At 70.1% G+C, this 55,913-nt stretch carries 55 protein-coding genes (1 of these 55 cut by a window edge); 23 read left to right on the plus strand and 32 right to left on the minus strand.

Annotation, left to right across the window (positions count from 1 at the left end; all coding sequences use genetic code 11):
- Positions 1–352: 352 nt before the first annotated feature.
- A complete protein-coding gene (locus tag ABFX54_RS16185) occupies positions 353–841 on the plus strand; it encodes a barstar family protein (protein ID WP_346105580.1) in 489 nt (162 codons plus the stop codon).
- A 228-nt stretch (positions 842–1,069) separates the two neighbouring features.
- The gene (locus ABFX54_RS16190; protein WP_346105581.1) at positions 1,070–1,543 is read left to right on the plus strand and encodes a hypothetical protein; all 474 of its coding nucleotides are present in this window, start codon (positions 1,070–1,072) and stop codon (positions 1,541–1,543) included.
- 72 nt (positions 1,544–1,615) lie between these two features.
- Here the strand turns inward: ABFX54_RS16190 and ABFX54_RS16195 are convergent, their stop codons facing one another.
- Positions 1,616–1,768, minus strand: a complete 153-nt coding sequence (locus ABFX54_RS16195; protein ID WP_346105583.1) for a hypothetical protein — start codon at positions 1,766–1,768, stop codon at positions 1,616–1,618.
- Positions 1,769–2,398: 630 nt separating this feature from the next.
- Here ABFX54_RS16195 and ABFX54_RS16200 point away from each other — a divergent pair.
- Entirely contained in the window at positions 2,399–2,698 is a 300-nt protein-coding gene (locus tag ABFX54_RS16200; protein ID WP_346105584.1) for a YrhB domain-containing protein, read from the plus strand.
- 152 nt (positions 2,699–2,850) lie between these two features.
- On the opposite strand, the gene ABFX54_RS16205 is transcribed toward ABFX54_RS16200, so the two are convergent.
- Complete coding sequence (locus ABFX54_RS16205) at positions 2,851–3,399, minus strand: SMI1/KNR4 family protein (RefSeq protein WP_346105586.1); 549 nt, start codon at positions 3,397–3,399, stop codon at positions 2,851–2,853.
- 414 nt (positions 3,400–3,813) lie between these two features.
- Between ABFX54_RS16205 and ABFX54_RS16210 the strand changes: the two genes are divergently transcribed.
- On the plus strand, positions 3,814–4,089 hold the full coding sequence (locus tag ABFX54_RS16210; protein ID WP_346105588.1) for a hypothetical protein: 276 nt from the start codon (positions 3,814–3,816) through the stop codon (positions 4,087–4,089).
- A gap of 351 nt (positions 4,090–4,440) precedes the next feature.
- Here the strand turns inward: ABFX54_RS16210 and ABFX54_RS16215 are convergent, their stop codons facing one another.
- On the minus strand, positions 4,441–5,097 hold the full coding sequence (locus ABFX54_RS16215) for a DUF6368 family protein (RefSeq protein ID WP_346105589.1): 657 nt from the start codon (positions 5,095–5,097) through the stop codon (positions 4,441–4,443).
- 82 nt (positions 5,098–5,179) lie between these two features.
- Here ABFX54_RS16215 and ABFX54_RS16220 point away from each other — a divergent pair, with 82 nt between their 5' ends.
- Positions 5,180–5,413 carry a hypothetical protein gene (locus ABFX54_RS16220; RefSeq protein ID WP_346105591.1) on the plus strand — a complete coding sequence of 78 codons (234 nt, stop codon included), beginning with the start codon at positions 5,180–5,182 and terminating at the stop codon, positions 5,411–5,413.
- A gap of 217 nt (positions 5,414–5,630) precedes the next feature.
- On the opposite strand, the gene ABFX54_RS16225 is transcribed toward ABFX54_RS16220, so the two are convergent.
- On the minus strand, positions 5,631–6,296 hold the full coding sequence (locus tag ABFX54_RS16225; RefSeq protein ID WP_346105593.1) for a DUF6000 family protein: 666 nt from the start codon (positions 6,294–6,296) through the stop codon (positions 5,631–5,633).
- A 367-nt stretch (positions 6,297–6,663) separates the two neighbouring features.
- On the opposite strand from ABFX54_RS16225, the gene ABFX54_RS16230 reads away from it, so the two are divergent.
- Positions 6,664–8,013 (plus strand): hypothetical protein, encoded by a 1,350-nt coding sequence (locus ABFX54_RS16230; protein ID WP_346105594.1) that lies wholly within the window; start codon positions 6,664–6,666, stop codon positions 8,011–8,013.
- A 329-nt stretch (positions 8,014–8,342) separates the two neighbouring features.
- Here ABFX54_RS16230 and ABFX54_RS16235 read toward each other — a convergent pair whose 3' ends face one another.
- From ABFX54_RS16235 to ABFX54_RS16255, 5 genes are all read right to left on the minus strand, one after another.
- A complete protein-coding gene (locus tag ABFX54_RS16235; protein WP_346105596.1) occupies positions 8,343–8,981 on the minus strand; it encodes a response regulator in 639 nt (212 codons plus the stop codon).
- 4 nt (positions 8,982–8,985) lie between these two features.
- On the minus strand, positions 8,986–10,137 hold the full coding sequence (locus ABFX54_RS16240) for a sensor histidine kinase (protein ID WP_346105598.1): 1,152 nt from the start codon (positions 10,135–10,137) through the stop codon (positions 8,986–8,988).
- A gap of 135 nt (positions 10,138–10,272) precedes the next feature.
- Positions 10,273–10,473, minus strand: coding sequence for a PIN domain-containing protein (locus tag ABFX54_RS16245; RefSeq protein ID WP_346105599.1), 201 nt, complete (start codon positions 10,471–10,473; stop codon positions 10,273–10,275).
- 33 nt (positions 10,474–10,506) lie between these two features.
- On the minus strand, positions 10,507–10,731 hold the full coding sequence (locus ABFX54_RS16250; protein WP_346105601.1) for a type II toxin-antitoxin system VapB family antitoxin: 225 nt from the start codon (positions 10,729–10,731) through the stop codon (positions 10,507–10,509).
- Between the two features lie 72 nt (positions 10,732–10,803).
- Entirely contained in the window at positions 10,804–12,831 is a 2,028-nt protein-coding gene (locus tag ABFX54_RS16255) for a cellulose binding domain-containing protein (RefSeq protein ID WP_346105603.1), read from the minus strand.
- A gap of 134 nt (positions 12,832–12,965) precedes the next feature.
- Between ABFX54_RS16255 and ABFX54_RS16260 the strand changes: the two genes are divergently transcribed.
- Complete coding sequence (locus ABFX54_RS16260) at positions 12,966–13,943, plus strand: helix-turn-helix domain-containing protein (RefSeq protein ID WP_346105605.1); 978 nt, start codon at positions 12,966–12,968, stop codon at positions 13,941–13,943.
- A gap of 9 nt (positions 13,944–13,952) precedes the next feature.
- Here ABFX54_RS16260 and ABFX54_RS16265 read toward each other — a convergent pair whose 3' ends face one another.
- The 3 genes from ABFX54_RS16265 to ABFX54_RS16275 all read right to left on the minus strand — a co-directional run bounded on the left by ABFX54_RS16265 (position 13,953) and on the right by ABFX54_RS16275 (position 19,123).
- The gene (locus tag ABFX54_RS16265; RefSeq protein ID WP_346105606.1) at positions 13,953–17,546 is read right to left on the minus strand and encodes a S8 family peptidase; all 3,594 of its coding nucleotides are present in this window, start codon (positions 17,544–17,546) and stop codon (positions 13,953–13,955) included.
- 122 nt (positions 17,547–17,668) lie between these two features.
- Positions 17,669–18,460 carry a hypothetical protein gene (locus ABFX54_RS16270; RefSeq protein ID WP_346105608.1) on the minus strand — a complete coding sequence of 264 codons (792 nt, stop codon included), beginning with the start codon at positions 18,458–18,460 and terminating at the stop codon, positions 17,669–17,671.
- Between the two features lie 168 nt (positions 18,461–18,628).
- Positions 18,629–19,123: a hypothetical protein gene (locus ABFX54_RS16275; protein WP_346105609.1), complete on the minus strand. Its 495-nt coding sequence runs from the start codon at positions 19,121–19,123 to the stop codon at positions 18,629–18,631.
- Positions 19,124–19,373: 250 nt separating this feature from the next.
- On the opposite strand from ABFX54_RS16275, the gene ABFX54_RS16280 reads away from it, so the two are divergent.
- Positions 19,374–20,096 (plus strand): methyltransferase, encoded by a 723-nt coding sequence (locus ABFX54_RS16280; RefSeq protein WP_346105611.1) that lies wholly within the window; start codon positions 19,374–19,376, stop codon positions 20,094–20,096.
- On the plus strand, positions 20,080–20,994 hold the full coding sequence (locus ABFX54_RS16285) for a hypothetical protein (protein ID WP_346105612.1): 915 nt from the start codon (positions 20,080–20,082) through the stop codon (positions 20,992–20,994). Before ABFX54_RS16280 ends, ABFX54_RS16285 begins: the two co-directional genes overlap by 17 nt.
- On the opposite strand, the gene lpdA is transcribed toward ABFX54_RS16285, so the two are convergent.
- The gene (gene lpdA / locus ABFX54_RS16290) at positions 20,984–22,363 is read right to left on the minus strand and encodes a dihydrolipoyl dehydrogenase (RefSeq protein ID WP_346105614.1); all 1,380 of its coding nucleotides are present in this window, start codon (positions 22,361–22,363) and stop codon (positions 20,984–20,986) included. The two genes, ABFX54_RS16285 and lpdA, sit on opposite strands and share 11 nt — an antisense overlap.
- Positions 22,364–22,402: 39 nt before the next feature.
- On the minus strand, positions 22,403–22,777 hold the full coding sequence (locus tag ABFX54_RS16295; protein ID WP_346105616.1) for a tautomerase family protein: 375 nt from the start codon (positions 22,775–22,777) through the stop codon (positions 22,403–22,405).
- Between the two features lie 19 nt (positions 22,778–22,796).
- On the opposite strand from ABFX54_RS16295, the gene ABFX54_RS16300 reads away from it, so the two are divergent.
- The 3 genes from ABFX54_RS16300 to ABFX54_RS16310 are packed head-to-tail and all read left to right on the plus strand — an operon-like array spanning position 22,797 to position 25,078.
- On the plus strand, positions 22,797–23,447 hold the full coding sequence (locus ABFX54_RS16300; RefSeq protein WP_346105617.1) for a response regulator: 651 nt from the start codon (positions 22,797–22,799) through the stop codon (positions 23,445–23,447).
- A 6-nt stretch (positions 23,448–23,453) separates the two neighbouring features.
- On the plus strand, positions 23,454–24,506 hold the full coding sequence (locus ABFX54_RS16305) for a quinone-dependent dihydroorotate dehydrogenase (protein WP_346105619.1): 1,053 nt from the start codon (positions 23,454–23,456) through the stop codon (positions 24,504–24,506).
- Positions 24,507–24,523: 17 nt separating this feature from the next.
- Entirely contained in the window at positions 24,524–25,078 is a 555-nt protein-coding gene (locus tag ABFX54_RS16310) for a GNAT family N-acetyltransferase (protein WP_346105621.1), read from the plus strand.
- A 1-nt stretch (position 25,079) separates the two neighbouring features.
- Here the strand turns inward: ABFX54_RS16310 and ABFX54_RS16315 are convergent, their stop codons facing one another.
- The 4 genes from ABFX54_RS16315 to ABFX54_RS16330 all read right to left on the minus strand — a co-directional run bounded on the left by ABFX54_RS16315 (position 25,080) and on the right by ABFX54_RS16330 (position 29,008).
- Positions 25,080–26,672 (minus strand): beta-N-acetylhexosaminidase, encoded by a 1,593-nt coding sequence (locus tag ABFX54_RS16315; protein ID WP_346105623.1) that lies wholly within the window; start codon positions 26,670–26,672, stop codon positions 25,080–25,082.
- The gene (locus ABFX54_RS16320) at positions 26,669–27,496 is read right to left on the minus strand and encodes an N-acetylmuramoyl-L-alanine amidase (protein ID WP_346105625.1); all 828 of its coding nucleotides are present in this window, start codon (positions 27,494–27,496) and stop codon (positions 26,669–26,671) included. The genes ABFX54_RS16315 and ABFX54_RS16320 overlap by 4 nt, the downstream gene beginning before the upstream one ends.
- Before the next feature lie 92 nt (positions 27,497–27,588).
- On the minus strand, positions 27,589–27,837 hold the full coding sequence (locus tag ABFX54_RS16325) for a hypothetical protein (protein ID WP_345559797.1): 249 nt from the start codon (positions 27,835–27,837) through the stop codon (positions 27,589–27,591).
- Positions 27,838–27,958: 121 nt separating this feature from the next.
- On the minus strand, positions 27,959–29,008 hold the full coding sequence (locus ABFX54_RS16330; protein WP_428834530.1) for a LacI family DNA-binding transcriptional regulator: 1,050 nt from the start codon (positions 29,006–29,008) through the stop codon (positions 27,959–27,961).
- 168 nt (positions 29,009–29,176) lie between these two features.
- Between ABFX54_RS16330 and ABFX54_RS16335 the strand changes: the two genes are divergently transcribed.
- Positions 29,177–29,923 carry a TetR/AcrR family transcriptional regulator gene (locus ABFX54_RS16335; protein WP_346105627.1) on the plus strand — a complete coding sequence of 249 codons (747 nt, stop codon included), beginning with the start codon at positions 29,177–29,179 and terminating at the stop codon, positions 29,921–29,923.
- A 239-nt stretch (positions 29,924–30,162) separates the two neighbouring features.
- Here the strand turns inward: ABFX54_RS16335 and bldC are convergent, their stop codons facing one another.
- Both bldC and ABFX54_RS16345 read right to left on the minus strand, forming a co-directional pair.
- Positions 30,163–30,366 (minus strand): developmental transcriptional regulator BldC, encoded by a 204-nt coding sequence (gene bldC, locus ABFX54_RS16340; protein ID WP_013133571.1) that lies wholly within the window; start codon positions 30,364–30,366, stop codon positions 30,163–30,165.
- 322 nt (positions 30,367–30,688) lie between these two features.
- Positions 30,689–31,552, minus strand: coding sequence for a DUF8083 family protein (locus tag ABFX54_RS16345; protein WP_346105629.1), 864 nt, complete (start codon positions 31,550–31,552; stop codon positions 30,689–30,691).
- Positions 31,553–31,659: 107 nt separating this feature from the next.
- Between ABFX54_RS16345 and ABFX54_RS16350 the strand changes: the two genes are divergently transcribed.
- Both ABFX54_RS16350 and ABFX54_RS16355 read left to right on the plus strand, forming a co-directional pair.
- Positions 31,660–32,739, plus strand: a complete 1,080-nt coding sequence (locus ABFX54_RS16350) for a Glu/Leu/Phe/Val family dehydrogenase (protein ID WP_346105631.1) — start codon at positions 31,660–31,662, stop codon at positions 32,737–32,739.
- A 151-nt stretch (positions 32,740–32,890) separates the two neighbouring features.
- Positions 32,891–33,121: a DUF3073 domain-containing protein gene (locus ABFX54_RS16355; RefSeq protein ID WP_346105632.1), complete on the plus strand. Its 231-nt coding sequence runs from the start codon at positions 32,891–32,893 to the stop codon at positions 33,119–33,121.
- 345 nt (positions 33,122–33,466) lie between these two features.
- Here the strand turns inward: ABFX54_RS16355 and purM are convergent, their stop codons facing one another.
- Together purM and purF are read right to left on the minus strand one after the other, a co-directional pair.
- Positions 33,467–34,492: a phosphoribosylformylglycinamidine cyclo-ligase gene (purM, locus tag ABFX54_RS16360; RefSeq protein WP_346105634.1), complete on the minus strand. Its 1,026-nt coding sequence runs from the start codon at positions 34,490–34,492 to the stop codon at positions 33,467–33,469.
- Positions 34,489–35,925: an amidophosphoribosyltransferase gene (purF, locus tag ABFX54_RS16365; RefSeq protein ID WP_346105636.1), complete on the minus strand. Its 1,437-nt coding sequence runs from the start codon at positions 35,923–35,925 to the stop codon at positions 34,489–34,491. Before purF ends, purM begins: the two co-directional genes overlap by 4 nt.
- Before the next feature lie 198 nt (positions 35,926–36,123).
- Here purF and ABFX54_RS16370 point away from each other — a divergent pair, with 198 nt between their 5' ends.
- Positions 36,124–37,134 carry a hypothetical protein gene (locus ABFX54_RS16370; RefSeq protein WP_346105638.1) on the plus strand — a complete coding sequence of 337 codons (1,011 nt, stop codon included), beginning with the start codon at positions 36,124–36,126 and terminating at the stop codon, positions 37,132–37,134.
- Here the strand turns inward: ABFX54_RS16370 and ABFX54_RS16375 are convergent.
- A complete protein-coding gene (locus ABFX54_RS16375; RefSeq protein ID WP_346105640.1) occupies positions 37,131–37,553 on the minus strand; it encodes a sterol carrier family protein in 423 nt (140 codons plus the stop codon). The two genes, ABFX54_RS16370 and ABFX54_RS16375, sit on opposite strands and share 4 nt — an antisense overlap.
- Before the next feature lie 129 nt (positions 37,554–37,682).
- Here ABFX54_RS16375 and ABFX54_RS16380 point away from each other — a divergent pair, with 129 nt between their 5' ends.
- Both ABFX54_RS16380 and ABFX54_RS16385 read left to right on the plus strand, forming a co-directional pair.
- Complete coding sequence (locus ABFX54_RS16380; RefSeq protein WP_346105642.1) at positions 37,683–39,746, plus strand: PhoX family protein; 2,064 nt, start codon at positions 37,683–37,685, stop codon at positions 39,744–39,746.
- Positions 39,747–39,780: 34 nt separating this feature from the next.
- Positions 39,781–41,661 carry an ABC transporter ATP-binding protein gene (locus tag ABFX54_RS16385; RefSeq protein ID WP_346105643.1) on the plus strand — a complete coding sequence of 627 codons (1,881 nt, stop codon included), beginning with the start codon at positions 39,781–39,783 and terminating at the stop codon, positions 41,659–41,661.
- On the opposite strand, the gene ABFX54_RS16390 is transcribed toward ABFX54_RS16385, so the two are convergent.
- The gene (locus tag ABFX54_RS16390; RefSeq protein WP_346105645.1) at positions 41,622–43,034 is read right to left on the minus strand and encodes an MFS transporter; all 1,413 of its coding nucleotides are present in this window, start codon (positions 43,032–43,034) and stop codon (positions 41,622–41,624) included. The genes ABFX54_RS16385 and ABFX54_RS16390 overlap by 40 nt on opposite strands.
- Before the next feature lie 72 nt (positions 43,035–43,106).
- On the opposite strand from ABFX54_RS16390, the gene ABFX54_RS16395 reads away from it, so the two are divergent.
- Together ABFX54_RS16395 and ABFX54_RS16400 are read left to right on the plus strand one after the other, a co-directional pair.
- Positions 43,107–43,751, plus strand: a complete 645-nt coding sequence (locus ABFX54_RS16395) for a TetR/AcrR family transcriptional regulator (RefSeq protein ID WP_346105691.1) — start codon at positions 43,107–43,109, stop codon at positions 43,749–43,751.
- Between the two features lie 10 nt (positions 43,752–43,761).
- Positions 43,762–44,511, plus strand: a complete 750-nt coding sequence (locus tag ABFX54_RS16400; protein WP_346105647.1) for a methylenetetrahydrofolate reductase — start codon at positions 43,762–43,764, stop codon at positions 44,509–44,511.
- Positions 44,512–44,520: 9 nt separating this feature from the next.
- Here ABFX54_RS16400 and ABFX54_RS16405 read toward each other — a convergent pair whose 3' ends face one another.
- The 4 genes from ABFX54_RS16405 to ABFX54_RS16420 are packed head-to-tail and all read right to left on the minus strand — an operon-like array spanning position 44,521 to position 48,992.
- Positions 44,521–44,745, minus strand: coding sequence for a hypothetical protein (locus tag ABFX54_RS16405; protein WP_346105649.1), 225 nt, complete (start codon positions 44,743–44,745; stop codon positions 44,521–44,523).
- A 23-nt stretch (positions 44,746–44,768) separates the two neighbouring features.
- A complete protein-coding gene (locus ABFX54_RS16410) occupies positions 44,769–46,226 on the minus strand; it encodes an MFS transporter (protein ID WP_346105651.1) in 1,458 nt (485 codons plus the stop codon).
- Between the two features lie 45 nt (positions 46,227–46,271).
- The gene (locus ABFX54_RS16415; RefSeq protein ID WP_346105652.1) at positions 46,272–46,934 is read right to left on the minus strand and encodes a Crp/Fnr family transcriptional regulator; all 663 of its coding nucleotides are present in this window, start codon (positions 46,932–46,934) and stop codon (positions 46,272–46,274) included.
- 33 nt (positions 46,935–46,967) lie between these two features.
- Positions 46,968–48,992: an adenylate/guanylate cyclase domain-containing protein gene (locus ABFX54_RS16420; RefSeq protein WP_346105653.1), complete on the minus strand. Its 2,025-nt coding sequence runs from the start codon at positions 48,990–48,992 to the stop codon at positions 46,968–46,970.
- Positions 48,993–49,188: 196 nt separating this feature from the next.
- On the opposite strand from ABFX54_RS16420, the gene ABFX54_RS16425 reads away from it, so the two are divergent.
- Positions 49,189–50,091, plus strand: a complete 903-nt coding sequence (locus ABFX54_RS16425) for a collagen-like domain-containing protein (RefSeq protein ID WP_346105655.1) — start codon at positions 49,189–49,191, stop codon at positions 50,089–50,091.
- A 294-nt stretch (positions 50,092–50,385) separates the two neighbouring features.
- Here the strand turns inward: ABFX54_RS16425 and purL are convergent, their stop codons facing one another.
- The 4 genes from purL to purS form a co-directional block, all read right to left on the minus strand.
- On the minus strand, positions 50,386–52,635 hold the full coding sequence (gene purL, locus ABFX54_RS16430) for a phosphoribosylformylglycinamidine synthase subunit PurL (protein WP_346105693.1): 2,250 nt from the start codon (positions 52,633–52,635) through the stop codon (positions 50,386–50,388).
- Positions 52,636–52,655: 20 nt separating this feature from the next.
- A complete protein-coding gene (purQ, locus tag ABFX54_RS16435; RefSeq protein ID WP_346105657.1) occupies positions 52,656–53,339 on the minus strand; it encodes a phosphoribosylformylglycinamidine synthase subunit PurQ in 684 nt (227 codons plus the stop codon).
- 123 nt (positions 53,340–53,462) lie between these two features.
- Positions 53,463–53,849, minus strand: a complete 387-nt coding sequence (locus tag ABFX54_RS16440; protein ID WP_346105694.1) for an ATP-binding protein — start codon at positions 53,847–53,849, stop codon at positions 53,463–53,465.
- A gap of 233 nt (positions 53,850–54,082) precedes the next feature.
- Entirely contained in the window at positions 54,083–54,328 is a 246-nt protein-coding gene (gene purS / locus ABFX54_RS16445) for a phosphoribosylformylglycinamidine synthase subunit PurS (protein WP_346105659.1), read from the minus strand.
- Positions 54,329–54,552: 224 nt separating this feature from the next.
- Here purS and pdhA point away from each other — a divergent pair, with 224 nt between their 5' ends.
- Both pdhA and ABFX54_RS16455 read left to right on the plus strand, forming a co-directional pair.
- On the plus strand, positions 54,553–55,644 hold the full coding sequence (gene pdhA, locus ABFX54_RS16450) for a pyruvate dehydrogenase (acetyl-transferring) E1 component subunit alpha (RefSeq protein WP_346105660.1): 1,092 nt from the start codon (positions 54,553–54,555) through the stop codon (positions 55,642–55,644).
- Positions 55,645–55,686: 42 nt separating this feature from the next.
- Positions 55,687–55,913, plus strand: partial view of an alpha-ketoacid dehydrogenase subunit beta gene (locus tag ABFX54_RS16455; RefSeq protein ID WP_346105662.1) — the 5' end (the start) only. It continues 754 nt past the right edge of the window; only the first 227 of its 981 coding nucleotides appear in the window; the start codon lies at positions 55,687–55,689; its stop codon lies off the right edge, out of view.

Consider the following 55,913-nt stretch of genomic DNA (forward strand, 5'->3'; position numbering starts at 1 on the left):
GCAACAGTGACGGCAACGTCATAGATGCGCGGGTGAGGATGGAGTCCGTGGATTCCAGTCAGCCGAAGTTCCTCTTGATCGACGGGGATGGTCAGGTGCTCGGGGCATGTCTCGACGCCGAGGGCGTCTTCGTCGAGCCGGCGGAGAGCGACGAGCCTGTGACGGTCGAGATCCTGGGATGCCTTCCTGATCAGCGATTACATAACTACCTTGAGGGATCCAAGCGATACCGCCTGAGGAACCCTCTCTGGTTGGAAGGGCTTCGGATGCTCGACGCGGCAGGTGAGCCGCTCGCGGACTTCTGGGTGAGCGAGATCATCGAGTGGCGGCCTCACAACTCGATCCCGAACGGGTGGACATCATCGCTGGGTGGGGACACGACAGCCCGCAGTCCGGTGCACGGCATATCTGGGAACGCTGGCGTACGGCCCGGCCTGACCAAATCAACCAGTGGGCGGTGTACGGCTCGAAGGACAGGCGGGAATGGCTGACCATTGTCGGCCGCAGCAGCTTCCGGCAGACGGGTCCAGTTGATCGTCCGGCAGGACGTGTCTACTACCTCGACGGAGCTCATGTCACTGATGAGACCTCCTTCTACCTCGCCGTCGGGGAAGCCATCAACGGGCCCGGAGGCTATTTCGGTTGGAATCTCGATGCGCTGAATGACTGTCTGTACGGGGGGTTCGGGGCAACGACACCGTTCACCTTGGTCTGGAGCGACTCCCCAGTTGCGCGACGGTCCCTGTCGAGGATCTTGGAGCAGGTGGACGACGCTCCGACCTTTTTCGGCACTATTCAGACGATCTTCGCGGAGCACGATGTGAGTGTCGTGTTGAGGTGAGCGTCAGCCTCATGCGCCGGCAGTTCGACCTCGCCTCTGATTGCCACACTTCACCAGCAAGGATCCCCCGGACGGATCTGTGGCCGGATTTTGATCTTTGGTGAGAGCAACACTGACAGCAACGGCCCTGCCGCTTCATCGAGTGGCAAGTCCCTGCCGTGGCGAGTGATCGTTCTGGTCTGCTTGGTCGTCCGGCTTGTAGATCTTGTGCAGACGCGTATCTCTTGAATGGGGCTCGGGATCGAAGACAAGGCGAACATCATGCCGGCGGGTTCGGATACCGCGGGCCTCGGCGCCTACGACGATACTTGGGGCTTCTTCCCAATCACACCCAGCCGTGTCCAGGGCGTCGAGGACGTCTGGCAGGAGGAGCCGAGCGGGTGCGGCACGCTGCCAGCCGGACAGGGCGCTGGGAAGGGCAACCGTGTCACTCCACAGCGAAACTCCGATATCAATCACAAGCCCATGGCAGATCAGGATCTCAAGGTCGTCCCAGAAGTGGAGACGGGGCCGCCATCGGCGAGGCTTGGAGTCGTGCATGCGGTCGTGGAATGGCCCAATCAGGGTTTCTACCTCCTGCAAGGGCATACCGCAGTGCAAAGGTCCGAGTCGGCCGTTGGCGGCGCATCGGACGACGAGGTCAAGAGCTTGGGCCATGTCGAAAGTGAAGCAGCTCCTTCGACAATCTCTCCACATCAATAAAGGGTCCGGCGCGGGAGCATGATGGAGGCCACCAACCCGATGGGCGGTGGCCTCCGAGAGGTCGAGTTCGGATCAGCCCAACGCATCTCCGAGTTTACGCAGGGCCTTGCGCTTGTCGTCGAGTGACGCGTGAGCGTAGATCGTCATGGTCACTTCGATGTCGCTGTGGCCGACGATGTCGCGGACGACCTGGGGCGGTACGCCGAGGTTGAGCAGGAGCGTCACGCAAGTGTGGCGGAGGTCGTGGAACCTCATCTCACCGAGGCCACCGCCTTGCGGATCGCTCCCCAGCTTCTCCGTAGGTTGTCCGGCTCCATGGGGGTTCCGCAGCGTGAGGGGAAGACGAGGCCGTGTTCCGTCCATTCCTCCCAGCGGTCCGACCGTTCAGCGAACTGCTTCCTTCGATGCTCTCGCAGGGCCTCCACGCAGATGGGCGGTAGCGGGACGGTTCGTTCGGAGTCGGAGGTCTTGGGGCGGACGAACTGGAGACGGCCCGCGACTCGCTGGAGGCTCTGGACCACTTCCAGCTTGCTGGCCTCAAGGTCGACGTCTGCCCAGCGGAGCCCGTGCGGCCTGGGGGCCGGTCCCGGACGGCGGCGGGACACCGGGCCGGGCACCGCACGCCGGCCCGCCGTACCAACCGAACGGGCCCGACCGGGGTTGCCGAGCCGCCGCACAGATGCAGCCCTACGATCGCCACTGCATGGTTGCTCGTCGTAGATTGCTGGGGGCGATCGGTGAGCCGTGCTTCGTTCCTCAGCACGGCTCACCGAGTGACGTGGTTGCGGTGTGCTACCGGCGCGGCGGTCCTGCTTCGGATGGTGGTGACAGGCCGCCGTGCATCATGATGGACGGGTGCTTACTGAGCCGGAAGCGCGACGCCTTGCGGAAGCCGAGCTAGCCCGCCTCTACGAAGAAGGACGCGCGCACTCTGATCCGGACGACAGCTTCGTCGTGTCCGCCATGGAGGAGTGCTCAATCGGCTGGGTTTACCACTACCAATCTGCCCGGTACCTACGAACCGGAGAGTTCACTGCCGCATTGGGTGGTAACGCGCCCATTCTCATCGACCGCCGCAAAGGTGCGATCTTGCCGACAGGCACCGCCTACCCGATCGAGCACTACATCCGCGATCATGAGCTATCGGGCGAGTAGCGGCGGGCGCCCCAGGTCGCAGTCTGTATCGCCTTAAGAACGGTCACGAGCTGTAACCGCTGCCGGCACTGGCCGGAAGACATTTCAGGCGTGCTGTCGGTGTTCAAGGAAGAGGCTTCTCGGCGCAGTCGGCTTCCATCGCACGCACCATGTCAGCTGCCCTCTGACAGACGTTGCCGGCCCGTCTCCCATGGCCGCATCTCACCGCCTTCGTCGGCGTCCTCTTCGTACCAGCCCGTTCCCGACAGCCACGTCTCTAACCAGCCGGCCAGGCTTTCGGAGTCGACGTACCATGCGTGATGCCATTCATCGTCGATGCCGTTCGGCTCGAAAAGCAGTACGGCGCCCTCGGGACTACGGCAGTCCACTGCGGCGAGCATGCCGCATCCCCAGTCCAAGACCGGCAGGACATCCGCCGGCCAGTGCGTGACGTCGTTATCGGACTCAGCCGTCGAGCGTTCCTCGCGGTAGACGTTGACCGCGGTACGCCCTTCGCCCAAGAGCGGAAAGAGCTGGTAGTCGGGGCCGAAGCCGCCGTTGGCCGCCTCACGGTAGAGCCGGACGAGCACAGGAGGAAGGTGGAAACCCAAGATGCTCTCGGCCTGACCTACCTCCTCCGTCGTGACAGGAGGAGGTAGCTGCTCTGTGGTCGCGTTCGCCTTCAGCCGCACCCGCCGAAGAAGATCATCTGTGTCTGTCATGAGGATGATCCTGCCATCTGTCCTGACATTCCTTTTGACGGTCGACGAGCGCAGTGGGTTGCAGTTCGCGTTGCAATACAAGAACATCCGGAGATGTTCAGGGGGACCGTGCATAGGCGTTGACCTGCATTAGACGACCTGGAACGGCTGGAACTGAATCTTTTAATCCGCAGGTTCCTGCGTCCACTCGTCCCCAGCGCACGGGGAGGCGCGGTGCAGTGCCCAGACCGCCCCAGCGGGTATCGCCGTGCCCGTCGCGTGCCCGATGGGAGGGGAAACGAGAGGGAACGGCGGGGAGCCAGAGGGAAGACGATCGGTGCGCTGATATGCGTTTCCGCTGGTGGGGCAAGATCGGCGTACGATTTTGCAAGCAGCCCGTCAGGGCGGAGCATGCCCTGTCGGTAGGGTCCTGCCATGAAGGCGCATAAGGATCGATGGGCGAAGGTTGATCCGAGAAGCGGCATCGAAGATGCCGCGCTGCTCATCTTGGAGTGGTTGGCTGAGCAAGGCATCAGCGCCATGATCAGGGTTGACCCGGAAAGATTGGCTGAGGGGCGGCCAGCTTGGACGTTCTCCGCTTATGGCGGCCCGTTGGGTCTAGGAATGCGGGCTGATGGGGTCAGTGCCGAGCAGTGCCTTTCTGTCGCGATTGCCAGATTGCGTCACGCCGGAGTTAAGGTGCCGTTTTGACATCGAGTCGTGGTGCGTGCCCGTTGCGTGCCCCTACGGTCGGCAAACAGCGGGGAATCACGGGCACTCGGCCGGCGTACGTGCAGGTCACCTTTCTGCAGATCAAGCCACATGGCGTTGAAAGACTTCTCAAGCTGACAGTGCCTAGGCTGTACAGCCATCGCTACAGCCAAGAGGGCGAACGACGGCGGAACTCGGCGAACGTCCACAGACACCGTGCCCGCAGGTCAGAGCCTCTCACCTCGATCAAATCGACTTCTTTTAATCCGCGGGTTCCTGCGTCGATTCGCTCCCCATCGTGCAGCGTGACGGCATCTGGCCCGTTCATGTGGGCTGCAGGGCAGGCGTCGGTTACTTCACGAGCCGGAAGCCAGGCTCTGCGGCCCAAGCTCTGAGGAACTCCGAGGAGCCGTAAGCCGCGTGCCATGAATCAGTCGTGGCGATGAGCCCCGGAAGAGCAGCGGTGATCGGTATTTGATCGGCTCGGAGTTCGGCGTTCACAACGCCGCCGATGACATCCATGATGGTGGCGGTGAGCAGTGCTGTGACAACGTGATCGATCGGACTGTTGCAGAGCGCGATGACGTCGACCGCATGGGTGGGTGTGAAGCCGATGAGTGCTTCCAGGTCGGCTTCGTCGGCATGCTCCGTGTCGAAGATCTCCTCATCGCCGGTGCCGGACCCCATGTGAGAGACCAGGAACGGCCGACCTCCGTCGGCTTCGCCGGCACCCGTAATGCCCAGGCTTTCCGCGCGAACGTGAAGATCGTACTCGCCGACGCGTTTCTCTTCTAAGCGTGCCGACGACCGTAGCAGAAGCTCGTGAAGTCGCTGGAGCGCAGTAGGTGAGATCGCTTCCGCCAGCTCGATCACCAATACTGGCCCGCTCATGGTTCGAAGCCTAGTGGGCCCGGGTTCCGAACCGCTGTCGGCTGTCGAGATGGCCGGGCCGTTCCTGTCGACGGCCGCGCCGGCGGCAGCCCAGTCGGCGAGTGCATGGAACTGCACGAGCCTTAGCGGCTCCACCGATTCGACTCAGGACGACGGGGGCCGAGATGTATGGGCCGAGTGCCATAAGGGCAACGAGTGGGTGAGGGCGTATTTCCGGGCGTACAAAGAGACGCTGGAGCTCGAAGACCACCACGGCGGCGACCCCAACAGCGTGGTGGCCTACCTGACCGTGGCCGGCGTGGGAACGGCGAGGTTCGAAGGCGCGGGTCTCCGGGACCGGAGTTACGACGAAGGCAAGGCGGTCTCCGTAACAGCGTGCACCTCCAGCTCATCGACGCAGGTCTGCCACACACGGAGCGGGGGAAGGACCTGACCGGAGCGACAAGTGGCCGGCCATAGACGGGGTTCTCGGCTGGTGAAACGTTAGGGAATGGCGCTCGTCGCGCGTTCATCGGGTATTAGGAATGCGCGCCATACCTCCTGCCGGGATCTGAAGGAAAGCGCAGCCAGTACGCTTTCCGGAAGCCGTGGTAGTGCGCGTTGAAATCATGCCGGGGTTGGTTCGGCCAACTGGGCAGCTCGTACGTCGGCTAACCCCGGACGTGATCCATGAAACGCCGTCGTCGCGGTAGCCACTGCTTGGGCCGGCCGGACATGCAGGCGTCGGCGAAGGCGCAGATCTCGTCCATGTACAGCTTCTGCTCGGCGGGATCCCCGTCGCGCATGGGGGATCGGGCCCAAGGGCCGTCAGGAACAAGGAAGCGGGCCGCGTGGTCGGTGCCGCGCTGGGCGTCGAGGTGGAGAAGCGCGCCCATCGCATCGGTCTGGTGGTGATCGCGGTCCGGCCGCGCGAAGTAGCGGTCCAGGTAGGCGGACAGGATCGCCGCGTCCTCGTCCTCGCCGAATCGGGCCAGGGCGAAGCAGTAGCCGTCCGCCGCGTAGGAGCCCTGGCTTTCCAGGAGCATCCCGCCGAGCTGGTCACGGAAGCGGGTGCGCCGCTCCATGCCGATCAACCATGCAGCGGTCAATCCTGACCGCCACTCGAAGTCCAGCAGCAGCTTGAGATCGTGATCGGTGATCCGCCGCGCGTCCTTCGCCAGGGACCTGCCGAAGCGCACCACCTGCCGATCCGACAGCAGCCCCATGAACCCGCCGCCATGCAGCATCAAGTACCGGCGTACCGGTCCTCTGCCCTTGGCGACGTAGCGGCGGGCCAGGAGCATTAGCCTGAGGTCGGGTGAGAGCGGCAGGCGCATGAGTTCATCATGGCGGCGTCGTACGGGCCTGCCCATACTCCGCTTGCACGGCTCGGCAGCGGCGTGGGAGACGTGATGGTCGCGGCCGAGTTGTGACTCCTTCAGGAAGGGGCGAAACGCCGCGGTGGTACGTCTCGGTCCTTGTGGCGGTGGTCGCCGTGCTCTGCTCCGATGGGTGCCGGTGTCTTGGGTGATCATTTGCCTGATGCGCTGGGTTTGTCGGGTGTTCGCCTGACATAGCGGGCAGCGGACGGTTTGTAGGGTCGCGGACAGCCATAGTTGCTGGAAGGTTGCGATGTCCACGCCGTATCCGCCGTCCCATGGGCCCGTTCGTCCCCAGCCGTCGTCCGGTGGCGTAAAGGGGTGGTTGATCGGGCTGGTGGTCGGGCTTGGTGTGCTCATGGTCGCGGGCGTGGTGACCGGTGGGTGGTTGTTGCTGCGGGCGGGTGGTGGTGGGGGGCCTCGTCCGGAGGTGAACGACTCTGCTGATCGGGGCAGGGGTGTGCCCTCCGCGACGCCCGGGGTCGTGGCGGTGGAGTTGCGGGGGCTCACCGGGGATCAGCTCTGTGAGGTCGTTCCGGGCGCGTACCGGAAGACGCTGGTGGCTGATGGCAAGTACGGCGGGAAGGACGCGTCCACCGGCGTGGCCACCGAGGTCGAGAAGCGGGCGGCCTGTTCGTGGCACAACAGCAGGATGGAGGTCGGCGGCGGCGCCCTCGGGTACCGATCGTTGAAGATCTCGGCGCGGGCGGGCGGCAGTGGATCCAGGAATGCGCTCGAGCAGGCCAAGGAGGAGTTCGGACGGGGCAGGACGTCGCATGAGCGGCGCGTCAACGTCCGGGACGGTGTACGGGTCGACGGCCGCACCAGCGGCTCCTCGTTCGGGCCGGTCAAGAAGCTCGACCTCGGCGACGCGTCGTACAGTCAGAGCTCGATCGGCCACAGCGGTCTCTTCGCCACCGTGTACGTCCGGGAGGGCCCCTGGCTGATCGAGGTCGCCTACGGTGGCGACAACCGGACCGGCGCCAGGTACCCGACCGGCGACTCGGTCCGGGAGGCGGCGGGCAAGGTCGCCGGGCTCGTCGCCGCCGAGCTGGCCAAGGACGCCGGCGACGTGAAGCTGTCCGGCCCCTGCGCCGTCCTCACCGGCTCCGACATCGAAGCGGCCTTCTTCCCCGCCGTGCAGGGCCCGTCCGTCGGCGGCAACTCCGGTCGGATCCGGCAGACCAGTTGCACGTGGAAGATCAGCGAGCCCGTCGAGCACGAGCCCGGCCGGCAGTTCAGCGTTCGCGGGGGCACGCTGGGCGTCCGGGTGGTCGACTGGGGCAAGGGCGGGTCCGGTGCGGCGTTCCAGTTCGACCGGGCCGCGGCGAAGTTCGACCGGTATCACGCCAAGGGCGGCATCGGGGACGCCCGCCTCCGTACCGACTACGAGGCCCGGCAGAACCTCCCCGGACTCGGGGAGAAGGCGTTCGCCGTGGTGTCCGCCACGTACCGGCCGGGTCGGCCCGAGGAGGGTCCCGTCCGGGAGGTGCAGGTGCAGGTGCTGGTCGGGGAGCGCACGATCGAGTTCAGCTATCGGGGGACGAACACCGGCGGCGGCCTCGTGGACGAAGCCGGCTACCGGGCCCCGGCCCTCGACCCCTCCGGCGCGCGGGCGTCCGTCGTGCGGCTGGCCAAGATCTTGGTGTCCGGGATCGCGTCGTCCGGCTCATGAGGTGCGGGTGCCTCTTTCAAGGGGTGACGGCCGGACGTGCGGGGGTTAGGAGAAGGGGTCGAGGCCGATGAGGGCTGAGCCGGCGGCCCATACGCGGGCCGCCAGGCCGGCGTCCGCCAGGTCGCCGCGGACGGATTCGAGGGTGGGCCGGCCGCGGATGCCGAACGTACGGGGGCCCCAGAGTTGGCCGCCCCGTACCGAAGGGTCGAGTACGGCCCGGACGACGGGCCAGGCGGCGGATTGCTTGCCCTGGAGGAGGAGGCCGGCGGGCAGGGCGCGCAGTCGTTCGGCGGTGGTGCGGTGGCGGTGGTGCGGTGGCGGTGGGCGGCTCAGCGTTGGCGGTCGAGGAGGCCCAGGTCGTACGCCGCCGCGACGGCCGCCGCCCGGTCGCTGACCGCGAGCTTGCCGTACACGTGCAGGAGGTGTGTCTTCACGGTCGCCTCCGTGATGAACAGTTTGCCCGCCACCTCCCGGTTGGTCGCCCCCCGGGCGATGAGCCGCAGCACCTCCAGTTCGCGCGGGCTCAGCGTGCGCGGCTCCGGCTCGCGCGCCTCGCGGGCCTTGCGGGTCAGGATGCCGGCCACCGTGGGGGACAGGACGGTCTCGCCTCGGGCCGCCGCGTGCACCGCGCGGCGCAACTCGTCCCGTGGCGTGTCCTTGAGCAGGTAGCCGGTCGCGCCCTCCGCGATGGCGGGCAGAACGTCGGCGTCGTCGTCGAAGGTGGTCAGGACGAGTACGTGGACGCCGGGCTGCTGCTCGCGCAGGCGGCGGATGGCCTCGGCGCCGCTCATCCCGGGCATGCGCAGGTCGAGGAGCACCACGTCGGGGGTGGCGCGGAGGGCTACCGCGAGTGCTTCCGCGCCGTCGGCCGCCTCGCCGACGACCTCGAAGTCATCGGTGTCGAGGATGCCGCGTAGCCCGTCGCGGACGATGGGGTGGTCGTCGACGATGATCAGCCGGATGGGCATGGGGTCACGGCCTCGGGTCGGCGGGGATGGCGGGTACGGTGGCGGAGATGCCCGTGCCCTGGCCGGGGGCGGTTTCGAGGTCGAACGTGCCCGCCAGCCGGGTGACGCGCTGGCGCATGCCGACCAGGCCGAAGCCGTCCGACGAGCCAGGGGTGAAGCCGGCCCCGTCGTCGCGTACGTCCAGGGCCACCACGTCCTCCATGTACGACAACGTCAGGCCGACCCGCCCCGCCGAGGCGTGCTTGGCCACGTTGGCCAGCGCCTCCTGGGCCACCCGCAGCAGCGTGCCCTCCACCTCCGCGTGCAGGGGGCGCGGCTCGCCGGTCACGGACACGGAGGCGGGCACCCCGGACACCCGTGACCACCGCTCGGCGAGGCCGGACAGCGCCGCCCCGAGCTGGGCCTCCTCCAGCGGCGCCGGGCGCAGCGCCTGCACCGAGCGGCGGGCCTCGGTCAGGCTCTCCTTGGCCAGCGCGCGTACCGTCTCCAGCCGCTCCCGCGCCTGCGGCACGTCGCCGAGCGCCTCCAGCTGGGTGAGGATGGCGGTCAGGCTCTGGGCGATGGTGTCGTGGATCTCCCTGGCCATCCGCTGCCGCTCGCCGAGCACACCCGCCTCGCGGGCCTGGGTCAGCAGGCGGGCCTGGAGGTTCGCGTTCTCCTCGGCGAGGGCGGCGAGTCTGGCTCCGTTCTCCTGCAGCCGCCGGTTCTGGTCGCTGATCGTGTGGAAGATCAGTCCGGTCATGGACGCGATCAGCACCCCGACGACGGCGGAGGTCACCAGTTCGGCCGGCGTACGGCCCGCCACGGGACGGGCGGCGACCAGCACGCCCACCGTCACCGCGACCCCGCCGTAGGCCCATAAGCCGGGCAGCAGGGCGAAACACTGCAGGAACGTCCCCACGCCGGTCACCGTGAAGACCGTGTCGATCCTGACCAGCGCCGCGACGGCGGCCAGCAGCACGGCGAAGTAGCCGGCCAGCGCCCAGGGGCGGGCGATCCACTCGGGGTGCGCGGTCACGAGCAGCCAGTGCCACGCCGCCGCGAACAGCGCCAGCACCAGCACCTCGGGCCGCCACTCGCGCAGGAGGGAGAACAGGGCGGGCAGCAGGATGAGCGCGTACGGCAGCGCGGCCTGCACCCGGTCCCACCGCCTCACCACCGGAGCCTCATGATCTCCAGCGTAACCGGGGGGCCAGGGACGGTTACAGGGGTCGATGCGCGTCATAGGTCGAGCGTCGGCGGCGGACGGCGATCGGGGCATCCACCGATCGGCTGACGTGCCCGCCGGCGTTTAACCGATCCGGCGCACGGGCTGCCCGGTCAGGCGGGCGATGGTGTCGAAGTTGCCGTCAGCGTGCAGGACGGTGAGCTTGTGGTGCCGGGCCGTCACGGCGATCAGCAGATCGACTGGGGAAGCGCACTGGTGCCGGCCTCTTTCGGCGAGGTCATGCTGCAGCTCACTGGCCTCGTGCCAGGCTGAGTCGGGGACCACGTAGGGCGCCGGTGTCGATGAGATAGAGCTCGCTCACGCCACGTCACTGCGGGCGCCGCCGTCCTTGCCTATGACGGACAGGTCGATCTCGCCCTCCGCCACCATGGCCCGCATGCGGGCCCCAGCCTCCGCTCGACTGCGCCGGTCGACGATCTCACGCAGGGCCGCGTTGACCGTGTCCTTCCTGGTCGAGGTGCCGAGAACGCGCGCGGCCTCGGCAAGGGCCTCTTCGTCGAGGTCAATCAGGGTTTTCGTCATGGCGCCACCCCACTCGTACATACGAATTCCAATCAGTACATACGAGTGGGGTGCTATTAGGTGCGGCGCCCGTCAGCGGAGGGTGCAGGTGTCGCCGTTCAGGGTGAAGACCCGGGGCAGGACGTTCGGGCCGGTGTACTCGCCCACATAGCCGATCGTGGTCGTCCCGCCCGTGGCCAGAGTCCCGTTCCCGGCCTCGTTGACGACCTTGACCTGCGACTCCGTCTGCGTCCACACCCCGCTCCAGCCGCTGCCCAGTCGCTGCCACGGTCTCGGCCAGTCGAACGTCAGGGTCCAGCCGCTGACGGGGGCGCCGTGGTTGGTGAGGTCGATGGCGGCGACGTACCCGCTGGCCCAGTCCGTCTGGATGGTCAGGCGGACGGAACAGGTGCTGGTGGCGGGGGTGCCGGTGGTGAAGGTGAGCGGGGGCGAGGGCTCCGACTGGGCCCCGCCGGCGTCCCTGGCGATCACGTTGACGGTGTAGCGGGTGCCGGGTCTGAGGTTGCGGACCGTGAGGGTGGTCCCGGTGGTCTCGCCGAGCTGTTCGGTGACGGCACCGTTCTGGCGGTGGAGCTCGTACTTGACGCCCGGCTTGAAGGCGGGCCAGGTGATCGTGGCGGTCGTGTCCGTGACGGCGGTGGCGGACGGTTTGCCCGGCGTGCCGGGCAGGCCGGTCTGGGGTGCGGCCGGGCGCAGGACGACGGTGGTGAGGGAGAGCGGCGGCAGGGTCTGGCTCGTCGCGGTGCCGGTGGTGGCGGTGGTGATCGAGGTGGCGCCGTTCGTGTGGGTCAGGACGGTGGGGACGCCGGCGGCGGGGGTGAAGCCGGCGTAGTCGATCGTCACGGGGTACGAGGTGGTGGACGAGGTGTTGATCAGCAGGACCGCCAGGTCGCCGGAAGGGCGGCGGACGGCGTGGGCGGTGACCTCCGGCCGGTCGGTCGCGGCGCGGACGAAGCGGTCACCGGGGCGGGCGAAGCGGCTCATCATCCCCAGCGCGTGGTATGGCGCGAAGGGGGTGTTGAGCGCCGGCTCGCAGACGCTGCCGTCCGAGGTGCAGGCCGCGCTCGACAGCAGGCCGAAGTCGCCGTAGTCGGTGTGGCCCTCGACCTCGGTGACGGCGCCGATGCCGTTGTGCACGTTCCACCAGTCGACGGTGAAGACGCCGGCGGCCAGCAGCGAGGCGTAGGAGTCGGCGGCGGCCAGGGCGCCGGGCTGGGTGTTGCTGCCGTTGCTGCTGCTCCCGGTGTTGAACTCGGTCATCGCGATGCCGATCCGGTCCGAGCCGGGGCCGGCGTGCCTGGCGATCTGCTCGCGGGTGAGCTGGATCAGGTCGGGGACGTGGCCGGCCCGGTCGAGGGCGCCGGGGTACCAGTGCAGGACGACGAAGTCGATCTTCGAGCCGGCGGTGGCGAGGACGACCTCGTTCCAGCTCCCGTTGTCGCCCTCGGCGACGATGGCGTCCGGCCAGTTCGCGGGGGTGGTCAGCACCGCGCCGATCTTGATGGTGGGGTCGACGGCCTTCATCGCGTCGGCGTAGGCCACGACGTGGCGGGCGTACTCGGCCGGGCTCTTGTCGGCGTGCTCGTCGGCCTCCCAGGCGGTGCCGTAGTGGCCGTTGCCGTAGTTCTCGTTGCCGATCTCCCAGTACGTGACGCCGTACTTCTTGACGATGTTGGCCTCGCGCACCCAGGCGGCGGCCTCCGCGGCGGTGCCGGTGCCGTAGTTGGCGGTCACCATCGCCTGCGCCCCGGTCCGTCGTACGCCGCTCATGAACGTGTCGAAGTCGGTGCCGGGAGCCACGTAACCGCCGGGAGCGGTGTGGTCGGCCCAGTGGTAGATGTCGGAGTAGGAGCCGCCGGGATAGCGCAGCAGCTTCATGCCCGCGTTCTTGAGCAGGTCGGCGGTGTCGTTCGTGCCCAGGTTCGCGTCCCAGATCGCGTGGTTCGCGCCCAGGCCCGTCTCGGGGACGGTGGCGAGCGCGGCCCGGGCGTTCACCGTCACCTCGACGGGCGCGCCGCCGGAGGCGTGCGCGGTGGGGGTGCTCAGGGTGGCCAGCGTCAGGACGACGGCGGAAACGGCTCGTACCAACGTTCTACGCATCGGGCGCACCTCACCGTGAACGCATGGGGAACGGGGGGATTCCTGCGAAGCACCATGATCCTGCGGGGAGCACCGCGAAACCGTCAATCAAGCCTGAAACTTTCAGGTAAAGCCCAGGTGTCATGATGGACGGCATGCTGGAGGTTGCCGGACTGGGTGAGCTGGAGGAGCGGGCGTACCGGCTGCTCGTACGGGCGGGCGAGGCCGACGCCCCGGGCCTGGCCGAGGAGCTGGGCCTGACCAGGGAGGCTGCGGACGCGGCGCTGACGGGCATGCGGAGCGCGGGCCTGGCCCGCGAGGTGGCGCCCGGCAGGTACGCGCCGGTGGCGCCGGACGTGGCGCTCGGCCCCAGGCTCGTACGCCGCCAGGAGACGATCGACTGGGCCAGGCAGGCCGTGGAGCAGCTCGCCGAGGAATACCGGGCCAGCGCCCGCAGGAGAGACGCGGACGGCCTGGTCGAGGTGCTGCCGAGCAGGGAGGCACTGCGCGAGCAGGTCAGGCACCTCCAGGACAGCGCCAAGGAGGAGGTGCTCTACTTCTGCCGGGCCGGGCACGTGGTGATGCCGTCCGAGGACAACACCGAGGAGCTGGAGGCGCTCGGCCGGGGCGTGAGCTACCGCGTCATCTACGAGCGGGCCCTGCTGGAGCAGCCGGGGATGGTGGCCAACGTCGCCTACGGGATCCAGTTGGGCGAGCAGGCCCGGGCCGTACGCGTGCTGCCGGTGCGGATGATGATCGCCGACCGGGCCACCGCGTTGCTGCCCCTGGTCCAGCACGCGGGCGGGGTGACCGAGCCCACGGCCGCCCTGGTGCGGGGCAGCAGCCTGCTGCAGGCGCTGATCGCGCTGTTCGAGGCCCAGTGGGAGCGGGCCACCCCGATCAGGTTCTTGGAGGACGGCCGGGTCACGGAGGCGCCGCCCTGCCCGCTGGACGCCGACGAGCTCTATCTGCTGTCGTTGCTGGTGGCGGGGGTGCCGGAGAAGACGATCGCGAGCCAGCTCGGGCTCAGCCTCCGCACGGTGCAGCGCCGCGTCTACCACCTGATGCGGCTCGCGGGCGCGCAGACCAGGATGCAACTTGCCTGGCATGCGGCCCGCGAGCGCTGGTTGTGACCTATCTGACTACTTGACCCCGTACGCCCGGGTGATGGTCTGCTCGAACTTCTCACCCGACGCGCCCGTCGCGGTGACCCGCAGGGACACCCCGGCCGAGGTGGCGCGGTGCGCGACCAGCGCCGTGTGGCGGCCCTGGCCGAGCGGGACGAGCGCCAGGCGGTGCCAGGACTTCCCGTCGTCGTAGGACAGCTCGGCCGTCAGCTTGCGCGCCTGGCGGGCGGTGAAGCCGATCGGTACGGGCAGCGTCCTGTGCACCCTGCCCTCCAGGTCGGCGGGGACGTCGTAGTCCACGCCGAGCAGGGGGAGCGCCTTGGTGCCCTCGGAACGGGCGGACCTGAACGTCCACGCCGTCTGGGTGGCGGTGGCGTAGCGCCACTCCTCCGAGGTCCTGGTCGTGGCGAGCTCCAGGCGATATTCGGCGTTCCGCGCCACGGTCTCGAACGTGCCGCGCAAGTTGGCGCGCTCCTCGACCAACTGGCCGTCACGGAAGACGCGGGCCGCGCTGGTGTCCGGGTCGGCGCTGCCGTAGGTGTAGCCGTAGTGGCCGTCCCCGTCCACGTACTCGGGGACGTGCAGCGAGAGCACGTCGCCCGTACGGGTGGACTCCAGTGCGGCCGGACGGACGACCGGCCCGAACCAGTTCTCCTTGACGACCTCACCCGCCCGGTACGAGCGCGGCGCGTCGGTCAGGCCGCCGCGCAGCCGGCCGTTGGACTCCCAGGTCAGCGCGTGCTGGACGACGTGCTGCCACTGGGTGTCGCCGGAGCTGACGTACTCGGCCCTGCTGAGCGGCGTCGGCAGGATGCGCTGGGTCTCCATCTGCACGCCCAGGTCGTAGCCCTGCCAGGGCCGCCAGCCGAAGCGCTGGTCCTTGCCGTAGCGCTCGCCGCCCGACTCGTGGTAGCCGGAGTTCACCAGGGCGGTGTTGCGCCAGTTCACCTCGTGCACGATCCGCTCGGGCACCCGGCCCTGGGAGACCTGCATGACCTCGTACAGGTACGGGGTGTCGAACGCGCCCTTGACCTCCAGCGTGCCGCGGCCCGCGCGCGCCTGCTTCAGCAGCTCCTGGCCACGGTCGTGCGTGACCATCAGCGTGGGCAGCGGGTCCCGGTCGCCTGTCGGCAGCCAGGGCTGCCACATCGCGCGGCCGTCAGGACCGACCACGACCGCCGCCGCCGCACCGGCCTCGGCCAGCGCGTCGAGCTTGCCGGTCCAGTCGCCGAAGGACTCGCTGGTGATGACCGCGGCCTTGCCCTTGAGCCTGCCGCCCGTGCCGTCCGCCAGGGGCCAGCGCTTGGTGCCCTCGATCCGCGGCGACCTGATCGTCGGCCGCACCACGAGGGTGTCGCGCCCGAGCTTGGCCGTGACGCGGGGCGCGGCCAGCTGCCAGCGGGAGGCGAACTCGAAGGTGCCGTTGGTCACCGGCTTGGTGGGGGTGACCGCGAGCTGCTCGACCGAGGGGAAGTTCATCGCGCCGAGGCTGATCTTGCGGTTGCCGTACTCGCGGTGGGTGAAGTAGGTGGCGATGCCGTCCTGCGACACCGGCTGCGAGGTCCTGATCTCGATCGGGACGGCGGTCCTGGAGTCGAGGACGACCTCCAGGTCCTTGCCGACCTGCAGCTCGGGGATGACGACGAGGGAGTCGACGGGCAGCTCGTCGTGCGTCTCTCCCATGATGGCCTGCGTGTGGTACGTGCCCTCCGGCACCTCCACCGTCCAGCCCTGGTCCTCGTCGAGGATGTAGCCGTAGGCGTCGTCCAGGCCGCTGGCGCCGTACAGGGCGATGATCGGCACCCGGGCGGCGCTGCCGTCGCGCCCGACGCCGGTGAAGTGCACCTTGTGCATCCTGCCGCGGCGCGTCAGCGCGATCGTGGTGTGCGCGACGGCCGTGCCGTCGGCCGTGGTGGCGGCGACGTAGCCGGCGTGCCGGCCGTGGCTCAGCTTGGTGAGGTCCACGCTGAGCTGGGTGGTCGCACTGGCTCCCGGCTCGACCGTCAGCGTCGTCGCCGACAGCGTCACGGCGCCCTCGCCGGGGACGGTCCCGTCCAGGTTGGTCAGGGCGGGGGCGAGGGTGAGCGTCACGGGGGACTCGCCGGAGTTGCGGTACGTGATCGTGCCGCCGGGGGTGCCGGTGTCGCCGTCCTCGTACACGCCCATGCTGATCGAGGCGGTGGCCGTGACCGGCTGGCGCAGGGCCCGGACCACGTCCAGGCGTCCGCCGCCCTGCTGGAACGGCGTCTGGCCGCCGATCGTCTTCGCCGTGGACACCAGCGCGTCCTTGAGCTGCCCGGCCGTCCAGTCGGGGTGGCGCTGGGCCAGGATCGCCGCCGCGCCCGACACGTGCGGGGTGGCCATGGAGGTGCCGTTGAGCTTGGTGTAGCGGTCGTCCACGGGCGTGCCGATGCCGGTGCCCGCGGCCCTGGCGGCCGTGATGCCGACGCCGGGCGCGGTGATGTCCGGCTTGATCGCCTCGTCCAGGCGGGGGCCGCGGCTGGAGAAGGACGCGAGCGCGTCGTTGCCGTCCACCGCTCCGACGGTCAGCGCCGAGGTGGCCGCGCCGGGGGAGCCGACCGTGTAGTCGTCACCCTCGTTGCCCGCCGCGATGACGAACAGGGCGCCGGTCTGCTCCGTCAGCGTGTCCACGGCGACGCTCAGCGGGTCGGTGCCGTCCGTGGCGCCGCCGCCGAGACTCATGCTGATGATGTCGGCGCCGCTCTCCTGGGCCGCCCACTCCATCCCGGCCAGCACCTGCGACTCCGAGCCGCTGCCCCGCTTGTCCAGCACCTTGCCGATCAGCAGCTCGGCGCCGGGGGCGACGCCCTTGCGCAGGCCGTTCGAGCCCGCGCCGGTGCCCGCCACGGTGGCGGCGACGTGGGTGCCGTGGCCGTGCTCGTCCTTGGCCGAGGGGTCGGCGGTGAAGTTCCTGGTCTGGGTGATCTTGCCCGCGACGTCGGGGTGGGTCTCGTCGATGCCGGTGTCCAGGACGGCGACCTTGACGCCCTTGCCGTCGTAGCCGTCCTGCCACGCCTGCGGCGCGCCCACCTGCGGGACGCTGCGCTCCAGCGAGGCGCTCACCTTGCCGTCCAGCCACACCTTGGCCAGCCCGTCGCGCAGCTTCGGCTCGCCGCTCTCGCTCCACAGGGTGGGCAGGGCGTCCTTGTCCGCGCGCAGAGCGCGCGCGCCGACGCTGCGCAGGGTGACGGCCTTGGCGCTCCGGTCCTTGTAGGCCAGGATGAGCGGCAGCACGTCGCTGCTCTCGTCGTCGTAGCCCTGCTCGATCAGCTCACCGACGGAGAACAGCCGCTCGTCCATCAGGCCGCGCGACAGGTAGGGCACCATGTCGGCCGGCGTGATCATCAGGTCGCCGTTCTCCTCCTTGGTGAAGAACCTGACGGCCTCTCTTCCCTTTCCGGGTTCCACGGTCGCGGCGCGCTTTCCGCCGGCGAACTCCTGTACGGTCACCACGTCACCCGTGATCAGCGTGACCCGGTGCAGCTCTCCGCCTTGCGCGGGCCCTGGCTCCGCGGCCTGCGCGGGCACCGGGACGGCGAGCATCGCCAGGCCCACGCCGGCGGCGGCGAGGCGGGGGATCCATCTCATGAGCGAACCGATCTGTCGTGCTGCTTCAGTCGCTCATGAGAATGGGGGATCACGCGGGCGCGGAGGAGTCCTTTGTCCTGGTCAAATGGCGACATGTCATGAAGACGACAGCCGCTGTTCGCTCAGTTGTACTGGTAGAGACGCGTGCCCTTGCGGCGGTTCTCGTCGAACAGCGAGGCCCGGTACATGCTGACGGACAGGTCGCCGTGCTCGGCCTTGCCGCACGTGCCGGAGCCGGCGAGCTGGTGGATCTCGTAGCGGGTGGTGGGGTCGCCGCCGACGAAGTACTCGGCGCGGGCCTGGTAGCGGTCGGCGCCGGTGTCGCAGGCGTAGACGAAGGTGTGGCGCTCGGCGAAGCACAGGCTCGCCGCGCCCTTGGTCGAGGTGCACACCTCGGACTTGGCGCGGGCGGCCGCGGGGGTGGTGCGGGAGTCGCGCTTGACCGGATATTTCGCAATATTTCGTACGGTCTTCCAGCGGCCGTAGCTGACCCTGCGGTCACCTCGGTAGAGCGCGGCCCGGAAGGTCACGACCTTGCCGATCTCCCTGGTGCCGCGTACCTCGCCCATGCGGCCCAAGTTGTGGATGACGTACTTGGTGCCCAGGTAGCCGTTCAGGTAGTACTCGACCGCCGGATGCATGTGGTCGTCCCGGGTGTCCTCGACCGTCACCCCCGGACGGCTGCTGCTGTCGGGCCCCACGCACGCCCTGACCCCCTTGAGCCGCGCGCACACCGGCTCCGCCTCCGCCTTGGCCACCGGGGCCGCGACGGGCGCGGCGGTCGCGACCGGGGGAGCGGTCTGGACGGACGGGATCGCCGGGGCCTGCCGGATCACCGGACCGGCCGCCCCCTTGGCGGCGGCCCCGTCGGCGCTGATCGCGGTGGCCGCCATGACGGCCGCGGCGATGACCATGCGACGTAATGCCACAACTTCACCAGCCTCACTTGTCACAAAATCCTGCCTGATTGTGACGCGGATAACAGCTGAGAAGTTCAGAAAACGGACGAAATCATCTAGGGGATGTTCATCAAGGCCGCGCCGGCGCCCCCGGGAAGGGACGCCGGCGCGTCACCGGAGGTGTCAGGCGAGGTTCCGCTGCTTCTTCGGGGTCACGCTGGCCAGCAGCAGGAGCAGCGCGCTCTGGGCCAGCATGCCGGGCGCGAGCGGCGGCGCCGCCCCCACCGACTTCGTCAGCGCGTACCACCACTGGGTGAGCGGCGAGTAGGTGTCCCAGGCGGCGTCCATCGCGCCCATGCCGTGGTTGACCGACACGTGCACGAAGACGCCGTACGCCGAGGTCACCAGCACGACGGCGGCCAGCACGCGCGCCACGGTGAGCGCGCTGCCCGCGTCGCGCACGGCCAGCAGGATCAGCGCCACCACCAGCAGCGCCAGGGCGACCCAGGGGATCAGTTGGGTGGGGCTCTGCCAGTGACGCTCGAAGGCGAGCTCAAGAGCGGCGCCCAGAACGCCGATCATGACCAGCGCCAGCAGCCCCAGTCGCAGCACCGTGGCGCCGGCCGGAGCGCGGCGGTGGGTCGGCCGCTCGGTCGTTTCAGGGGGAGTTGAGGTCATGTGCGGGACCACCGTCCGTGCGTGGGGTCTTCGTCCGCTTCCAACGTCTCCAGGCATCCTCAGAGGAGTCTCAGCGAATTCTGAAGATCTGGTGAGAACTCGCCTTCACGGACGGCTGCACGAGATCTTCACGACATCCGCACACCGGCCTGGTGGAACGGAACGGCCGCGCGCGGTGTGCTCGAAACGTACGCAGCCAGGGAGGTCACGTGCTCTCGACGCTCGCTCGCGCCGGATGGAGAGTGACCCCATGACGAAGGAGCGCCGCCATCACCCGATGATGCCCGCCGAGCACGCCGAGCGCATCCGCCGCTGGCACGAGAACGCCTACCGCGCCATGACCGAGGAAGGCGCGGCCGGGCTGACGTTCGCCTATCTGGGCAGGACCATCGTCGTGCCGCCCGGCGTGCAGCCGATCACCGGCATGTCCCACCTGCTCGGCGAGGCGGTGCTGGCCGAGGTGAGGGAGGGCGACCGGGTGCTCGACATGGGCACGGGCAGCGGGGTCAACGCCGTGCTGGCCGCGTCGAGGGCCGCCGAGGTGCTGGCGGTGGACGTCAACCCCCGCGCCGTCGAGGCCGCCCGGGGCAACGCCGAACGCAACGGTGTCCAGGTCGAGGTGCGCCTGAGCGACGTCTTCAGCGCCGTCGAAGGCACCTTCGACCTGATCGTCTTCGATCCGCCGTTCCGCTGGTTCGCGCCCAGGGACCTGTTCGAGGCCGCCACCACGGACGAGGACTACCGGGCCATGACCGCGTTCTTCCGCGGCGTCCGCGATCACCTCGCGCCGTGCGGCCGGATGCTGGTGTTCTTCGGCACCTCGGGGGATCTGGAGTATCTGCGCTCGCTGGCGCGCGAGGCCGGGTTCGGGTGCGAGGTCGTGGCCCGTCAGGGCCTCGACAAGGAGGGCTGGCGGGTCGATTACCACACGTTCCTGATGAGGTGGGTGACGCGGGGTGGAGAACTGGATTGAGCAGCCGATCGTCGATCCGGAGATCCCCGAGGGGGACCGGCGGCGGATGGCCGTCGCGCTGCCGGCGTTGCTCGCCCGGCCCGACCCGGAGCCGCCCCGATGGGTGCGCCGCCTGTTCGCCGCAGGGGCGGTCCTGTCCGCGACCGCCGCCGTGACGCTGGCGCTGGCGGCGGTGGAGACCGGCCGCCAGAGCGCGACGCTGGCCGCCCTGATGGTGCTGTTCGTCGCGATCGTCTGCACCGGCGTCGCCCGTTCCCACGAGGGGACGCGGCTGTCCGAGCGGTACGCCGGCCGCTACGTCATCCCCGCCGGCCTCGACGACCCCGCGCTCGACCTGCTCGCCCGAGCCAGGCGGGCCGTCAGGGACGTGTCCGCCTCCCGCGCGCACCGCCTGGGCCTGCTGGACGACGTCGCCAACGACGTCGTGCTGCCCCGGCACCTGTGGGAGATCGCCTGCCTCGTCCGCGTCCACGCCGACCTCCGGGCCGCGCAGGCCGAGGCGCTCGGCGAGGTGATGACCCCCGGCCTGGCCGCCGTGCTGCGCCCCCAGCAGGAGGCGCTGCGCCGCTCGGTGGCCGCGGTCACCGAGCGGGTGCGGGAGTTGGAGACGTACGCGGCCAGGGTCCGCGCGGCCGACTCCGCGCTGCGCGCCGGCGACCTGCGCAGGAGCGACGACAGGTACCTCGACCTGCTGGCCCGCACCGACGACACCTCCGACCTGCGCGCCCTCACCGACCAGGCCACCGCGTTGACCACCGCCCTGCACCCGGACGGCGCCCCAGGGCTGGACGTGGCAGGCGCCCCGGGTCTGCACCCGGACGGCGCCTCAGGTCTGGACGCGGCGGGCGCCCCAGGTCTGCGCGCGGACAGTGCCTCTGAAGGGTCCGCTACATGTTGATCATGTGGCCGGCGAGGCCGTGGACGGCCTCCTTGACCGCTTCGCCGAGCGTCGGGTGGGCGTGGACGTTGCGGGCCACCTCGTGCACCGTCAGGTCCCACTGCTGCGCCAGGGTCAGCTCCGGCAGCAGCTCGGTGACCTCGGGCCCGATCAGGTGGGCCCCGAGCAGCTCACCGTGCGTGTTGTCGCTGATGATCTTGACGAAGCCGGCCGAGTCGCCCAGCCCGTGCGCCTTGCCGTTCGCCGTGAACGGGAACTTCGCCACCTTCACGTCGTAGCCCAGCTCGCGCGCCTGCGTCTCGGTGTAGCCGAAGCTGGCCACCTGCGGCTGGCAGTACGTCGCGCGCGGGATCATCACGTAGTCGAGCTCCATGGTCTCCGCGTCGGCGATCGTCTCGGCGGCGATGATGCCCATGGACTCGGCCGCGTGGGCCAGCATCAGCTTGGCCGTCACGTCGCCGATGGCGTAGATGTGCGGCACGCTCGTACGGCAGCGCCCGTCGACCGCGATGGCGCCCCGGCCGGTCAGCTCGACGCCGGTCTTCTCCAGCCCGTAACCGTCGACACGCGGCTGGAACCCGATGGCCTGCAGAACCTTGTCGGCCTCCAGCACCTGCGTCTGGTCGCCCCGGGTGACGGTGACCTTGACGGAGGAGCCGGTGTCCTCGATGCCGTCGACGCGGGTGGAGGTCAGCACCTCGATGCCGAGCCGCTTGTAACGCTTGGCCAGCTCGGCCGACACCTCCTCGTCCTCCAGCGGCACGACCCGGTCGAGGAACTCGACGATCGTCACCTTGACGCCGTAGTTGTGCAGCACGTACGCGAACTCGACCCCGATCGCGCCGGCGCCCGCGATGATGATGCTGGACGGCAGCTCCTCGGTGAGAATCTGCTCCTCGTACGTCACCACCCGCTCGGAGAGCTGCGTGCCCGGGATCAGCCTGGTGGTGGCGCCCGCGGCGATGATGCAGTTGGAGAACGTGATCGTCTCGCCGTTCACCTGGAGTGTGTTGGCGTCGAGGAAGGTGCCCCGGCCGTCGTACTCGGTGATGGCGTTCTTCTTCATCAGGTAGTGAACGCCCTTGACCCGCCCGTCGGCCACCTTGCGGCTGCGCTGGAAGGCCGCGCCGTAGTCGAAGGTGACCTCGCCGCTGATGCCGAAGGTCTTGGCCTCGCTGTGGAAGATGTGGGCCAGCTCGGCGTTGCGCAGGAGCGCCTTGGACGGGATGCAGCCCACGTTCAGGCAGACGCCACCCCAGTACTTCTCCTCGACGACCGCGGTGCGCAGTCCGAGCTGGGCGGCGCGGACGGCGGCCGTGTATCCTCCCGGACCCGCGCCGAGAACGACGACGTCATAGTGAGTGCTCATGAGTCGGACCATACCGCCCGGCCGTACCTGACCCCGACCTCAGACCTCTACCTTGTACGACAGGTCGAGCTCGTCGGCGGGGACACCCCTGATCCCCCAGTTCACCCGGGGCATCTCGATGATCGTGATCTCGACGTCCTGGGGATCATAGCCGGAAGTGGCGTAGATCTCCCTGATCAGCGCCCGCTTGGCGGCCTCGCTGCGGCCGGTGAAGCAGAGGACCTCGATGATCAGGTAGCGCTCACTGCGCGCCGGGCAGACGAAGTCGTCGGCGTCCAGCAGCAGGAACCGGTGGAACCGCTTGTCCTCCGGCAGCCCCCACGCGCTCACCAGGCACGACTGGACGAGGTCGGAGACCTCCCGCTGCCGGCCCGCCCACACGTCCTTGCGCCCGTACACCTTCACCTGAGCCATGTCGGCCAATATAGAGGGCGTGATCCGCATACTGCTGGCCGACGACGAGGCCATGATCAGAGCCGGGATCCGGGCGATCCTCCAGTCCGATCCCGAGCTGGACGTCGTGGCCGAGGCGGGCGACGGCAGACAGGCGGTGGACCTGGCCATCAGCCACCACCCCGACGTGGCGCTGCTCGACATCCGCATGCCCGGGCTCGACGGGCTGGCCGCCGCGGCGGAGCTGCGCAGGGCCGCGCCGGGCACCGCCGTGGTGATGCTGACGACGTTCGGGGAGGACGACTACATCGCCAAGGCGCTCGACGTCGGGGCCAGCGGGTTCCTGCTCAAGTCGGGAGACCCGCGCGAGCTCATCGCCGGGATCCACGCGGTGGCCGACGGCGCGGCGTACCTGTCGCCCAAGGTCGCCCAGCGGGTCATCACCCAGCTCGCGGGCGGGCGGATGGCCAGGGGCACGGCGGCCCGCGACCGCATCGCGGCGCTGACCGAACGCGAGCGCGAGGTGCTCGCCCTGCTCGGCGCCGGGATGTCCAACGCGGAGATCGCCCGCCGCCTGCACATCGTGGAGGGCACCGTGAAGGCGTACGTGAGCGCCATCTTGACCAGGCTCGACGCGCGCAACCGCGTACAGGCCGCGATCATCGCCCACGAGGCCGGCTTGATAGCCTGACGCGTGATGTATCGCCTCGTGTTCTCGCAGGTCTTGCGGCGTTTCGACGCCGAGGCCGTGCACCGTCTCACCGTGAGCGCCCTCGCGCTCCTCGCGCGGCTGCCGCTGCTCAAGCGGCTGCTGCACCGGGCGTTCGCGCCGCACGACCCGGCCCTGCGGGTGAGCGCGTTCGGCGTGCACTTCCCCGGGCCGCTCGGCCTGGCCGCCGGCTTCGACAAGGACGCCGCGTGCGCCGAGGGCATCGCCGCGCTCGGCTTCGGCCACGTCGAGGTCGGCACCATCACCGCGCACGGCCAGCCGGGCAACCCGCGCCCCCGCCTGTTCCGGCTGGTACGCGAGCGGGCGGTGATCAACCGGATGGGCTTCAACAACGAGGGCGCCCACGCCGCCGCGCGCAGGCTGCGCAAGCCCCGCAGCGTCCCCGTGGTCGTCGGGGTGAACATCGGCAAGACCAAGGTCGTCCCCGAGTCCGAGGCCACCGCCGACTACGTGGCCAGTGCCAGGCTGCTCGCCCCGCTGGCCGACTACCTGGTGGTCAACGTCAGCTCGCCCAACACGCCCGGGCTGCGCAACCTCCAGGCGGTCTCGCTGCTGCGCCCGCTGCTCACCGCGGTCAAGCAGGTGGCCGACGCCACGCCGCGGCGCACCCCGCTGCTGGTCAAGATCGCGCCCGACCTGGCCGACGAGGACGTCGACGCGGTCGCCGAGCTGGCCCTGGAGCTGGGCCTCGACGGCATCATCGCGACCAACACCACGATCAGGCACGGCGGCGAGACCGGCGGCCTGTCGGGCCGCCCGCTCAAGGAGCGCTCGCTTGCGGTCCTGCGGCGCCTGCGCGCCAAGACCGGCGACCGCCTGACGCTGGTGTCGGCGGGCGGGGTCGAGGACGTGGACGACGTCTGGGAACGCATCCTCGCGGGCGCGACCCTGGTCCAGGGCTACACCGGCTGGATCTACGGCGGCCCGCTGTGGGCCGCGCGCATCCACCGCCAGTTGCTGCGCCGGGTGCACCGCCACGGGCTCAAGTCGGTCACGGAGGCCGTCGGCCGTACGGCGTGACGCCCTATCGTGGAGCGGTGATCGAAGCAGTCAAGCTCACCGGCGACGTCGTGCTCCGCCCCATCACCGAGCACGACGCGCGGCCCCTGCTGGACGCCTACCTGCGCAACCGCGAGCACCTGCGGCGCTGGGAGCCGCGCAGACCCGAGGAGTTCTTCACCGAGCGAGGGCAGGCCAGGCGGCTCAACAGCCTGCTGGAGCAGCAGGCGGCGGGGCAGGCGGTGGCCTGGGTGCTGGCCGACGGCGACCTCGTGGCAGGCCGGATGACGCTCAACAACATCGTCAGGGGCCCGTGGCTGAGCGGCGACCTCGGCTACTGGACCGACGCCGGTTACGCCGGCCGCGGCCTGGCCACCCAGGCCGTGCGCGAGGTGTGCCGCATGGCCGACCAGGAGGTGGGGCTGCACCGGGTGGCGGCGGGCACGCTGCTCGACAACGCCGCCTCCCAGAGCGTCCTGCGCAAGGCCGGGTTCGAGGCGTACGGCACCGCCCCGCGCTACCTGGAGATCGACGGCCGGTGGCAGGACCACCGGCTCTTCCAGCGCATACTCAACGACCGCCCGGCGCTCTAGATCACAGGCTGGGGCGGGTCGACTCCGCGTCGTACGTCATGGCGTCGATCCTGGCCATCACCTCGGCCACGCTGACCCGGCCAGGGCGGTGCGGCCGACGTCGATGCCACGGGTGCGGCCCGGCCGCGGGCCGGTATTCGACGCCGAGCGCGTCGAGCCGGGCGAGGTGCTCGCTCAGCCGCCCGTCGAAGCCGGGCGCGGCCGCGCCCGACCAGGCCACCTCGGCCAGCGCGCACGCCCGGGGCCACAGCCGGTAGTCGACGGTACGGGCGTCGGGCACCCGCTCGGTCCAGAGCTGGGCCTGCACCCCCAGGACGCGGGCCCGCTCCTCCTCCGTCCAGCCGGCCGGCGCGGGCTCGAAGGCGGCCACGTCGTCCACCGTGGTCGCGTCGCCGATGGCCATCGGCTCGTCGGGCGAGGAGGACTCGGCGTAGTCGAAGTAGAGCGGGAAGACCGGCGTCGCCACCACGTCGTGCCCGGCGGCGGCGGCCCGGCGGCCCACGCCCATGCCGCGCCACGGCATGACCACGGTGTCCTGCCGCAGCCGCCCGCTGACGAACGCCTCGTCCCACACCACGGCGCGGGTGCCCCGCTCGGCCAGCGCGTCGGCCAGCCGGCGCAGGAACCACGCCTGGAGGTCGTTGACGCTCTCCAGCCCGAGCGAGTCGCGGTAGGCGCCGATCTCGGCCGACTCGGCCCAGTGGTCGAGCACGACCTCGTCGCCGCCGATGTGCAGGAACGGCGTCTCGCCCAGCGCCCCGATGATCTCGTCGAAGATCGTGGTCAGGAACTCCACGGTCGGCGGCAGCGGCGACAGGATGGCGGGGGAGATGCCCCAGCGGTCGAGCACGTCATAAGGCTCGCCGGTGACGCCGAGGGCCGGGTAGGCGGCCAGGATCGCCGACGCGTGCCCGGGCACGTCGATCTCGGGGACGATCGTGACGTGCCGCGAGCGGGCGTACGCGCCCATCTCGGCCAGGTCGTCGAGCGTGTAGTAGCCGCCGTGCGGGAGGTCGTCGTAGGTCTCCGGCTCGCGATGGAAGTTCGTCGCCGTCCGCGGGCGGTGCGAGGAGACCTCGTGCAGCAGCGGATAGGCCGGGCTCTCCACCCGCCACCCCTGGTCGTCCACCAGGTGCAGGTGCAGCCGGTTGAGCTTGTGCAGCGCCATCAGGTCGATCAGCCGCAGGATCTCCCGCTTGGGGAAGAAGTGCCGGGCCACGTCCAGGTGCAGCCCGCGCCAGGCGAAACGCGGCGCGTCCTCGATCCGCACCCCCGGCACGGGCCACGACCCGCCGGCCGAGAACCGGAAAGAGGCCGGGGGCAGCAGCTGGCGCAGCGACTGCGCCGCGTAGAACGCGCCCGCCGGGCCGCCCGCCACGATCCGCACACCCCGCGACCCGGTCGTCAGCCGGTACGCCTCCTCGCCCAGCGCGGGATCGCGGCGCACGTCGACCTCCCCGGAGTCACCGGGAAGCGGGTCGAGCCCGGCCAAAGCCGTGCGCACGGGGCCGACCAGGTCACCGGAGACCGTCACGCCCGAGGTGAGCACATAAGAGGCGGACAGATCACTGAACAGCTGCGGGCGAGGAATCATGCTTCGAGATAGTGCTGCAATCCGTTGGCCAGCGCCAGGGCGATCCGCTGCCGGAACGCGGGGTCCCTGAACTTGGCCGCCTCGGCGGCGTTGCGCATGTTTCCGGTCTCGATGAAGATCTTCGGCACCGTGGACAGGTTGAGCCCGCCCAGGTCGCTGCGGTAGTCGAGCGCCTTGTCGCCGATGTAGGTGGAGTAGGGCAGGCCCGTGCCCTTGCGGTAGGCGTCGCGTACGGCGATGCCGAGCCTGCTGGAGGCGGCCACGACCTTGTCGACCGGGCCCTTGATCTTCTTCGGCATGATGACGTGGAAGCCGTGGTTGGCCGGGCCCGAGCCGTCGGCGTGCACGGAGATGGCGGCGTCGGCCCCGGCCTTGTTGCCGATGGCGGCCCGCTGCGTGATGCACGGGCCGACGCTGTCGTTGTCGTGGCGGGTCAGCTTGACCGTGGCGCCCCGGCCCTTGAGGATCTTCACCATCCGCTTGGAGACGTCCCAGGTGAAGGCGGCCTCGCTGTAGCCGTCGTTGGTGGACGTGCCGGTCGTGTCGCAGGGCTTCCACTTGGTCAGCACGTTGACCTTGCGGTTGACCGCCCTGGGGTTGCGGTAGTTGCCGCCGTTGTGGCCCGGGTCGATGACGATGACCTTGCCGTCGAGCGGCTTGGCCTCGGGCGGCGCCTCCTTGGCGGGCGCGGAGGAGGAGGAAACCTGCCCCGCCGGCGTCGCAGGGGCGGCCTGACCTGCCGCGGCGCCACCGGAGCCGGTGCCGCCACACGCGGAGGCGATCAGGCCGCAGACGGCGAGGACTGTGGCTGGTAGAGCACGCATGCCGTCCAACTTACGGCAAGCAGGGAGCCGCGGCCCCGGCTTACGCCCCAAGCGTGGCGGCACCCGGGTCAGCCCTCACCGGGACGCCCGTCTCACCAGACGTGCTCTCCGACCTCCTGCCGTTCGAGCAGGGCGGCCAGCTCCCGCGCGTCCTCGGCGTCGAGGCCGAGAACGACGCGGGGGCGGCCCCACGGATGGTCCAGCGAGTGGGCGACGTAGCTGGCGACCGATTCCGCGCCGCCGTCGGTGCCCCGTCCCCTGTTCGCTCGCCAGTGCCCCCAGGCGCGCTCTAGCTCGGCCGCGGCGCGCTGGGCGCAGGACACCAATTCCGGATCACGCATGACTGTTCCCCCCGGATCAGATCGTGACCGGACCGAATCCGGCCACAATTAGCATGACCCTGACGAGTAAACCGCCGTGCGGCCGCGCCTCCACACGGCTTGACCCAGCCTTGGCCCGCTCTTAGGCGGGGCCCGTGCTGCGCCGCACGATCAGCTCAGGGCGTACCTCCCTCAGTCGCGCGACCTTGCCCGGATCTCCGATCCGGTCGCTCAGCAGCGCGGCGGCCGAACGGCCCATGGCCCGGCGCGGCTGGTCGACCGAGGTGAGCGAGATGTGGTGGGAGGCCGACAGGTGCGTGTTGTCGTAGCCGACCACCGACAGGTCCTCGGGCACGCGCAGGCCCAGTTCGCTCGCGGCCGACAGCACGCCGAGAGCCACCACGTCATTGGCGGCGAAGATCGCCGTGGGCCTGGGGTTGCGGGTCAGCAGCGCGACGGCCGCGTCCCTGCCGCCCTCCTCCGTGGAGTCGGCGGCCTCGACCATGATGTACGGCGCCAGCGAATGCCTGCGCATCGCCACGAGGTAACCCTCGCAGCGTGACGAGCGCCTGCCCTCGATGTGCGCGATCCGCTTGTGGCCGTGCTCGACCAGGTGGTCGATGGCCAGCCGGGCGCCGAGCTGGTCGTCGTCGACCACGATGTCGACGCCGTCGAGCTCGATGTCACGTTCCCCTACGACGACCGTGGGGGTGTACGCGGTGGCCTCGATCAGCGTCTCGCTGGTCGGCGCGATGCCGAGCAGGACCAGCCCGTCGACCCTCAGCTCAAGGAAGGCCTCCACGGCCTCGTCCTCGAACGCCGGGTCCCACTGGCTGTTCCCGATCAGCATGCGCAGGCCGTCGCCGTGCAGGCTCTCCTGCAGTCCGTCGAGGAACTCCGCGTAGAACGGGTTGTGCAGGTCGGCGACGAGCGCGCCCACCAGATGCGTACGTCCTTCGACCAGGCTGCGCGCGACCGCGTTCGGCCGGTAGCCGAGCTCGCGGGCCGCCTGCAGCACGGCCTGGCGCCGGTGCTCGCTCACGTGCGGGGATCCGCGCAGCACGAGAGAGACCAGCGATTTCGACACGCCGGCTCGTTCGGCGACGTTACGGATGGTCGGTCTGGGCCGAGGCAGTGTGTCTACCTCTCTGAGCTCGGCGATGGTTGAAGAGTTGACGGGCGGTCCTGACATGTGTCTCCCCCGCGATGCGGATATGGGCACCTGTCTGACCAAACGATCGAGTTAGCCGCAGGGTACGGCCTTCGTTACGGATTAGCGCAACCTTGCTCACCCGGAGGTCGGTGTTGACTGGGCGGTCGCGCGTCCGTTATTGGGCAGGCCGTCGGATACTGTGCAGGTGTGACACCCGGGAAGGCAGCCGAGACCGCGGCTGAGACGGCCCCCGAGACGACCCCTGCGACGCCCCCCGTGACGGCCCGCGAGACGACCCCCGAGACGACCCCCGAGACGACCCCCGAGACGACTCGGCCGGCGCGGCGCAGGCTCAGCGTGGACCGGCGCAGGGAAGAGCTGATGGCGGCGGCGCTTGAGCTGTTCAGCGTCCGCGACGCGGAAGACGTCTCGATCGACGACGTGGCCTCGGCGGCAGGAGCTTCGCGGGCGTTGGTCTACCACTACTTCGGCGGCAAACAGGAGCTCTACGTGGCCGCGCTGCGGAGCGCGGCGGAGCAGCTGGAGTCCCGGCTGCGGCCCCACGGGGGCGGCAGGCCGCTCGACGAGCTGGCCTCCGGGCTCAGTCGCTATTTCGACTTCGTCGAGGAACACGCGGCGGGCTTCGCGGCGCTGCTGCGCGGCGGCCCGGCCAACAGGAGCGGCGAGGTCGGTGAGATCGTCGACGGCGTGCGCCGCCGGCTCTTCCGGTTGATCCAGAAGCAGATGGGCGTCGAGGATCCCAGCCCGGTGCTGCGCACGACCCTGCGGTCGTGGATCGCCTCCGTGGAGACGGCCGGCCTCGACTGGCTCGAGCATCGCGACATAGAGCGATCGACACTCGAGAAGCTGCTCGTCGATCACATGATCGCGCTGCTCGGCGTCGCCGCCGCGCACGACGGTGACGTCGCCAGGCTGCTTGAGCTGCTGGCGTGACAGCCTCGGTCGGGCTGCCTCACTGAGGTCGGGGACAGCCGAGGTTCGGCTGCCTGACTGAGGTGGTGACAGCCGCGGGTCGGCTGCCTCGCCGGAGTGACGTGGCTCGGGGAGGATGGCGCCGGGCGGGCGGCGCCAACTTCCCGTGCGACGTCATGTCGTCACAGCGGTGGACCGGGCCGGTCGCCGACCTGGTCCACCCCTTCAAACCCCCCTGAGGTCCGTGACGACCCCTCCAGCTACTCGGAGCGCTGCTGCGGAATCCCCGCGAGCAGTGCTCGGACCTCGGTCTCCCGGTAACGCCGATGACCGCCGAGGGTACGAATCGACGTCAACTTGCCCGCCTTGGCCCACCGCGTAACGGTCTTGGGGTCGACCCTGAACATGGTCGCGACCTCAGCGGGCGTGAGCAGTGGCTCGGCCTCGGGTGTACGAGCTGACATTTGTGCGGCCTCTCCTCCGTGTGGACCGGCTTAGCGATCCTGTGACTGCCTTTGCGCGTGTCACGGATGTCCCCCTATGGCGCAGAGCGTGCGGCTTTTCCGAGCCATATGCGGCATCACCCGATGTGACCATACCGCCACGCAGAGCGATTGGCGAGCCCTTCTTTGACCCAACTGCCCGCCCCCGTGGCCATGTCACGCTCGGTGATTCTAGCGACACGTTTCGTGGTATCGCAGTGAAAACGGCAAACTACTCAGTTCGCAGAAGAGAGCAGCCGCGAGACGTGACCTACTCATGCAGGTCAGACGGCCGTATTGGGGCTCAGTTGGCAGATTCCAGCAGTTGCATTGACTTCCACCGGAGGATGACCCTCTGGTACATGGCATAGGCAAGTTCTTCTTGACCCGTGTCCAGGCCCGTCAGGGCCGCTGAGAGCTCCGCGACGGACTGGTCGGCCTGCAGCGCCTCGTCGTCCATGAGGTGCACGAGCCCGCCGTAGTCGAGTTCGACCAGGCTGTGGGGGTGGAACTCCTCCAGCCACCGCGCGATGTCCTCGACGTCGAAGTTGGACGCCACGTCGCCCAGATGGCGGCGCAGGACGTTGAGCGCGCGCGCCGCCCGCCTCCTGGCCTGCGCCATGGAGGTGACGTAGATGAGGTTACGCCCCGTAGTGGTCGTCACGTCCTGCCCCGGATTGGCCGAGCCGAGCACCAGCCAGCGCTCGTTCCCATCAAACGGCACGAACCACGACGGCGGCACGTGCCACGCCGTGGTGCGGATGTGGGTGCGCAGCGCCGACGATCCGGCCCTTCGCTTGTAGCGGTCGAAGTCGTCGGCCGTCTGCTCGGCGATCGGCTTGGGCACGAGGTGATCCATCAGTTTCACGGGAGTGGTGCCACGAAGCCGTGAGAACGCCATCCACGAGCGCAGGCGGGTCTGCCAGGGGCACACATAGAGACGGTCCTCAACACGCCGGAGATAGGCGTTGGGGCTCTCCTGGGCGGGAACGGGTTGAGGGGGCATGCCGAGCAGGCGCATGACGGACTCGCCGTGCTCCGCATTGAGCGCGTTCGCGCGCCGCGGGCGGTCCCGTGAGTCGGCGTAGTCGGCCCACACCTTGCGCTCGGACTCGGCGAACGCGGTCAGTGGCTCATAGACACGGAGGTAGGCGGCATAGGGCAGCACGGAGGCATCGTGTCACGAAGCGATCCTGCGCGCACCGTCGAGGCTTACTACTCTGTGAGGTGATCTCCGCCGCAAAGGTGCGGTGGACCGGACAGGGAGTCACTACCGTGACCGACGTCTTCGGAGCGTCCCACAAGGACGTCCATGAGCAGGTCGTGTTCTGCGCCGACGAGCCGAGCGGCCTGCGTGCCATCATCGCCATCCACAACACGGCGCTGGGGCCGGCACTGGGAGGCACCAGGTTCTATCCGTACGAGAGCGAGCAGGCGGCCCTGGCCGACGTGCTCAACCTCGCCAAGGGCATGGCGTACAAGAACGCGCTGGCGGGCCTCGACCTGGGTGGCGGCAAGGCCGTCATCATCGGCGACCCGGCGCGCGACAAGAGCGAGGCGCTGCTGCGCGCCTACGGCAGGTTCGTCCAGTCGCTCGGCGGGCGCTACATCACCGCCTGCGACGTGGGCACCTACAGCGAGGACATGGACATCGTCGCGCGCGAGACGCGCTTCGCCACCGGCCGCACCCTGGCCCACGGCGGGGCCGGCGACTCCTCGATCCTCACCGCCTACGGCGTGTTCCAGGGCATGCGGGCCTCGGCCGAGCGGGTCTTCGGCACGCCGTCGCTGCGCGGCAAGCGGGTCGGCGTGGAGGGGGTCGGCAAGGTGGGCCACCGCCTGGTCGGGCTGCTTCGCGAGGACGGCGCCGACGTCGTGGTCTGCGACGTCGACCCGAGGGCCGTCGAGCGGGTGCGCCTGCGTCATCCCGAGGTCGAGGTGGTCGCCGACGCGCGTGCGCTGACGGAGGCCGACATCGACGTCTTCGCGCCCTGCGCGCTGGGCGGCGCGCTCGACGACGACTCGGTGGCCGCGCTCAAGGCGAAGATCGTCTGCGGGGCGGCCAACAACCAGCTCGCCCATCCGGGCGTGGAGAAGCAACTCGCCGAGCGCGGCATCCTCTACGCGCCCGACTACGTGGTCAATTCCGGCGGTGTGATTCAGGTCGCCGACGAGATCGAGGGCTTCGACATGGAACGAGCCAGGTCGAAGGCGGCCCAGATCTACGACACGACTCTGAAGATCTTCCGAATCGCCGCCGAGGAGGGCGTTCCGCCGGCAGTGGCAGCGGATAGGCTGGCCGAGCGCAGAATGTCGGAAGTCGGGCGGATTAGGGGCATTTGGCTGGGCCACTGACGCCCCACGTCCATACGACGTACCGAGCTGGGCACAAAACAGGTACGGTAATAGGCGAACGATAGGCTGACGCCCAAAGTCAGGCGGCGTCAGTGTGTGGTGCGTTAGCGACGAGGGGTCGGGGACGACCCCACACGAGGGGGTCGAGCCAATGGGGCGCGGCCGAGCAAAGGCCAAGCAGGTCAAGGTTGCTCGCCAGCTGAAGTACAACAGCGGTGGCACGGATCTTGACCGTCTTCGCGACGAACTCGGGGTCGGCGACCCCGGCCGCAATGACGACGCCGACGACCGCGATGATGAGCTGGCGGATCGCTATGCCGATTATGCCGATGACTATGGCGCCGGAGAAGACGACGACGGCCGTTCGCCCGGCCGCCGGTAGGCGTTCTCCAGGTTGAGGTGGCCGAGGGCCCGGCACCGCCGGATCCTCGTCCACACTCGTCGGGCCCCACGGGTGACCGTGGGGCTTCGTCACGTGGGGCGAAGCCGGTACGAGCTTCCGATCTCGGGACGTTCACGCATCCGGGCGGAGCGCCTTTCGCAGGTGCTCCGCTCGCATGAAGGCGATGCGTCTTCCACGAGTGTTCATTCCGCACGCATCCGAGCGGAGAGCCTTGTGACCACTCCGCGTTCTCTTCCGCATGCCTTCCGTGTGTCTTCCACGGGCCTTCCGCGTGCCTTTCGCGGGGGGAGCCGTGGCGAGCGCCCCGGCTCCCGTGAGGCGGCGTCAGCGGTAGCGGGCCTGCCCCGTGCCGGGCACGATCTCGCCCAGCACCCAGGCGTCCAGCCCGCGCCCGGCCAGCAGCCCGATCGCCGCGTCGGCGACGTCGGACGCCACCACGGCGGCCATGCCGATCCCGAGGTTGAACGTGCGGTCCATGTCCCGCTGGGCGATCTTCCCGTGCCCGGCCAGCACCCCGAAGACCGCGGGCGGCGTCCACGACGACCGGTCGAGCAGCGCGTCGAGATCGGCCGGCAACGACCTGGACAGGTTGTTCTCGATCCCGCCGCCGGTGATGTGCGCGTAGGCGTGCACGTCGACCGCGCGGGCCAGCTCCAGGCAGTCGAGCGAGTAGATCCGCGTCGGCTCCAGCAGCTCCTCGCCCAGCGGACGGCCCAGCTCGGGCAGCACGGTGTCGAGCGAGAGCGCGGCCTCGCGCAGCACGTGACGCACCAGCGAATAACCGTTGGAGTGGACGCCCGACGAGGCCAGCGCCAGCACCACGTCACCGGCGACCACGCGGTCGGGGCCGAGCATCGCCGACGCCTCCACGACGCCGGTGCCCGCACCCGCCAGGTCGTACTCGTCCGGGCCCATCGCCCCCGGGTGCTCGGCCGTCTCGCCGCCCACCAGCGCGGCCCCGGCCAGCCGGCAGCCCTCGGCCACGCCGCCGACGATCTCGGCGACGCGCTCGGGCACCAGCTTGCCGCAGGCGATGTAGTCGGTCATGAACAGCGGCTCGGCCCCGCAGACCACCAGGTCGTCGAGGACCATGCCGACCAGGTCGATGCCGATCGTGTCGTGCTTGCCGTACCGCTGGGCGATCATGACCTTGGTGCCGACGCCGTCGGTCGAGCTGGCCAGCAGCGGGCGCCGGTAACGCAGCAGCGCCGAGGCGTCGAAGAGCCCGGCGAAGCCGCTGGCGTCGTCGACCACCTCCGGCCGCCGCGAGCGCGCCACCTTGTCCTTCATCAGGGCCACGGCCCGCTCGCCCGCCTCGATGTCGACCCCGGCGGCCTCGTAGGTGCTCACGTCTTGCTCTCCAACACGAACTTGCCCACGTTGTCCTGGTCGATCGGGATGGGATAGGTGCCGTCGAAGCAGGCCCTGCACAGGCGCTCGGACGGGATGGTGGTGGCCTTGGTCAGGCCCTCCAGGGAGATGTAGCCGAGCGAGTCGGCCCCCAGCGAGGCCCGGATCTCCTCGACCGACAGCGAGCCCGCGATCAGCTCGGCCCTGGTGGCGAAGTCGATGCCGTAGAAGCACGGCCACTGCACGGGCGGGGAGGAGATGCGTACGTGCACCTCACGCGCTCCCGCCTCGCGCAGCATCTTGACGATGGCCCGCTGGGTGTTGCCGCGCACGATCGAGTCGTCCACGACCACCAGCCGCTTGCCCTCGACGACCTCGCGCAGCGGGTTGAGCTTGAGCCGGATGCCGAGCTGGCGGATGGTCTGCGACGGCTGGATGAACGTGCGGCCGACGTAGGAGTTCTTCACCAGGCCCTGGCCGTAGGGGATGCCGCTCTCCTCGGCGTAGCCCACGGCGGCGGGCGTGCCTGACTCGGGCGTCGGGATGACCAGGTCGGCCTCGACCGGGTGCTCGCGGGCCAGCACGCGGCCCACCTCGACCCGGGTGACCTGCACGCCGCGCCCGGCGATGGTGGTGTCGGGGCGGGCGAGGTAGACGTACTCGAACAGGCAGCCCTTGGGCTCGGCCAGCGCGAAGCGGCGCGACCGCACGCCGCGCTCGTCGATGGTGAGCATCTCGCCCGGCTCGACCTCGCGGACGAACGTGGCGCCCACGATGTCGAGCGCGGCCGTCTCGGAGGCCACCACCCAGCCGCGCTCCAGGCGGCCCAGGACCAGCGGGCGGATGCCCTGCGGGTCGCGGGCGGCGTAGAGGGTCTTCTCGTCCATGAAGACCAGCGTGTAGGCGCCCTTGACCTGCGGGAGCAGCTCGGCGGCCGCGTCTTCGACGGAACGGGTGCGGTCCTGCGCGAGCAGCGTGGTCAGGACCTCGGTGTCGGTGGTCGCGCGGATGGAGCCGGGCTCAAGCCGCTGGGCCAGCTCCGGGGTGTTGATGAGGTTGCCGTTGTGGGCCAGCGCGAGCCCGCCCACGTCGGTCGAGCTCAGCGTGGGCTGCGCGTTCTCCCACACGCTGGATCCGGTGGTGGAGTAGCGGCAGTGACCGATCGCCAGGTGGCCGCGCAGGGTGCTCAGCACCGACTCGTCGAAGACCTGGGCCACCAGGCCCATGTCCTTGTAGACGAGAATGCGGCTGCCCTCGCTGGCCGCGATGCCCGCGGACTCCTGCCCGCGGTGCTGCAACGCGTACAGCCCGTAGTAGGTGAGTTTGGAAACTTCCTCGCCCGGAGCCCAGACGCCGAAGACGCCACAGGCGTCTTTAGGTGCGCGGTCGTGGGGGTCCAGGTCATGGCCGAGCCGGCCGTCGCCCTTCAGCACATGCCTCAGTCTAGGTCGGCGGCTTCCGTGCTCGCACACCCGGGGGCGACATCGGGGCCTCCGCCCCGCCTCTCACCTGGAGCTTTGACGCATGGTGACCCAAGGTTGGACACGGTATTACCGTGTCGCGCGGTTTAACGGACCCCTTCCGCGAAAGGGTGAAGTATCCGGCATGCTGACCCGGCGGGAGACGCAGACGTGAGCACACCTGGGGACCCGAACGAGCCCCGCCAGGGGCAGGACCCGCGCGAAGGCCGCCACGACGAGGGGGAGCCCGCGTGGTGGAGTGAAGGCATGCCGCCGGAGGAGCCGTCCCGTGGTGACGAGCCGTCCAGGGGCGGCGAGCCGGCGCAGGGGGAGGAGCCGCACCCGGGCGGGGAGCCGATCGCGCCCAGACCGCCCGTGGCGCCGCGGCCGGACGCGCCCGAGCCCGACGTGCCGCCGACGCACGAGCCGAGGCCGGCCGGCGGGCCGTCCCATCCCGATCTGCCCACCTCGCCGGAGACGCCGCCGCCCGCCACGGGCGGGGACGCCGAGTCGACGCAGGCGTTTCCGGTGCCCGGCGGCACCCCTTCGTATCCGGGCTGGAGCGGCACGCCGCACGAGGAGGAGCCGCCGCCCAGACCGGCGCCCTCGCGCTACGAGCAGGGCCCGTCCGGCCCCTCAAGCCCGTCCCAAGGCCCGCCCGGTCCGTCCCAAGGCCCGTCAGGCCCGTCCCAGGGCCCGCCGTACGGCGGCCAGGAGGGCCCGTCGTACCAGGGCGGCCCGCCGCGCGACCAGGACCCGACCGTGCCGGGCACGACCCCCTCCAGCCCGTACGGCGGCCCGCCCGGCTACCCCCCGCCCCCCGGATCGCCCTACGGCGCCCAGCCGTCCCCGTACGGCGGCTACCAGCAGCCGCCCCCCGGCAGCGGCCTGGCCACCGCCTCGCTCGTCCTCGGCGTGGCCAGCCCGTTCCTCGTCTTCGTCTGCTTCACCGGCCTCATCACGGCCATCCTGTCGATCGTCTTCGGCTGTGTGGCCCTGGTCAGGCACGTCGGCAAGGGCCGCGCCATCGCCGGCATCGTGATCAGCGTCCTGTCGCTGATCCTGTTCGCGATCGTGGCCATCTGGTTCTGGAACGTGGTGCAGGAGTGCGCCCACCTGCCTGGCCAGCTCGCCGACCGCTGCTTCGAGTCGAAGTTCCCCTGGATGAACGGCAGCCGCTAGAGCGGCAGGTGCGCTGACAGGTCGGCCCGCGCCCCGCTGGCGGAGATGGCGCCTTTGGCCATGGCCTCGTCCCAGGTCAGGCGGCCCAGGGCGAGCTCGATCCAGGTGCGCCCGTCGGTCTCGACCACGTTCGGCGGGGTGCCGCGGGTGTGGCGGGGCCCCGCGACGGCCTGGACGGCCGCGTAAGGGGGCACGCGCACCTCGACGGTCCTTCCCGGCGCGGCCGTCGCGAGCCGGTCGAGCAGGTGGCGCACGGCCTGCCTGGCCGCGTCGCGTTCGGGCTTCAGCCCCCGGTCGTAGGCGGCCAGCACGGCGGCCACGAGCGCTTCCGGCAGGGCGGACGCCGGGCCGTCGTAGGGCGGCTCGTCGAGGGCGACGAGCTGGGCGTCGAGGGCCGATCTCAGCTTTTCCTGATCCATCTTGCGTGGTGGCACCCCACCATTGTCTCCCGGGAAGCGTTCATCGAGATGGAGGTCGTCGTTCACCTCGGGTTTCGACAGTGACCGTAGCGTCCCCGCCGTACAACCGCGCCCATTGATGGAGGACCTGTGGCGAACCCCGACGCGGGACGGCGGCTGCTGCCGCTGCTGTCCACCCCGCACAAAGGTGGCCGATCCGCGCTGACGTGTCAGTTCCGCTGCGGCAACGCGTGCGCGCATGACGTAGCCAATACCAGCGGCAACGCCTACTTCGGCGACGTGGTGCGCGAGGCGATGTCGCGGCGCGGCGTGCTGCGGGCGGGCGCGCTGGGCGCCCTCGTGGCCGGCGCGGGGATGGCGGGCACGGGCGTCCCGGCCTTCGCGGACGAGCCCGCGCAGACCGCAAGGGGCAAGGGGCACGGCGGCGGTGACCTCCGTTTCACGCCCGTGCCGCCGAACAAGGAAGACGCGCTGACCATCCCGGACGGTTACCGTTCCTCCGTGGTGGTGCGCTGGGGCGACCCGGTGCTGCCCGACGCGCCGGAGTTCGACTTCGACAACCAGAGCGCCGACGCCCAGAACAAGCAGTTCGGCTACAACTGCGACTACGTGACGCTGCTGCCCATGGGCAAGGACCGGGCGCTGCTCTGGGTCAACCACGAGTACACCGACGAGAGCCTGATGTTCCGCGGCTACACCGGCGGCGCGGAGGCGACCGAGGAGCAGATCCGGATCGGGCTGGCCGCGCACGGCGGCTCGGTCGTGGAGATCGAGCGCTCAGGCGGCAAGGGCGAGTGGAAGCTGGTCACCAGGGGCCGCCGCCGCTACAACCGGCGCGTCACGGCCCAGACGAAGATGCGGTTCAGCGGCCCGGCGGCGGGGCACGCCCTGCTCAGGACGGCGGCCGACCCCAAGGGCGTCGGGCCCGTCGGCATGCTGAACAACTGCTCGGGCGGCACCACCCCGTGGGGCACGGTGCTGACCGCCGAGGAGAACTTCGACCAGTACTTCGTCAACGGTGACAAGGTGCCGGCGGAGCAGAAGCCGTACATCACCCGCTACACGATCCAGACCGGCGTGCCGTCGAGCAGCCGCAGGTTCGACCGCGTCGAGGAGCGCTTCGACCTGGCCAAGCACCCGAACGAAGCCAACAGGTTCGGGTGGATCGTGGAGATCGACCCGTTCGACCCCGACTCCACGCCGATCAAGCGCACCGCGCTCGGCCGGTTCAAGCACGAGGCCGCCAACACGACGCTGGCCCGTGACGGCCGCCTGGTCGTCTACATGGGTGACGACTCGCGCTACGAGTACATCTACAAGTTCGTCTCCAAGGAGCGCTACAAGCCCGGCTTCGACCGGCACAACCGCACGCTGCTGGACGAGGGCACCCTGTACGTGGCCAAGTTCACCGGCGACAGCCCGGCGTCCGAGATCGACGGCTCAGGCAAGCTGCCCGCGGACGGCGAGTTCGACGGCTCGGGCGAGTGGATTCCGCTGGTCTCGGGCGACAAGTCGTACGTGGACGGCATGTCCGCCGCCGAGGTGCTCGTCTACACCCGCTCGGCCGCCGACAAGGTCGGCGCGACCAAGATGGACCGTCCCGAGGACATGGAGCGCAACCCGGTCACCGGCGGCGTGTACGTGGCCCTGACCAACAACACCAACCGCACCGCGGCCGAGGCGGACGAGGCCAACCCGCGTTCCGCGAACAAGCACGGCCACGTCCTGGAGATCGCAGAGCGGCGCGGCGACGCCGGGGAGAAGCGGTTCGCCTGGTCGATCCCGCTGGTCTGCGGCGACCCGAACGACGCCGCCACCTACTTCGCCGGCTACGACAAGAGCAAGGTCTCGCCGATCTCCTGCCCGGACAACGTCACGTTCGACAAGGACGGCAACCTCTGGATCTCCACGGACGGCAACGCGCTGGGCACGAACGACGGCCTGTTCGTGATGCCGGTCAAGGGCGAGGAGCGCGGTCACCTGCGCCAGTTCCTCACCGTGCCGGTCGGCGCCGAGACCTGCGGCCCGCTCGTCACGGCCGACCAGCGCAGCGTCTTCGTGGCGGTGCAGCACCCGGGCGAGACCGACGGGGCGAGCCCGGAGGAGCCGAGCAGCCACTGGCCTGACGGTGACCAGCCGCGCCCGTCGGTCGCGGTGGTCTGGCACGGGCAGGGTAAGAAGATCGGCGCTTGACCTCAGGTTAACTTGAGGTCGTAGGGTCCGTGCCATGAGCATGGAAGTGACGGCCTGGCACCAGCTGTACTCGATGAACAACCAGCCGCAGCGTCGCAGCGTTTCGAGGGCGACGCTGCGGCGCATCGGCGGCTTCGCCCGCCCGCACCGCCGCAGGCTGGCGTGGTTCCTCGGGCTGAGCGTCGTGACGGCCGGCCTGGCGGTGGGCGCGCCGCTGCTCGCCGGCCGCGTGGTCGACGCCATCTTCACCGGCGAGCCGCTCCAGGTGGTCGTCACGGTGGCCCTGGCCATCGCCGCCCTGGCCATCGCCGAGGCCGGCCTCGGGCTGGTGAACCGGTGGCTGTCGGCGAGCCTGGGCGAGAGCCTCATCCTCGACCTGCGCACGGCCGTCTTCGATCACGTGCAGAAGATGCCGATCGCGTTCTTCACCAGGACCCGCACCGGCGCGCTGGTCAGCCGGCTCAACAACGACGTGATCGGCGCGCAGCGCGCTTTCACCGACACGCTGTCGGGCGTGGCGGGCAACGTCGTCACGCTCGTGCTGACGCTGATCGCGATGATCGGCATCTCCTGGCAGATCACCCTGCTCGCGCTGCTGCTCCTGCCCGTCTTCGTGCTGCCGGCCCGGAGGATGGGCACCAGGATCGCCCGGTTGCGGCGCGAGGCGGCAGACCACAACGCGGCCATGGGCACGCAGATGACCGAGCGCTTCTCCGCGCCTGGCGCGACGCTGGTCAAGCTGTTCGGCCGGCCCGCGCACGAGTCGGCCGAGTTCGCGAGCAGAGCCCGCAGGGTCCGCGACATCGGGGTGCGCTCGGCGATGACCCAGTCGGCCTTCGTCACCGCGCTGACGCTGGTCTCCGCGCTGGCCCTGGCCCTCGTGTACGGCCTGGGCGGCTTCTACGCCCTGCGCGGGCAGCTGGCCCCCGGCGCCCTGGTGGCCATGGCCATGCTGCTCACCCGCCTCTACGCGCCCCTGACCGCGCTGGCCAGCGCCCGCGTGGACGTCATGAGCGCGGTCGTCAGCTTCGAGCGCGTCTTCGAGGTGCTCGACCTCAAGCCGCTCATCCAGGACCGGCCGGACGCCCGCGAGGTGCCCGATGGCCCGGTCTCGGTCGAGTTCGACGACGTGCGCTTCGCCTACCCCTCGGCCGACAAGGTCTCGCTCGCCTCGCTGGAGGAGGTCGCCACGCTCGACTCACGCGGCGGTGAGGAGGTGCTGCACGGCATCTCGTTCCGGGCCGAGCCCGGCCAGATGGTGGCGCTGGTCGGCTCGTCGGGAGCGGGCAAGTCCACGATCGCCCAGTTGCTGCCCCGCCTGTACGACGTCGACTCGGGCGCGGTCCGGCTCGGCGGCGTGGACGTAAGGGACCTGAGCGCGGACTCCATCCGCGACACGCTCGGCATGGTCACCCAGGACGGCCACCTGTTCCACGAGACCATCCGCGCCAACCTGCTGCTGGCCAGGCCGGAGGCGAGCGAGGACGAGCTCTGGGACGCGCTGTCCCGCGCCCGCCTGGCCGCCCTCATCGAGTCGCTGCCCGACGGGCTCGACACGGTCGTCGGCGAGCGCGGCTACCGCCTGTCGGGCGGCGAGCGCCAGCGCCTGACCATCGCCCGGCTGCTGCTGGCCAGGCCCAGGGTGGTGATCCTGGACGAGGCCACGGCGGCGCTCGACTCGACCTCGGAGGCGGCCGTGCAGGCGGCGCTGGGCGAGGCTCTGGCCGGCCGGACCGCCGTGGTGATCGCGCACCGGCTCTCCACGATCAGGGCCGCCGACGTCATCCTCGTCATCGAGGACGGGCGGGTGGCCGAGCGCGGCACGCACGCCGAGCTGCTCGCCGCCGGCGGCCGCTACGAGGAGCTCTACCGCACTCAGTTCGAGGACCCCACGACGGCGGGCGCGGCGGCCTGAGGCTCCTGCGGCTCGGCCCGGTCGCGCAGCGACCAGAGCGCGATCGGGATCGCCGCCACCACCACGACGGCCGCGATGACCAGCGTGAACTGGTAGGCGTCGAGGAAGGCGGCCAGCGGCGGCAGGTCGCTGCCGCTCTGCCTGGAGCTGAGGAACGCGCCCAGCACGGTGATGCCGAGCAGCCCGAACACCTCGCGGGAGACGTTGAGCACGCCCGAGGCCACCCCGGCGCGGGCCTTGGGCATGCCGCCGAGTACGGCGGAGGTCAGGGGGACGAGCAGGCCGCCGCCGAGGCCGTACAGGAGGAACCAGGGGGCGACGTCGGGGAAGCCGCCGTCGGCGCCGACGCGGGAGATCAGGAAGATCGCCGCGCCCATGAGCGCCATCCCGAGCGCGACCGTGCGGCCGATGCCGAGCGCGGCGCTGATCCGCTGCGACAGGAGCGCGACCACGGCCATGGTCAGCGCCATCGGCACGAACGACGCGCCCGCCTCGGTGGGGGTGAAGCCGAGCACGTTCTGCAGCCACAGGGCGCTGAAGAAGTAGATCCCGAACACCCCGAACGACCAGATCCCGCTGGTCAGCAGCCCGCCGCTGAACACCCGCGACCTGAACAGCGACACCGCCACCATCGGCTCGGCCGCGCGCGACTCGGCCAGCACGAACGCCGCCGCCGCGATCACGAACACGGCCGCCGCGGCCAGGATCGCAGGTGAGGTCCAGCCGGCGCTCTCGCCCTCGATGAGCGCGTACGTCAGGGCGAACAGCGCCACGGCCGAGGTGACCAGGCCGGGCACGTCGAGGTTGTGGCGCACCCGCTCGAACGCGGGCCTGACCGCCCACAGCGCCAGCCCGGCCGTCACGACGCCGATGGGGACGTTGACCAGGTAGATCCAGCCCCAGTGCAGGTTCTCGCTGATGAAGCCGCCCACGACGGGCCCGAGCGCCATCGACAGCGCTCCCGCCATGCTCCAGATGCCCACGGCCCTGCCGCGCTCATCGGGGTCGGGGAAGATCTGGCTGATCAGCGCGAGCGCGGTGGGGGTGAGCAGGGCCGCGCCCACGCCCTGCACGGCCCGCGCCGCGATCAGCATGCCGCCCGAGGTGGCCAGTCCGGCCGCCAGCGAGGCCACGGTGAAGACCGCCAGGCCGCCGAGGAAGACCCTGCGGGCGCCGTACACGTCGGCCAGTCGGCCGCCGGCCAGCATGAGGCCGGCGAAGACCAGGATGTACGAGCTGACGATCCACTCCAGGCCCGAGATCGTCAGGCCCAGGTCCCGCTGGATCGTGGGCAGGGCGACATTGCCCACGTTGTTGTCCAGATAGGTCATGAAGGTGCCCAGTGTCACCGCCGCCAAAGCCCACCACCGCATGAAAAATCCCCCTATACGTCGTACTTGTACGCCGTATAGTTGAACGTGTACGTCGTATAGTTGTCAACCGTGATGGGAAAACTGACCGCGCGGGCGATCGCGGAACGGGCCCTGGAGATCGGCGACGCCGAGGGCCTCGAAGCCGTGACCATCCGCCGCCTGGCCACCGACCTCGGCGTCACCCCGATGGCCCTCTACTGGCACTACAAGAACAAGGAGCAGCTGCTCGTCGGCATGGCCGACCACCTGATCGGCGGCTTCGCGCCCAAGCCCGCCGACGAGCGCCCCTGGCAGGACCAGCTCCGCGACCTGGTCGAGGGCCTGATCAGGACACTGCGCACCCACCCCTGCGCCAAGGGCATCCTGGAGCAGATCGACCCGGTCGAGGTGGAGCACTTCCTGGTCGTCTGGGACCGCGCGCTCGGGCTGGCCCGTACGGCCGGCTTCAGCGTGGACGAAAGCTGCCTGATCACCAAATACCTCCTGCAGAGCGCCATCTCCATCGCGGACGCGCCCGTCCACGTCCGGGCCGACTGCAACTGGGAGGAGCAGGTCCGGATCAAGCAGGTGGGCCTGCAGTCGCTGCCCGTGCAGCGCTACCCCCACCTGGTGGAGAGCGCCGGTTCGCTGGCCGGCGGAGGGGCTCCCGGCCTGTACGACACCTTCGGCGTCGACCTCGTCCTGTCCGGCATCGAGGCGCTGGCGGCCGGGCGTTAGGGTCGTGATCATGTCCTTCGAGCTGATCTGCGAGATCGAACCCCCGACCAAGCCCGATCTGAAGCACGTCAGGCACCAGATCGGCACGATGAGCACGATCGCCCACTCGTTCCTCATCCCCGACAACCACATCGGCCGCGCCACCGTCTCCAGCGTGGCCGTGGCCCACGAGGTCGAGGCCATGGGCGGGCGCGGCATCGCCTGCCTCAACTCGCGCGACCGCAACCTGCTCGGCTTCCGCCGCGACCTGCTCACGGCGGCGGCGTACGGGGTCGAGCGGTTCCTGTTCGTCTACGGCGACAAGCCGACGAGCGGCAACCGGACGAGCGATCTGACGGTGCGCTCGATGATCGCGGAGGCGCGCGAGTTCTCACCCGGCTTCCGCGTGGGCGCCGCCGCCGCGCTGCGCCCGCTGCCCGCATGGAAGCTCCAGGCCGACTTCCTGTTCAGCCAGGTCAGCTACTCGGTCGAGGCGCAGGTGCGCTGGCGCGAAGAGCACCCCGCCGACGTGCCCGTCTACGCCGGCGTCATGGTCCTGGCCAGCGAGCGGCACGCCCGCACCCTGGCCGCCGCCATCCCCGACATCGCCCTGCCGGACGACCTGGTGCGCCGGGTGGCCGCCGACCGCATGGCGGGGGTGGAGGCGGCCTGCGAGCAAGTGCTGGCCCTGCGCGACTCAGGCGCCTTCGCCGGCGTCCACCTCATCCCGGTCTCCCGCTACCGCGACGTCGAATCCAGACTCGCCCCGGCACTCAAATAGGCCCGGCCTTCAGCCGGCCACGCCCATGAAGCGCTGGATCGCCGCCATCTCGGCCCGATCGTCAGGGTCGTCCCGCAGCCGGTCCGCGTCGGCCGCGGCCTGGTCGAGCAGCATGTCGCGGTAGGTGTGGAGGATGGCGTGACGACGGCCGCCGAGCGGCTTCCCGTCACCTTCCGCGAGCGCGCGCAGGGCCGTCTCCACGGCCTCGTCGGTGCGCACCTTGAGCGTCCCCATGGGCCCAGTGTATGAACCCGGTGTCACGCAGGACGACGTCGGCGACGTGGTGGGCGGGCGAGGGCGGCCAGGGCGGTGCCGGTGAGGGCTACGGCGAAGAGGACGCCGTACGCGCGCTGGAACCCGTCCATGAGCTGCCCCACCGCCACCGGCGAGAGCGTGGACAGCGTGCCCGCGTACACCTGCGCCCGCAGCGCGGGCCCCACCGACGCGGTCAGGACGCTGAGTGACAGGCCGACGCTGATCACGATGCCGACGTTCATCACCATGACCCGGAAGCCGTTGACCACCCCCAGGCTGTCGGCCGGCAGCGCCCGCATGACCTGCGTGGTGTTTCCGGTCAGGAACGTTCCGCTGCCGCAGCCGGCCACGAACAGCCCGCCCCCGATCACCCAGTACGGCGTCGCCGGATCGGCCGCCAGCGCCAGCACGCCGAGCCCGGTCGTGCTCATCGCCGCTCCCACGATCGACAGCGCGTACGGCGACACCCGCCGCCCCAGCATGCCCACGAGCGGCGAGGCCAGCCCGATCCCGACCGGCACCGGCAGCACGCTCAGCCCCGCCTCGAACGCGTCCAGGCCCTTGGCCGCCTGGAAGTACAGCGCCACGACCAGGATCAGCGCGGAACGGGCCAGCGCGTTGCAGAAGGAGGCCAGGTTCGCGCAGGCCAGCAGCCGTCCGCCGAACAGCCGCAGATCCAGCACCGGGCTGGGGGAGCGCCGCCCGGCCAGCACGATGAGCGGCACCAGCAGCACGAAGACCCCCGCCCCGATCAGGAACACGGGGCTGGACAGCCCGCCGGAGCCGGCCTCCGACAGCGCCAGCAGCAGCGCCGACAGCGCCGCGAACACCAGCACGTTGCCCAGCGCGTCCACCGGCGCCTTCGGCCTCCTGGGCATCTTCCGTAGCAGGCCCGCCCCCACGGCGAGGGCGATGAGCCCGGCGGGCACGTTGATCCAGAAGATCCACTGCCAGCCGGCCGTCTCCGCGATCAGCCCGCCGAGCGTGGGCCCCGCGAGCTGGGCCACCGACAGCGTGCCGATGTAGACGCCCATGCCCTGGCTGAGCCGGTCGGGCGGGAAGGCGTCGGTGATGATCACGGTGCCGTTCGCCAGGATCATGGCCGCGCCGACCGCCTGCAAGGCCCGGGTCCCGATGAGGAACCACACGTCCGGCGACAGCCCCGCCAGCAGCGAGGCGAGCGTGAACAGGGCGAACCCCGTCAGATAGACCTCACGCCGGCCGAGCAGGTCCGCCACGCGGCCGAAGAACACCAGGCTCGCGGTGTTGACCAGCAGGAACGCCAGCAGGATCCAGGTGGACTCCAGCGCGCTGGCCTCGAAGTGCCGCACGACCGTCGGCAGGGCCACGTTGAGCGTGCTGCCGGCCACGCCGATGAGGACGATGCCCAGGCTGGTGACCGCGCACACGCGCCAGGCGTAACGCAGTCGGGTGTCGTCCTGGGGGGTGACGGCGGGCATGCCCTCCACTATGACGTACGACGTACGTCCGATTTGTACCAGGGGTCACCTGGCTCGCTTGCGCAACCCCTCAAGGTCGTGGATCACCACGCGCCGCCTGCCGGTCTCGATCAGGCCCCGGTCGCGCAGCGTGCGCAGCGCCTTGCTGACGGCCTCGCGGGAGGCGCCGGTCCAGCCGGCCAGCTCGTCCTGCGACAGGGGCAGCGCGACGCGCACACCGCTGTTGGTCTTCTCGCCGTAGCGCTCGGCCAGCTCAAGCAGTCGCGTGGCGACCCGGCCCGTGGTGTCGAACGCGCCGTACTCGATCCGCTTCCTGTCGGCGTCGCGCAGTCGCCCGCTGACCAGCTTCATCAGCAGCACCGCCACGCGCCCGTGGGACTCCAGGAACGTGGAGAAGTCGCGCACCACGATGCCGGAGATCGGCTCAAGCGCGGTCACCGTGGTCGAGCGGGGGGATCCGTCGATGGCGGAGAGCTCGCCCAGCAGCGCGCCGGGACCGCGTACGGCCAGCACGACCTCGGTGCCGCCGCTGGTGTGGGAGGAGCACTTGACCCGGCCCTCCATCAGCAGGAGCACCCAGTCGGACGTGTCGCCCTCGGTCATGATGGTGGTACCCCGATCCCAGCGCCTCGGCCGGCCGGCCGAGCGCAGGGCCTCGACCTCTTCCGGGGTCAGCATGGAAAGAAACTCACCGGGCTCTGGATCCATGCGCCTGATTATGTCGGTACGGCTATCACCGTTCTATGTCATTTCGGTCAGAACATAGGCCGTGACGAGCTCTTCCTTGCCCTTGAGGCTGAGTCTTCCCAGCGGTGTCACCGTGATGTCATCGCCCAGTTGCCGCAGTGTCGTCTCGCCGATCACGACCGTGCCGGGCTCGGCCACGCCCTGGAGCCTGGCGGCCACGTTGACGCAGTCGCCCATCGCGTTGAAGCCGCGCAGCTCCGGGCTGCCGATGTTGCCGACGAGCGCGGGACCGGTGTTGACACCCACCCGGAACGTCGGCCACTCGATGTCGTCCTCCCGCTTCCACGCCATCTCCTCGGCGATCTCGGACGCGGCCCGCTGCATCGCGAGCGCGGCCTTGCAGGCCGACCGCGCGTGCCCCGCCTGCGTGGCCGGCGCGTTGAACAGGGCCAGCAGCGCGTCGCCGACGAACTGCACGATCGTGCCGCCGTTGTCGAGGATGCACGGCACCGCGGCCGTGTGGTAGCGGTTGAGCATCTCGACGATCTCGCCGGGCGTGACCTTCTCCGAGAACGTGGTGAAGCCCTTGAGGTCGGCGAAGAGCGCGGTCAGCTCCTTCACCTCGCCGCCCAGCGCCGCCTGCCGCGGGTCGGCCAGCAGCGCGTGGGCCACGTCGGGCGACATGTACTGGTGGAAGAGCGTGTGCAGCTCCTGGTAGAGGCGGGCGTTCTCCAGTGAGATGGACAACTGGCCGGCCAGCGTGGCGGCGAGCGCCTCGTCCTGGTTGGTCCGCCCGATCGGCACCTCCAGCACGCCCGCGAGGTTGCCCTTGACGGTCAGCGGGAAGGCCAGCAGCTGGTCACGCCTGATCGGGTTGCCGTCGGCGAACTGGTAGTCGCGCGAGCCGATCTGGGTGCGGCCGTCGGCCACCAGCGCGATCTTGACATCACCGTACGCCTGCCGCACCCGTTCGAGCGACGAGGTCAGCAACTGCTCCTCCGGCAGCCCGACCTTGGTCTGGGCGCTCACCGACACCAGCGCGGCCAGCCGCTCCGACAGCGCCCGCTCGTTGGCCAGCGCCTCGCCCGCCCGGTCGAGCACCGCCGCCTGGCCCTCGTTGAGCCGGAACTTGCCCGACAGCCGGGTCGCGGCCAGCGGCTCCCCCCTGCGTACGTGCTCGACCATCTCCTCCAGCGCCTTGTCGTAGTCGCGCTGGATGCGCCGCACGGTCGCCGACAGCGCCACCGAGTCGAACAGCCCCGCGCTCGACCCCTCCCTCCTGAACTGCAGGTAGGAGCTGTAGGCCACGAAGACGAAGGCGAAGACGAGCAGGATGTGCCATTCCCACCAGGACAGGTGCCAGTTGAGCTGGGACATGCCCGCGACCATCGACTCGGCCAGCAGCGCGTAGGCGGTGATCAGGCTGATCAGCATCGCCGAAGGCCGCCGCCGGTGGAGCAGGAACATCATCACGCTGGCCGCCGCGTACAGCAACAGCCCCGGCACCGACGCCCACGCCAGCCAGGTCATCGGCGACTCAAGAGGCGGCTCGCTGAGCGAGGTCAGGCCGGGCACCAGCGAGGTCACGCCCCAGAGCACCATGATGCCGACGAGCGCGGCGCGCACGAAGTGTTGCGCGCCCAGCACCGCCTTGGCCTGCTGCTCGCCGAGCGGCAGCGCGGAGGCGAACGCGAACAGCGCCGCGATCGACAGCCCCACCTGCTGGCCGATGTCGAACCCGACGGAGCCGGTGTCGAGGATCACCTTCGGGGTGGACAGCCCGTGCAGGAAGAAGAACCCGGCGCTGGTCAGGAAGACCATGGAGACCAGGAACAGCCGCGCGTCCTGCCGCCGGCGCGAGGACTCGCTGATGAGGACGCCGAGCACGACGTTGACCCCGGCCACCAGGATGATCATCCAGAAGTGGCTGGCGTTGTGCTGCCAGGGGACGTTGAGGTGGGGCTGGGCGAGCAGGAGCCAGAGCCCGAGCATGGGCACGACGAGGTGGATTCCCCACACCACGCCGCGCACGGGCTGGGTGGCGGGCGGGAGATAGGACGCGGGAGCGGGGGTTGGCACGCATCGATTATCCACGCTCGCTCGCTGTCGGGACTGCGTCGTTTTACTCACCCTAGGCACCGACAAATCGTCAACAACGCCAGTAACCCTCTGTTTTGTGATCAATGCGTTACGTAGTCAGTGTCACCCTTTGGAACGTTTGAAGCGTGAATCTCATGCATCCCATGAGCATCACCGAACCCTCTGGAGGGGAATCGTGCCTAGCCAGGTCCACCGCGGGCGTACGCTCACGCTCGCCACCGTGGGGGCGCTCGCCGCCTCGCTCCTCGCCACCGGCGGCGTCGCCACCGCCTCGTCCGCCGTCTCCGCCGCCGCCTCGGGTGCTACGGCCGGCACGGTCGTCGCGTGCGTGCACAGGAAGTCGCGCTACGTCCGCATCGTCAACGCCACGGCCAAGTGCAGGAAGACCGAGGTACGCGTGCTCATCGGCGGGGGCGGCACGTCCACGACCGGCCAGACGGGCAGCCAGGGCCCCGCGGGCCCCGAAGGTCCTCAGGGCCCGCAGGGGCCGCAGGGCCTCAAGGGCGACCGGGGCCAGCACGGCCGGCCCGGGCCGCAGGGCAAGCAGGGCGTGGCCGGCCCTCAAGGGCCTCAGGGGCCGCAGGGCGAGCAGGGACCGAAGGGCGAACAAGGCCCCAAGGGTGACCAGGGCCCCAAGGGTGACCAGGGCGCACAGGGCGAGCCGGGCAAGCCGGGCGCACAGGGCGAGCCGGGCAAGCCCGGCACCGCGGGCCCGAAGGGCGACCGCGGGCCGGAGGGACCCAAGGGCGACACCGGCCAGCGTGGCCCGCAGGGACCCCAGGGCCCGAAGGGCGAGCCCGGCGGCGGCGCGGCCTACACCACCTACGTCGTCAGCGACCGGTTCAACGGCAACTCCGGCACGGCGAGCTGCAAGAAGGGCGACGCCGTGACCGGCGGCGGCTTCCAGGTGGACTCGCGCTACCAGGTGACCAGCAGCATGCCGACGAACGGTGGTTGGTCGGTCGCCATCACCAAGGCCGACTTCAAGACCGCGGAGGGCCCGTCGCAGCAGTCGAGCGGCGGCAACGGAGGCAGCGGCGGCGGCACGGTCTACGCCGTCTGCCTGGAGAAGAAGTAACGACCACGGCGAAAGCCGCCCATGCACCCCACGACCAGAGGGAAGGGGCCCGCACGTGCACGTGCCGCCCGCCGGACACAGGCCAGCACCCAAAGGTGCTGTGGGTGGTGGCCGTCGGACGGTGGCAGGCACGGACAAGTGGTGACCGTCGGACGGACGCCGGCATATGCGCGCGACGCCCGTCAGGCGGTCACCGGCACGTGCGGGATTGCGGTCGTGGGTGACAGGGCCGGTACGGACCTCCGTACCGGCCCTGAAAGACAGGCCCTGAAAGACCGGCGCCGAAAAGAAACCTCAGCCGAACAGCGCCGGCAGCGCCGCCGTGTGCGTCTCCCGCAGCTCCGCCACGGGGACCTCGAACGCGCCCTCGACCACCAGCGAGCTCCCACCGGTCATCCCGAGCCCGTAGCAGGGCACGTCGTGCCGCCCGCACAGCGAGGCGAACTCGGCGTACGCCTCGGGCCGCACGGCGACGAGCGCCCGCGACGCCGACTCGCTGAACAGGTCGGTGAAGGCGTCTCCGGTCAGCTCCACCGTCGCCCCGACGCCCCGCGCCAGGCACGACTCGGCCAGCGCGACGGCCAGCCCGCCGTCCGACAGGTCGTGGGAGCCCGCGAGCAGCCCGCGCCGAGCGGCCTCGACCAGCACGGTGGCCAGCGCCTTCTCCGCCTCCAGGTCGGCCCTGGGCGGCAGCCCGCCCAGGTGGCGGTGGGCGACGTGAGCCCACTCGGAGCCGCCGAACTCGTCGCGGGTGTCGCCCAGCAGCACGACCCGCAGCCCGTCGGCGACGAACCCCGTCGGCACTCGCGCGGCCACGTCGTCGATCACGCCGAGCACGCCCACGACCGGCGTCGGGTGGATCGCCGTGGAGCCCGTCTGGTTGTAGAAGGAGACGTTTCCGCCGGTCACCGGCACGCCCAGGGCCCGGCAGGCGTCGGCGAGACCGCGCGTGGCCTCGGCGAACTGCCACATGACCTCGGGGTCCTCGGGGGAGCCGAAGTTGAGGCAGTTGGTGACGGCCAGCGGATTGGCACCGGTGACGGCCACGTTGCGGTACGCCTCGGCGAGCGCGAGCTGCGCCCCCGCGTAGGGGTCGAGCTTGGCGTAACGCCCGTTGCCGTCGGTGGCCAGGGCGATGCCCCGGGTCGTCGGCTCGGCGCCCGCCATGACCTCGGAGATGCGCACCATGCCCGCGTCGGCCGGCTGCGCCAGCACGGTGTTGGAGCGGACATAGCGGTCGTACTGGTCGGTCACCCACTCCTTGGAGGCCAGGTTGGGCGAGCCGAGCAGCTTGAGCAGCGTCTCGCGCAGGTCGGCGGGCCGCTCCAGCCGGTCGGGGGTGTCGGCGTTGAGCGCGGCCTGCCCGGCGGGCTCGTGGAAGGGCCGCTCGTAGACCGGGCCCTCGTCGGCCGCGGTGCCCGGCGGGATGTCCACGATGACCTCGCCGTCCCAGGTCATGACCAGGCGGCCGGTGTCGGTGACCTCGCCGATGACGGCGGCGGGCACGTCCCATCGCTTGCAGATCGCCATGAACGCGGGGATGTCGTCAGGCCGGACCACGGCCATCATCCGCTCCTGCGACTCGCTCATGAGGATCTCCTCGGGCCTGAGCGAGGGGTCGCGGAGCGGGACCAGGTTGAGGTCGACGGTCATGCCGCCGGTGCCCTTGGCGGCCAGCTCGGTGGTGGCGCAGGAGACGCCGGCCGCGCCGAGGTCCTGGATGCCCACGACGACGTCGGCGGCGTAGAGCTCAAGGCAGCACTCGATGAGCAGCTTCTCCATGAACGGGTCGCCCACCTGCACGGCCGGCCGCTTGGCCTGCGACTCGTCCTCGAACGTGGCGCTGGCCAGCACCGAGGCGCCGCCGATGCCGTCGGGGCCGGTGGAGGCGCCGAACAGCACGACCTTGTTGCCCGGCCCGGGCGCGGTGGCCAGCTTGATCTGGTCTTTTCGCAGCAGGCCCACGCACAGGGCGTTGACCAGCGGGTTGCCGAGGTAGCACGGGTCGAAGACGACCTCGCCGCCGATGTTGGGCAGGCCCAGGCAGTTGCCGTAGCTGCTGATGCCCTCGACCACGCCGGGCAGCACCCTGCGGGTGTCGACCGCGTCGGCGGCGCCGAAGCGCAGCGCGTCCATGACGGCGATCGGGCGCGCGCCCATCGACATGATGTCGCGCACGATCCCGCCGACGCCGGTGGCCGCGCCCTGGTGCGGCTCCACGTAGGAGGGGTGGTTGTGCGACTCGATCTTGAACGTGGCCGCCCAGCCGTCGCCGATGTCGACCACGCCGGCGTTTTCCCCCATGCCCACCAGCAGCGCCTCGGACGCGGGCGCCTTGGTGGCGAACTGCCGCAGATGCACCTTGGAGGACTTGTACGAGCAGTGCTCGGACCACATGACGCTGTAGATGGCCAGCTCGGAGCCGGTGGGACGGCGACCCAGGATCTCCTTGACCCGGTCGTACTCCTCGGACTTCATCCCCAGCTCGGCGAAGGGCATCGGCTCTTCGGGAGTCTGCGCGGCTCGCTTCACGCTGTCGGCCATGTGCCTGCCGGTTCCCTCGCTCACGTGTTCACCAGATTCTTCAGGATGGAGGTGAAGAAGCCCAGACCGTCGGTGCTCGGCGCCCCGACCAGCTCTTCGACCGCGTGCTCCGGGTGCGGCATGAGCCCGACCACGTTGCCCGCCTCGTTACGGATGCCGGCGATGTCGTTGAGCGAGCCGTTGGGGTTGCCGCCCGCGTAGCGGAAGACCACGTGACCGCCGGCCTCCAGCGCGGCGAGCGTCTCCTCGGAGGCCACGTAGCGGCCCTCGCCGTGCTTGACCGGCAGCACGATCTCCTGGCCGGGCTCGAACGAGTTGGTCCAGGCGGTCGCGGTCTGCTCGACCCTGACCCGCTGGTCGCGGCAGACGTAGTGCAGCGAGGCGTTACGGGTCAGCGCGCCGGGCAGCAGATGCGCCTCGCACAGGATCTGGAATCCGTTGCACGTGCCGATCACCGGCAGCCCCGCCTTCGCGGCCGGGACGAGCTCCTCCATGAGCGGCGCGAAACGCGAGATGGCCCCGCAGCGCAGATAGTCGCCGTAGGAGAAGCCACCGGGCAGGAAGACGGCGTCGACTCCCTTGAGGTCGTGGTCGGCGTGCCACAGCGGAACCGCCTGCGCGCCGACGAGGCGCACGGCTCTGGCTGCGTCCTGGTCGTCGAGAGTGCCGGGAAACGTGACAACGCCCACACGGGCAGCGCTCATGACAGTCGTCCCCTCCAGAGGAATGCGCGCGCCACCGCCCGATCGGGGTGGACGGCGGTGTCACCAGGTTATCGGGTGCTTCCCCATGGTCCGCATCGGCTCAGCCACGAGCGGACACGCAGGTCAGACCGCGGCCAGTTCACGCGGACGGGCTTGCGCCTCTTCGTCCCTGTCGAGCAGCTTGCGCAGATGGACGGTCGTGCCACGCCCCGGCGTGATGCCGAAGGAGATCTCGTCGACCACGGAGCGCATGATCAGCAGGCCGCGGCCGTTTTCAGTGTCGGGAGGAGGGAACTGACGCGGCATCGACGGCACGCCGGAGCCGTTGTCGGCCACGCGTACGTCGCAGTGGTCCGAGCCGATCGCGGCCGTCACCTCGTAGCGGTTGGCCGGCCCTCCGTGCCGGACCGCGTTGGAACACGCCTCGGAGACGGCGAGCAGCATGTCGGCGATGCACGTCTCACTCACGTTGAGTGAACGCATGGCGTCGCCTAGCACCCGCCTGACCATCGGTATGCCGATCGCATCCCGAGGCAGGGCCAACGAGAACTCAATATCCACCGGACTCCTCCGGGCTCCGGAATGTCACCTGGAGTAGGTTTCCCTGAGAAAACGGGGCTAACCGCAAAATCACGTTGTTGTTATTTACTGTTGGCAAGCCCGTGGCATTGTGGCACGGCCGAACCCGGCTTTAACCGCCGCGGGGGAAATCCGGCGCCAAAAGTGCCTTCCCGGCCTCCGGCTCAGTCTTCGACCCTGACGGCGTAGTCCTCGATCACCGTGTTGGCCAGCAGTGTCTCGGCCATCTTGCGCACCTCCGCGAGCGCCGCCTCGTCGGCCGCGCCCTCGATCTCGACCTCGAAACGCTTGCCCTGGCGCACTGCGGAGACGCCGGAGAAACCGAGCCTCGGCAGCGCTCTGGCGATCGCCTGGCCCTGCGGGTCGAGGATCTCGGGCTTCAACATGACGTCCACGATGACGCGGGCCACTGCGTTCCTCCTGGGAGCGGTGGGTGGATGGGAAGCACAGCCTACCGGCGCGTGTGGCTGCCGACACAACGGGAACGGGGAGGACATGGGGCTTGCGCACAGGGCTGTGACGTCTGCCACGATGGCCCCAACAGCGGGCGAACCACCACCTAGCGGTTCGCCGCGAAAAAGGCTGGCCTAAGGTGGCAACCCCATCGACACCAGCCCCGACCAGCAGGAGTGGCATGACAACCGACGCCTCTCGTGGTGCTGAAGCACCTCCGGAGCTCGTCCAGCTGCTCACCCCCGAGGGCGAGCGGGTCGAGCACCCCGACTACGACATCGACCTGAGCGCGGAGGAGGTCCAGTCGCTCTACCGCGACCTGACGCTCGTCCGGCGCATCGACCTGGAGGCCGTGGCGCTGCAGCGCCAGGGCGAGCTGGGCATCTGGGCCTCGCTGCTCGGCCAGGAGGCCGCCCAGATCGGCTCGGGCCGCGCCCTGACCGACTCCGACATGGCCTTCCCCACCTACCGCGAGCACGGCGTCGCCTGGTGCCGCGACGTGGACCCGGTGAAGCTGCTGGGGCTGTTCAGGGGGGTCAACCACGGCGGGTGGGACCCAGAGGAGCACAACTTCCACCTGTACACGATCGTGATCGGCAGCCAGACCCTGCACGCGGTCGGCTACGCCATGGGCATCCAGCGCGACGACGCCAGCGCCGCCACGATCGTCTACTTCGGCGACGGCGCCACCTCGCAGGGCGACGTCAACGAGTCGTTCATCTGGGCCAGCGTGTTCAACGCGCCCATCGTGTTCTTCTGCCAGAACAACCAGTGGGCCATCTCCGAGCCGCTGGAGAAGCAGACCCGCATCCCGCTCTACCGCCGGGCCTCGGGCTTCGGCTTCCCCGGCATCAGGGTCGACGGCAACGACGTGTTCGCCTGCCTGGCCGTGACGCGCAAGGCGCTCGAAGCCGCCCGTACGGGGCAGGGCCCGACGCTCATCGAGGCGTTCACGTACCGGATGGGCGCCCACACCACGACCGACGACCCCACCCGCTACCGGGTGGCCAGCGAGCTGGAGGCGTGGAAGCTGAAGGACCCGATCGAGCGGGTCAAGTCCTACCTGTTCAAGAACGAGCTGGCCGACCAGGCGTTCTTCGACTCCGTCGACGCCGAGGCCGACCAGCTCGGGGCCGACCTGCGCAGGCGCTGCCTGGCCATGCCCGACCCCGAGCCGCTCGACATCTTCGACCACGTCTACCGCGAGCCCCACTCCCTGATCGACCGGGAGCGCGCCCAGTTCGCCGCGTACTTGGAGGGGTTCCGTGACTGAGTCGTACCGGCCTGCCGTGGCGGCGGTCGCGAAGGAGGCGTCGTGACGATCCTGAGTCTGTCCAAGGCGCTCAACGAGGGCATGCGCAAGGCCATGGAGGACGACCCCAAGGTCCTCATCATGGGCGAGGACGTCGGCAAGCTGGGCGGCGTCTTCCGGGTCACCGACGGCCTGCAGAAGGATTTCGGCGAGGACCGCGTGATCGACACACCGCTGGCCGAGTCGGGCATCATCGGCACCGCGATCGGGCTGGCGCTGCGCGGCTACCG

Origin of the sequence: Nonomuraea maheshkhaliensis (assembly GCF_039529435.1) — a bacterium.
Lineage (GTDB): Bacteria > Actinomycetota > Actinomycetes > Streptosporangiales > Streptosporangiaceae > Nonomuraea > Nonomuraea maheshkhaliensis.

Excerpts from the sequence above, each read along its gene's own strand:
- ABFX54_RS16190 (WP_346105581.1), top strand. The coding sequence starts at position 1,070 with ATGGGGCTCGGGATCGAAGACAAGGCGAACATCATGCCGGCGGGTTCG.
- ABFX54_RS16205 (WP_346105586.1), bottom strand. The coding sequence starts at position 3,399 with ATGACAGACACAGATGATCTTCTTCGGCGGGTGCGGCTGAAGGCGAAC.
- ABFX54_RS16210 (WP_346105588.1), top strand. The coding sequence starts at position 3,814 with ATGAAGGCGCATAAGGATCGATGGGCGAAGGTTGATCCGAGAAGCGGC.
- ABFX54_RS16225 (WP_346105593.1), bottom strand. The coding sequence starts at position 6,296 with ATGCGCCTGCCGCTCTCACCCGACCTCAGGCTAATGCTCCTGGCCCGC.
- ABFX54_RS16235 (WP_346105596.1), bottom strand. The coding sequence starts at position 8,981 with ATGCCCATCCGGCTGATCATCGTCGACGACCACCCCATCGTCCGCGAC.
- ABFX54_RS16250 (WP_346105601.1), bottom strand. The coding sequence starts at position 10,731 with ATGACGAAAACCCTGATTGACCTCGACGAAGAGGCCCTTGCCGAGGCC.
- ABFX54_RS16255 (WP_346105603.1), bottom strand. The coding sequence starts at position 12,831 with ATGCGTAGAACGTTGGTACGAGCCGTTTCCGCCGTCGTCCTGACGCTG.
- ABFX54_RS16260 (WP_346105605.1), top strand. The coding sequence starts at position 12,966 with ATGCTGGAGGTTGCCGGACTGGGTGAGCTGGAGGAGCGGGCGTACCGG.
- ABFX54_RS16265 (WP_346105606.1), bottom strand. The coding sequence starts at position 17,546 with ATGAGATGGATCCCCCGCCTCGCCGCCGCCGGCGTGGGCCTGGCGATG.
- ABFX54_RS16270 (WP_346105608.1), bottom strand. The coding sequence starts at position 18,460 with ATGGTCATCGCCGCGGCCGTCATGGCGGCCACCGCGATCAGCGCCGAC.
- ABFX54_RS16275 (WP_346105609.1), bottom strand. The coding sequence starts at position 19,123 with ATGACCTCAACTCCCCCTGAAACGACCGAGCGGCCGACCCACCGCCGC.
- ABFX54_RS16280 (WP_346105611.1), top strand. The coding sequence starts at position 19,374 with ATGACGAAGGAGCGCCGCCATCACCCGATGATGCCCGCCGAGCACGCC.
- lpdA (WP_346105614.1), bottom strand. The coding sequence starts at position 22,363 with ATGAGCACTCACTATGACGTCGTCGTTCTCGGCGCGGGTCCGGGAGGA.
- ABFX54_RS16295 (WP_346105616.1), bottom strand. The coding sequence starts at position 22,777 with ATGGCTCAGGTGAAGGTGTACGGGCGCAAGGACGTGTGGGCGGGCCGG.
- ABFX54_RS16305 (WP_346105619.1), top strand. The coding sequence starts at position 23,454 with ATGTATCGCCTCGTGTTCTCGCAGGTCTTGCGGCGTTTCGACGCCGAG.
- ABFX54_RS16315 (WP_346105623.1), bottom strand. The coding sequence starts at position 26,672 with ATGATTCCTCGCCCGCAGCTGTTCAGTGATCTGTCCGCCTCTTATGTG.
- ABFX54_RS16320 (WP_346105625.1), bottom strand. The coding sequence starts at position 27,496 with ATGCGTGCTCTACCAGCCACAGTCCTCGCCGTCTGCGGCCTGATCGCC.
- ABFX54_RS16325 (WP_345559797.1), bottom strand. The coding sequence starts at position 27,837 with ATGCGTGATCCGGAATTGGTGTCCTGCGCCCAGCGCGCCGCGGCCGAG.
- ABFX54_RS16330 (WP_428834530.1), bottom strand. The coding sequence starts at position 29,008 with ATGTCAGGACCGCCCGTCAACTCTTCAACCATCGCCGAGCTCAGAGAG.
- bldC (WP_013133571.1), bottom strand. The coding sequence starts at position 30,366 with ATGTCAGCTCGTACACCCGAGGCCGAGCCACTGCTCACGCCCGCTGAG.
- ABFX54_RS16355 (WP_346105632.1), top strand. The coding sequence starts at position 32,891 with ATGGGGCGCGGCCGAGCAAAGGCCAAGCAGGTCAAGGTTGCTCGCCAG.
- ABFX54_RS16375 (WP_346105640.1), bottom strand. The coding sequence starts at position 37,553 with ATGGATCAGGAAAAGCTGAGATCGGCCCTCGACGCCCAGCTCGTCGCC.
- ABFX54_RS16385 (WP_346105643.1), top strand. The coding sequence starts at position 39,781 with ATGAGCATGGAAGTGACGGCCTGGCACCAGCTGTACTCGATGAACAAC.
- ABFX54_RS16390 (WP_346105645.1), bottom strand. The coding sequence starts at position 43,034 with ATGCGGTGGTGGGCTTTGGCGGCGGTGACACTGGGCACCTTCATGACC.
- ABFX54_RS16395 (WP_346105691.1), top strand. The coding sequence starts at position 43,107 with ATGGGAAAACTGACCGCGCGGGCGATCGCGGAACGGGCCCTGGAGATC.
- ABFX54_RS16400 (WP_346105647.1), top strand. The coding sequence starts at position 43,762 with ATGTCCTTCGAGCTGATCTGCGAGATCGAACCCCCGACCAAGCCCGAT.
- ABFX54_RS16405 (WP_346105649.1), bottom strand. The coding sequence starts at position 44,745 with ATGGGGACGCTCAAGGTGCGCACCGACGAGGCCGTGGAGACGGCCCTG.
- ABFX54_RS16410 (WP_346105651.1), bottom strand. The coding sequence starts at position 46,226 with ATGCCCGCCGTCACCCCCCAGGACGACACCCGACTGCGTTACGCCTGG.
- ABFX54_RS16415 (WP_346105652.1), bottom strand. The coding sequence starts at position 46,934 with ATGGATCCAGAGCCCGGTGAGTTTCTTTCCATGCTGACCCCGGAAGAG.
- purL (WP_346105693.1), bottom strand. The coding sequence starts at position 52,635 with ATGGCCGACAGCGTGAAGCGAGCCGCGCAGACTCCCGAAGAGCCGATG.
- purQ (WP_346105657.1), bottom strand. The coding sequence starts at position 53,339 with ATGAGCGCTGCCCGTGTGGGCGTTGTCACGTTTCCCGGCACTCTCGAC.
- ABFX54_RS16440 (WP_346105694.1), bottom strand. The coding sequence starts at position 53,849 with ATGGTCAGGCGGGTGCTAGGCGACGCCATGCGTTCACTCAACGTGAGT.
- pdhA (WP_346105660.1), top strand. The coding sequence starts at position 54,553 with ATGACAACCGACGCCTCTCGTGGTGCTGAAGCACCTCCGGAGCTCGTC.